Origin of the sequence: Streptomyces rectiviolaceus (assembly GCF_039533825.1) — a bacterium.
Classification (GTDB): domain Bacteria; phylum Actinomycetota; class Actinomycetes; order Streptomycetales; family Streptomycetaceae; genus Streptomyces; species Streptomyces rectiviolaceus.
In genome coordinates this window covers 1-57671 of sequence record NZ_BAAAUG010000024.1, presented here as the reverse complement: position 1 = coordinate 57671, position 57671 = coordinate 1, and the positions used below count along the sequence as shown (strand labels likewise).

The window sequence follows — 57671 nt, the reverse complement described above, 5'->3', positions numbered from 1 at the left end:
TCCGTCCCATGGCCGCGTCGAACTCCTCCTGCTCGCGCAACCGGGTCGGCGTCATCATCAAGGGGACCAGCGCCACCGCGAGGACCATCGGTATCAGCGTGATCAGGGTGAGCCGCCAGTCGACGGTGAACAGATAGACCAGCGACACCAGCGGCACCACGAACGCGGAGACGAGCTCGCCGGGGGTGTGGGCGATGAACGGGTGCACGGCGCCCACGTCCTCCCCCACCACCTTGGCGAGTTCGCCGGTCCGGCGCCGGGAGAACCAGCCGATCGGTACGCGGCCGAGGCGGGCGGCCAGTTGCCTGCGGAACGTCAGTTGCACCTGCCCGTCGACGACGTGCCCGATGCCGGACGACGCGGCCGTGAACAGCAGCCGGACGAACAGACCGGCCGCGCCCGCGATGACGACGGCCCAGACATGACCGCGGTCGATCGGGCCCGGCGACAACAGGGTGCGCCCCAGTTCGACGACCGCCAACAGCGGTGCCAGACCCGCGACGGCGCCGACGACCTGGAGGATCACGACGGCGGCGAAACTCCGGGCGTGAGGGCGCAGCAGGGCGCCGCCTTTTGACTTTCGGAACATGTTCCGAAAGTAGCATCGAGGCAGGCCGCTGTGAACACGAAGGCCGAATCCGCACCCGTATCCAGGCGAAAGAGGGCGGCGCGGCATGATGGGACGATGCCCCCACCGCCCGCATCGCCCGCATCGCACGGCCGCACCGGCCGGCCGCCCCTGACCTCCCGCGCGCAGATCCTGGTGGCGGCCCGCGAGCTGATCGACCGGGACGGCTGGGAGAAGCTGACCATCCGCCGTCTCGCCGCGGAGCTCGGCATCGGGGCGACGACCCTGTACCACCACATCCAGAGCAAGGACGATCTCCTGCTCCTGCTGCTCAATCACCACGTCGCCCAGATCGAGCGCCCCCAACTGCCCGGCGACCCACGGGAGCGCATCGTCGTGGGCACCACCGCGCTGCACAACGCGCTCGCGGCCTGGCCATGGGCCGCGGAAGTCCTGTCGGCCGACGGTTTCGTCGGCCTCCTCGACGAATCGGCGATGTGGATGGTCGAAGCCATCGTGGCCGGAGCCGACGACCACGGATGCACACCCGAGCAGAGCGTCGACGTCTTCCGCAGCCTCTGGTACTACACGGTCGGCGAGGTGCTCGTCCGCGCCCACTCCGCCCGCCGGGAGGCCGCCGGCCAGCCCTTCGCCTACCGCGACGACCTGGACCCGTCCCAGGTGCCCCACCTGGCCGCCATCGGCGTCCGATGGGCCGCGCTCGCCGCACGGGACATCTACCCCCAGGGACTCCTCGCGTTCGTCGACGGGCTGCTCGCACGGGCCGCGTCGGCGACACCCTCCTGACCAAGGGTGTCGGGGATGCCCAGCTGTTCCCGGAGCACCGCGTGCCCCTTGTCCGTCACGGTGATGACGCGGGTCGTGCCCTTGCGGACGAGCCATCCGGCGTCGAGGCCGTGCTGGAAGAACGCGGCACCCACCGCCCCCGCCAGGTGCTGGCGCCGCTCCGTCCAGTCCAGGCAGGTGCGGACGTGGGCGCGGCGGGAGCCACGGGGGCGGTGGTCGTCGATGCCGAGGTCACGCAGCCATGCCTTGCCCGACTCGCTCAGTGAAGGCCCGTAGTCCCAGGTCAGCAGGGACCGTTCGGTCATGGCGTCGGTGATCGCGACGGCGACGTTGCCCGCCAGGTGGTCGTAGCAGGTCCGGGCGTAGGACAGCGCGCGACGGCGGTGTGCGTCGGCCAGCGAGCGGACCGGCACCGGACGCAGCGGGGCATGCGAGGCCAGGCTCTCGATCATCTCCGCGGTGGACGATCCCGCGAGGCGCATATACCGGTGCCGCCCCTGCCGCTCCGTCGACAACAGCCCACCGGCCACCAGTTGATGCAGGTGCCCGGTCGCCGTCGAGGGCGCGACCCCGGCATGCCGGGCCAGCTCGGTCACGGTCCAGGCGCGCCCGTCGAGCAGGGCCAGGCACATCGACGCGCGCGTGCGGTCGGCGAGCAGGCCCGCCAGGGAGGCCAGGTCGGGGCCGATGACGCCGTCAGCCGACGGGCTCGTGGGGTGGGGCTGGCTCATGGAAGTCATTGTGACGGGACGACGCTTCGGCGGTCACCGAAGTCTCGGCGCCCTAGCGTTCTGCGGCATGAACAGCACCACGACCCAGGACGTCGCCACGGCCGCCCCCGCGGCCCCCGCGGCCAACTCCGCCACCACCGGCGACCATCTCTCCATATCCCCGAGCATTCTCTACTTCGGCACCCCCGTCGCCCTGCTGACCACCGAGAACCCGGACGGCACGCCGAATCTCGCGCCCGTCTCCTCGGCCTGGGCGCTCGGCCACACCCTCGTACTCGGCCTGGGCGCGGAGGGGCGCACCGTCGCCAATCTCGCGGAGCGCCCCGAACTGGTCGTCAACCTGCCATCGGCCGACCTCTGGGCGGCGGTCGAGCGCCTCGCCCCGCTCACCGGCGCCGACCCGGTACCGGCGGGCAAGCGCGGGGTCTACCGCCACGAGGCGGACAAGTTCGCCGCCGCCGGACTGCATCCCCTGGCCTCCGAGGCCGTGGGGCCGCCGCGTGTGGCCGAGTGCCCGCTGCAACTGGAGGCCGTGGTGCGCGGCATCACGGCGGCCGGGCCCGCATCCGGCTTCCGGATCGTGGAGTGCGAGGTCGTCCGCGTGCACGCCGCCGCCTCCGTCGTGGTCCCCGGGACCCAGCACATCGACCCCGCCGCCTGGAATCCCCTGATCTACAACTTCCGGCACTACTTCGGCCTGGCGCGGCCGGAGCTCGGCCACGGGTTCCGCTCGCAGACGGCCTGACGCGTGTGCCGGTCGCGGGCCACCCATGACCGACCGGTCACGGGTGGCCCCGGTCCCGCGCCTACTGGTAACTGATGTCCGACGCGCTGTACTTGCAGTACGTCCCGTCGGGGCCACTGCCCGTCTCCTCGGGCTCGTCGCCGGAGTCGTTGCCCGTGAACCGGACACACGGCTCGATCTTCTTGTCGTCGTCGCCGTGGATGCGGATCTTACTCAGGGTCGCCGTGTCGCCGTAGTTGGTGTTGATGCCGACCAGGGACTTGCCGGGCGCCGTCACGTCCACGTCGTTGACGGTGATCGTGCGCTTGTACTGCTTGGAGCAGTTGCCGCAGGAGCGGACCAGCTTGCCGAAGTCCGAGACCTGGAATCCGGTGATGTTCAGCTTGCCCGCGCCGTTGAACTGGAGGACCTTGTCGTCGGCCTTCTTGGCGCCGCCGCCGGTCACGGTGTACGTCGAGCCGGTCGATGTGCCCTTGAAGGTGGCCGCGTCCTCGCCGACGTCCTCCCACCACACGTTCTGGATGGTGCAGCTGCCCGAGCAGTGCACGCCGTCCGCGGCCGGGGAGCCGAGCACGACGTTCTTCAGGACCGCGCCGTCCTTCAGCTTGAAGATCGGGTCCTGGCCCTCGTCCTGGCCGTCGCCGCCGAGGTCTCCGCTGCCGTAGAAGCGCTGGAGTCCGCCGTCGTAGGTGCCGGACACCTCGATGGTCTTGGTGACGGGCTTGTCGCCGGTGGGGGTCGGCCAGTCGGCCGCGGCGGTCGCCGCTCCCGCCGGGGAGAGCAGCATGTTGGCGCCGAGGGTGGCACCGGTCAGCAGGAGCGCACCGCCCGCCGCGCCCACGGCGCGGCGGCGGGTGAGGCGGCGCTTGCGGCTCTTGCGCAGTTCGGCTCGTTGCGTGGTCATGGGGACCGTTCTTTCGCTGGGGGGATGACCTTGCGTCTGCTGGTCTCCGCCCGGATGCGGAAGGTTGCCGCCCTGCGGGGAATTTCTCCCCTGGTCCCCGTGGCCCCCGTGGTCCCCGTGGCCCCAGTCGCCCCCGTGGTCTAGGAAGTGCGGGCGAAGTCGCCGCGTACCGCGGCCTTCTGGCCCGACGCTGTCGCCTCCGCCGCGTACGTGTCCTCGCCCGCGTCCCTGCCACCCTCGGCGTGGTTGTACTGGCCCGCGAAGACGTGCTCCCCCGCCGGGACGGTCCGGCCCGCCTTCAGCGTCCAGCGGTAGACGAGCTCACCGCCCTGTTCGCGCACGGAGACGGTGAAGTCGTCGACGGGCAGGGAGCGCCAGTTGCCCGCGTCGGTGACGCCCCCGGTCTGCGCCACGCGCAGTTCGACGGTGAGCGCGGTGAGCGGCTTCCCGGTCTTGAAGGTGAGGGTGCTCTGCGCCCAGAAGTCGTTGCTCTGCGGGTCGATGGAGCCGTCGCTCCAGAGGTAGCCGTCCTCGACGCTCTTGGCGTCCGGCGCCACACGCTGTGCGGAACGCGGGGGGTCGGACTTCTTCGGCGGCCGGTTCACGTCCTGACCCTTGTCCCTGTCCGGCGTGCCCTTGGTGGCTTTGTCCGACGACGGGTGCGTGGGCTCGGCCGGTGAACTCGGCCCGGCGTTCTCGTCGTCCGGTGCGGACGCGGAGGGGCTCGGCTCGGACGAGGAGTCGGGGGCGGGCGGTGTGCCCACGGTGCTCGGCGGCGGTTCCTCGCCCTGGACGACGGAGGCGACGGCGTAGCCCCCGAGCGCGAAGACGCCGGCCACGGCGGCCGTCGCGCCCACGATCCGAAGCCAGGGGGCGGGCCGTGGCAGCAGCCTGCCGCGGGACGAGGCACCGGGGTCGACGGCGTCGCGCTCCATGCCGCGCTCGACCCGGGCGAGCATCCGTTCCCGGTCGGGCCGGTGCTCGGCCGCGGCATCGCGCAGCTTTTTGCGTACGTCGTCCATCACTGCCTCCCTCCCACGAGTTGCGACGCGGCCCTGTCGCCCAGGAGCCGTTGCAGCTCCGCCATTCCCTTGGACGTCTGGCTCTTCACCGTACCGACCGATATTCCGAGGGTGAGCGCGGTGTCCTTCTCCGACAGGTCGAAGGCGTGCCGCAGGACCACACAGGCTCTCTTACGGAACGGCAGCGTACGCAACGCCTCCTGGACGTCGACGACCGCCGGTACGTCGGGGTCGTCGACGCCCTCCGCTCGCTGCCCCCAGAACAGCGCCACGCGGCGGCGCTCGCGGACGGCACTGCGGATGCGGCTGCGCGCCATGTTGGCGACGACACCACGGGCGTACGCGGCCGGGTGGTCGGCGGCGCGCACCCGGTCCCAGCGGTGCCAGAGCGCGACCAGGGCGTCGGCCGCCAGATCGTCGGCGGCGTCCTTCTCGCCGGTCAACATATGTGCGAGGCGGGCGAGTTCGGCGTAGTGCCGCTCGAAGAAGTCATGGAACTCCGCGGCGGCTGCGTCGTCGACGGCTGTCCCCACGGGTGACCTCTCTCTGTGTCTGCGCGGCGCCGCACGCGCGCCGGTGGCCCCCGTGCCGCCGAAGTGCGGTGCGCGAGCATAACAACGTCTGTGCGAGAGATCGAACAACGTCCGGGATTCCAGTCAAGTCTGAGCCAGGCGGTATGGGGTCATCTGGCACGGTTCACCTCCGCCCGACCCGTGGGCCGCACGATGAGGCGGTGGCCTCCGCCACGTTCGATCTGACGGAAAGTCACTTCCCCGCCCCCACCCCCGAATTGAACGGGACCGTTCCACGTTCATCCTTTCGTCACGGTTCCGTCACTTTGATCGCACAAGTCCCGCCAAATGCCTGGTCTTCCCGATACGGTCAGGCCCCTCGAAACACTTGGGGGGCTCATGTCGAACAACCAGCCACCGCCGAACCAACCGCCTTCCCCTGGAGCGATACCACCCGGGCATTCCGCCCCGCCCGGTCAGCCGAAATGGGCACGGAAGCGGGTCGCGATCCCGGTCGCGGTCGTCGTTCTGCTCGTAGGCGTCGGCATCGGCTCCGCCGGCAGCGACCAGAAGGACCAGAAGGACCAGAAGGAAACGAGCGCCGACGCGAAGCCGCAGCCGACGGTCACCGTGACGAAGACCGCGGCGGCAGCCAAAGACGCCAAGGCGAAGGCGAAGCCCCAGCCGACCAAGACCGTCACCAAAACCCCGAAGCCCAAAGCCCCGGCGAAGCCGGCCGAGGACGAAGCACCCGCCGGAAAGGTCGTGCTCAAGGTCTGGGGGTCGGCCCCCTCGGGCGCCGACATCAACTACGGCAGCGACAGCGACAGCCGCCAGGGCTCGGGCTTGCCGATGACGAAGACGCTGAAGCTGGACACGGAGGCGCTGTACTACCACGTGTCGGCGCAGCTGACAGGCGGCGGCAACATCAACTGCTCGGTGACCGTGAACGGCGAAACGAAGAAGGGCCACGCGGAGGGCGGCTACAACATCTGCTCCGCACAGCTCAACGGAGGAGTCACGGGCGGCTGGGAGTAGGGAAAGCGGGGACATACAAGCGGCAACCTTTCGCGTGCCCCGCGGCGACTGGGTCGAGGCACTGTCTCTCTCCCCGCAGGAGCACCCCATGCCCCAGCACCCGCACACCGAACCGCACCGCCGCAGAGGCCGAAGAGGACGGCGGGCCCGCGGTCGGGTCCTGATCACCGCCGTCGTCGCGGGCGCCCTCGCCGCCGGTGGGCTCATCGCCCTGTCGTCGACGTCGTCCGCGGCCACCACCCGGCAGGCCGAGGCACTTGACCGGGGTGTGGTCAGCGTGCACACCGACGCCGGGAACCTGGTCAGCTGGCGCTGGCTCGGCACCGATGACGACGACGTGGCCTTCAACGTCTACCGAGGGGGTACGAAGGTCAACTCATCGCCCGTCACCGGCTCGACGAACTACTTCCACGCGGGCGCCCCGAACAGCGCCGACTACACCGTGCGCGCGGTGGTCGGCGGCACCGAGCAGGGCGACTCCGTGCACGCGGTGCAGTTCCGCGCCGGGTACAAGGACGTGCCGATCACGCCGCCCGCCGGGGGCACGACCCCGGACGGCGTGGCGTACACGTACGAGGCGAACGACGCGTCCGTGGGCGACCTCGACGGGGACGGCGCCCTGGACTTCGTACTGAAGTGGCAGCCCACCAACGCCAAGGACAACTCCCAGTCCGGCTACACCGGCAACACGATCATCGACGGCGTCAAGCTGGACGGCACCCGCCTGTGGCGGATCGACCTCGGCAGGAACATCCGCTCGGGCGCGCACTACACGCAGTTCCAGGTGTACGACTACGACGGCGACGGCAGGGCCGAGGTCGCCACGAAGACGGCGGACGGCACGAAGGACGGCGCGGGCAAGGTGATCGGCAGCGCGTCCGCCGACCACCGCAACTCCGGCGGCTACGTCCTGGCCGGGCCCGAGTACCTGACCATGTTCGACGGGCGCTCCGGCGCCGCACTCGACTCGGTCGACTACGTCCCGGGGCGCGGCAACGTCGCGTCCTGGGGCGACAGCTACGGCAACCGCGTGGACCGCTTCCTCGCCGGAACCGCCTACCTCGACGGCAGCAGGCCGTCGCTGATCACGGCGCGCGGCTACTACACGCGCTCGGTCATAGCCGCCTGGGACTGGCGGAACGGGGCCTTCACACGGCGCTGGACCTTCGACACCAACTCCTCGTCGAACACCGGCAAGGGCTACGACGGTCAGGGCAACCACAGCCTTTCGGTCGCGGACGTCGACGACGACGGCAAGGACGAGATCGTCTACGGCGCGATGACCGTCGACGACAACGGCAGCGGGCTGTGGACCACCAAGCTCGGGCACGGCGACGCCGGGCACGTCGGCGATCTCGACCCCTCACGCACGGGTCTGGAGTACTTCAAGGTGTCCGAGGACAGCTCAAAGCCGGGCTCCTGGATGGCCGACGCCCGCACGGGACAGCGCCTGTGGACCACGGCTTCGGGGTCCGACAACGGCCGGGGCGTGTCCGCCGACATCTACGCCGGTTCGGCGGGCGCAGAGTCGTGGTCCGCGGCCGACAGCACCCTGCGCTCGCCGTCCGGGGCCTCGGTCGGCCGCGAGCCGTCCAGCGTCAACTTCGTGAACTGGTGGGACGGGGACACCACCCGCGAACTGCTCGACGGCACCCGGATCGACAAGTACGGCACGGGCGGCGAGTCCCGTCTCCTGACCGGGGCGTCCGTCGCGTCCGGCAACGGCACGAAGGCGACCCCCGCGCTCTCCGGCGACATCCTCGGCGACTGGCGCGAGGAGGTCGTGTGGCGCACCTCGGACAACAAGGCGCTGCGGATCTACTCCACCCCGCACGAGACCAAGACGAAGATCACCACGCTGCTCCACGACATCCAGTACCGCACGGCGCTCGCCTGGCAGAACACCGCCTACAACCAGCCCCCGCACCCGAGCTTCTTCATCGGCTCCGGCATGGCGAAGGCGCCGCGCCCGGTGGTGTCCACCCCCTGAGAGCCTTAAGGGCCCTGAGAGGCGCCTACTTCGCGTACAGCAGCGTCCCGAAGCCCAGTTGGTCGAAGCCGCCGCTGTTCGGGCCGTAGTCACCACCACCGCCCTCCGGGCGCACCTTCTCCGCGAGGGCGGTGATGTACGGCACGGACAGCCTGCGGCGGCGGGCGTAGTGGAAGTGGAGGAGATCCCACACGGGGCGGGCCTGGCCACGGCCCGCGTCGGAGATGACGGTCTGCTCGCGGTAGGCGCAGTTGGTGCCGGTCCCCCAGGTGTACTTGGTGAACGGCACCTCCTGGCCCAGGTTGTACTTGGCGACGTACTGGGCGGCCTTCATGAAGCGGTTGCCGTCGTAGCCGTACAGATCGTCACCCTGGTTCCAGGCCATCTCGCAGATGGCGCCCATCAGGCCCATGCCCATCACGGTGTGGCCCTGATCGCGGCCCGACTCCTGCCACTGGGCCAGGCCTTCGCCGTCGTACACGAAGGGGACGGCCTTCTTGATGGCGCCGTTGCCCGTGCCGTTCTTGAAGTAGTCGACCGCCCGGTCGTACTTGGCCTTGTCGTCGCAGAGGATGCCGATCGCCATGACCGACGCCATGGTGCACAGGTCCCAGTTGGCCCAGTAGTTGGTGATGCAGGCGCCGTTGTGGTTCTTCAGGAAGTCGTCGTTGAGGGGGTAGAAGACGTTCAGGAGCATCGTCTTGAACCGGTCGAGGTCGAACCCGGCGTAGCCCCGCATGAGTTCGGCGGCGTTGGCGAACTGGTAGCCGTAGATCCCCGCGGCCAGGAACCGGTCGGCGTTGCCCGTCACCTGGGTGAGCGTGGCTGACCAGGCGTTGAGGATGTCGCGCGCGGTGTCGCCGTGCGCGGCCGAGCCGCTTATCCGCCAGCGCAGAGCGTTCTGGTACGCGGCGTGGATGTCACGGTAGAGGGTGGGGTAGTTCTGGCCCGCGCCGCCGCGGATGATCACATCCCGAGGGCTGGCCTTCCAGGTGGCCGCGGAGAGGCCGTTGGCCGTCAGCTTCTGCCAGCCGGGCGTCCAGGGCGCCGCGCCCGCGGCGACCTTCACCTTGGCCCGGTTGAGGTCGCCCGCGTTGTGCAGCATGCCGGGGTGGGCGAAGGCCGCGGGGGCGGCGTCCGCCTTCTCGTCGGTGAGGGCGATCGTGGCGGCGNCCGCCGGCCGCGCCCGCGACGACGAGGCCACCGGTGATCTTGAGCATGCCGCGACGGCTGAGCCGATGTCTGTTGTCGTGACCCATGGGGGGCTCCTTGATACGTACGGGGGGGGGTGCGGTCACGCAGGAGACGGGGCGGGAGGGCCGCCGATAACAGAAATCGGCTCCCCGTCGGCGTGCGCCCTTCGTCAGCCCTGTGTCAGCTCTTCTTCAGCCCTTCGTCAGCCCTTCGCGGGCCCAGGCCCCGAACTCGCCCGCACCGTCAACTCCGGCACGAGCAGGGCCACTTCATCGACGTCCTGCCCCCGCAGCTTCGCGACGACGCGCTCCACCGCCTGCCGCCCCATCTCCTGTGCGGGGATGGCGACGGAGGTGAGCCGCACCGAGGCCTGGGTGGCGACCTGGTCGGGGCAGATGGCGATGACGGAGACGTCTTCCGGGATGGCGCGGCCCTGCCGACGCAGGAGGCTCAGGAGGGGTTCCACGGCCGACTCGTTCTGCACGACGAACCCCGTGGTGCCGGGGCGTTCGTCGAAGATCCGGGCCAGGGTCGCCGCGAGCGCGTCGTACGTCCCCTCACAGGGCCGGTGCAACACCCGCACGCCGAGCTCCCCGGCCCGCGTGCGCAGGCCGTCCAAGGTGCGCTCGGCGAACCCGGTGTGCCGTTCGTACACGGCGGGCGCCTCGCCGATCACGGCGATCTCGCGGTGGCCGAGCCCGAAGAGGTGCTCGACGCACTGTGCGCCGGTCGCCACGAAGTCGAGGTCGACGCAGGTCAGGCCCGTGGGGTCGGCGGGGAGACCGATGAGGACGGCGGGCCGGTCGGTCTCGCGGATCAGCGGAAGCCGCTCGTCGTGCAGCTCCACGTCCATCAGGATCATGGCGTCGGCGAGCGCGCTGCCCTCGATGCGGCGGACCGCCTCGGGGCCCTCCTCGCCGGTCAGGAGCAGCACGTCGTACCCATGGGTACGTGCGGTGGTGGCGACGGCGATGGCTATCTCCATCATCACCGGCACATACATGTCGGTGCGCAGCGGCACCATCAGCGCGATGATGTTGGACCTGCTGCTGGCCAGGGCGCGGGCGCCCGCGTTCGGGTGGTAGCCGAGCTCCCGGATGGACCGTTCCACGCGGTCCTTGGTGGAGGCGGAGATGGACCGCTTGCCGCTGAGTACGTAGCTCACCGTGCTGGCCGAGACTCCGGCGTGGTGGGCTACCTCGGCGAGGGTGACCATGCGGCTCTCCCAGACAGTTCGACAGGTCGTGAGGCGGTGGCGAAGCGCTTCGACTTGGGGCCACCTTGACCCTAGAGGGACACCCATGCGCTGTCCATAGATGCGTCGAAGCGCTTCGACTGGCCTTGTCAGCCAGCGGAGTTGCCGTCGCCGTAAACGATGCCACGACCGTTCGTGGACACGTACACCCGCCCGTAGATCCGTGGATCACCGGTGATGGCCGCGCCGGTCCAGCCCCACTGGTGGGCGTCGTCGTTGATGCGCACCCAGCTCTCGCCGGCGTCGGTGGAGCGGAAGATGCCGCGCACCCCGTCGATCTTCGCACTGGTGTAGAGCGTCTGATGGTCGGAGCCGGGCGCGGCCTTGCCGAAGCCGATGGTGTCGGCCTCCTCGACGCCCTGGACCCGGGTGAATCTCGCGCCGGAGTCCGTCGAGTGCCACAGGCCGTACGTCCCGCCGGTCTTTCCGCCCGCGAGCCAGATGTCGCCCTTGGAGCCGGGCACGGCCTTGAAGCGCACCGCACCTTCCGCCGGAAGACCGGTGGACGCCTTCGCGGCGAAGCTCGCTCCGCCGTCCGTACTGACGTAGAACGTGCCGGACTTGAAGCCGTAGAACGTCTTCGGGTCGCTCCGGTCGGACTCGACGACCGCGCCCTGCGGGATGCCGGTGGACGCCGTCCAGGACGCGCCCCGGTCACCGCTGGTGTGCACGCCCGCGCCGTCCGGACTCCATACGAAGCCGCTGCCGTCAGCGGACGTGGCGACCGTGCCACCGCCCGAGACCCCTGAAGGCTCTTTGCCCGCCGACCAGTTGGCGCCGTTGTCGCGGGAGAAGGCGATGCGCGGCCCGCTGTCGAGCTGGCCGACCCGCACCACCGTGTCCGGGTCGGACTCGGCGTAATCGATGCTCGTCGTGGTGGTGAAGTTGGGCTCGGTGTACATCAGGGGCGGCACCTTGGTGACATCCGTGTGGCGGAAGCCGCCGATGTCGCCGAGCGCGCTGAGCAGCGGCGCCCCGGAGGGTGGCGCCACGAGGTCGTTGACGGCCGTCTCCTCGAGTCCCTTCACCATCGGGGCGATGGTGAACTTGCCTCCGCTGTCCCACTGTTGGAGGTTTCTGGTGCCGTAGACCGTGGCCCCGGTGCCGTACATCATGCGGTCCGAGTCGAAGGGGTCGATCTCCAGGGCCTCGGTCATCCAGCCCAGTTTCGGGCTCTGTTCGGGCGGGGCGGGGTTCGCGCCCCACGACAGCCACGGCACGGAAGAGACGTCCATGGTGTAGCGGTTGGTGCGCTCGGGATAGGCGGCGTAGTTCCAGGCGCCGGTCCAGCTTCCCTCGCTGTCGGTGGAGCGGAAGATCTGGGTGTCCGGGAACCAGGAGCTGTAGCCGGTGACCATGACGGTGCCCGGATGCTGCCGGTCGACGGTCAACCCGCTGTAGCCGTAGTACGTGTCGGCGTCGGTGGCGGGGCTGATGTTCTTCCACTCTCCGGTGCGGGTCGCGTACCGCCACACCTGCCCCTTGCCGCCGTCGTACGGGCCGCCCTTGTCGCTGTAGGCGAGGTAGAGATAGCCGTTCTCCGCGTCGAGCACGCCCTTGTGGGCGAGGTGTCCGGTGGGCTGGTCCGCGAGCCGGGACCAGGTGGCGCCCGCGTCGGTCGAGCGGTAGACGGCGTTCTCCTTGTCGGCGACGCCCACGTAGACGGTCTTGGTGGGTGAGCCGGACGCGCCCGTCGACTCGTCGAAGGTGACCCAGGCGATGCCCTGGTTGTCGGAGGCGTAGCCGGTCGTGTCCCCCGGATCCTGCTGGTAGTTGCCGGGGTTGGGGAACGCGGTCACCTCCGACCAGGTCGCTCCGGAGTCGGTGGAGCGCCACAGGCCGTGGCCGCTGGGCGCACCGAGGTAGAGCACGCGGTTGTCGTGCGGGTCGACGGCGAGGCGTTCGCCCATGCCGCGGCCCGGCATGTTGCCGCCCAGCTTGAAGGGCAGGTCGGCCTTCTTCCAGGTCTCGCCCCGGTCGGCCGAGCGCATGACGGCGCCCTTTCCGGGGTCCCAGTCGTTGGTGTACGTGCCGACGGCGGCGTACACCTTGTCCGGTTCGACGGTGTCGGAGGCGAGGGAGACGACCCCGGTGTGGCCCCAGTCGTCCCAGCCCACCGAGTCGAGCAGCGGCTTCCAGGTCTGGGACGACTCCTGCCAGCGGTAGGCGCCGCCGATGTCGGTGCGGGCGTACGCGAGGTTCTTCTCGGCCCGGTTGAAGACGATTCCGGGGACGAAGCCGCCGCCGTCGACGCGGACGTTCTTCCAGGTGTACGGGGCCGATGCCTTCTCCTTGGCGTCGTCGGCCCCGGAGGACGGGGCGGCCACGAGCAGCAGCCCCGGGATCAGACAGAGGGCGCCGAGCAGCTTCCCGCCGCGCGTCGTACGCGCGCTCACTGCGACCCCGACCCCGGTTCGAGCAGCTCCGCGTACGCCCCCATGGCGAGCGCGATGTCGGCCTGCGCCCAGAAGCGGTGGTACGTGAACTGCGGCGCCGCTCCCCCGGCGAGATAGGCCTCGACCTTCGGCCAGTCGGGGTCGTCGCGGTAGAAGGAGCGGATGGAGGTAAAGTCGGACGCGGAGTTGACGGTGTCGCCGTTGGGCATGGTGCCGGTCCAGCCGTTCGGGACGTACACCGCGTCGTCGAACCGGTTGTAGTCGGCGCGGGTCTCGGGCACGGCGATGCCGAGGGGGTCCTGGTGGTGCTGCCACATGCCGTCCAGGAGCGCCTTGGCCGTGGTGGCGGCCGCGGTGTGGCCGGTGGCGGCGGCGTAGTACGTGAGGGTCTTGGCGTAGGCGGCGGCCACGCCCACGTCGTTGGTGCGGTCGACGACGGAGACGTGAAGTCCTGTGTTGGCTCTGGGATTTGACGGGGTCCAGGTGTCGGGCTTTCCGGACCACTTCAGGGTCGAGGGGAAGGTGTAGGTGCCGTCTGCGGCGATCTTCGTCTCGGACAGCGCCCACGCCACCCACTTGTCCATGACCGTCCTGGCCGCGGGGTCGTCGGTCTCGTGGAGGTACTCGGCGACCCGCTCCATCGACCAGGCCTGGAAGCCGAACCACTGGTTGGACGGAGGGTCGTGGTAGACGGGCTTCTCGTCGTAGGCCATGCCGTAGAAGGTGGGGGTGCCGGCCGGGGGCTCGGCGTAGCGGCCCTGCCAGCTGTTGGTGGCGCCGCCCGCGATGGCGCCCTCTGCGGACTGCAGCCAGCGGTAGAACTCGATCTGCCGGGTCAGGCTCTTGGTCCAGTCCGCCTTGCCCGAGGCCGACTTGGGGGCGAGCGGGGCGTAGGCACTGAGGGCGAAGGCGGCGAGGGGGTTCTGGTAGCCGCCGTGGCTGTGGCTCGATCCGATGCGCCAGGCCCAGCCCGCGGAGGTGTCGGTGGCGCCGCCCCAGGCGTAGTACCAGGACAGGAGGTAGTGCGAGCTGTTCTTGCCGCTGCCCGGCGCGCAGCCGGACGGGTCGGCGCAGTCGCCGATGGTCTTGAAGTACTTGTCGAACAGGGCGTAGCGCAGGTAATCGCCCATCTTGGCCGCCTTGGCGACCGTCGCCGCGACGTCGGACACCTTGCCCTGGGCCGAGGCCCAGACGTGCGCCCAGTAAGCGGCCTGTACGGCGCGGGCGTCGGCGTCGGGGGCGTTGGTGTACTTCCACTGCTTGGCGTACGAGGCGTCGCCGGTGAACAGGTCGAGGTAGCCGTTCGGGCCGCCGTGGGTGAACTCGTCGCGGGTGGGGTGCGGGACGGTCTCCCAGACCGACTCCTGGGGGCCGCGCTGGAAGGTGTTGATGTAGACGGGCCCCGCGGTGTCGCCGCCGTAGCCATAGACGTTGTCGACGTCCTGGAGCCAGTGCATGCCGTAGACGTCGTCGGTGCCGTAGGCGCTCTTCAGCTCGGCGGCGATCGGGTCGGAACCTGCCTGGATCGCGGGGTCGAGCCGGGCGGGGTACTGCGCGGGCTGATCGTGTTCGGGGGCGTACGTGGCTGGTTTCGCCGCATTGTAGAAACTGTTCGTCGGCTGGTCGGCATGGGTCGGGATCATGAATTTCTCCATGGTTTCCCAGGCCGCGTTGAAACGTGTCCAGTCGCCGCTGACCTTGCCGTACATGGCTTGCAGCCAGAGCAGATAGCTGTATGCCTCGGATGTCGTCTCGTGCCCGTGGTCGGGGGCTTCGACAATGAGGGTTTCGACGGAGTGGTACGGAATACCGTCCGGCGAGAAATAGCCGTTCGCGGAATCGGTGATCTTCGCGTAGAGGTCGAGGAAGCGCTGTTCGTACTCGCTGGCCGCGGCCGCGGCCTGGACGCTGTGACCTGCGGGGTTGAGGGCCACGATGACGGGGGCCAGCGCGGCTCCGGCACCGAGGGCCAGCAGGTTGCGGCGGCTGATTTCCGGTCTGGAGGGGCCGGGGCGGGGAGCAGGGGGGAATGCGGACATGCGGGGATGTCTCCTGACGGCTCGATGGGGGGCGTGCTCAGCTCGGGGATCCGGCTAAACAGTGGGAGTGCCGGTGGAGCACCAGTGGAAGCATCAGTGGGAGCGCTCCCAAAATTCAGCCGGACGGGCCCGATGTCAAGAGCCCGCACACGAAAGGGAGTTGTCGAATGAATTCGACAGCGGCGATCCGGAGAATCTGAGAAACCCGCCAACCTTTCTGTTCTCGGCGCCGACTTCCTGCTAGCTTCCACGGCACCAGTGGGAGCGATTCCGGTTCAATCCGAGGAGTCGCTCATGCCCCGTCCCCCGCGCCGTCGCCCGCGTCTGTTCCGCACCCTTGCCGTGCTTGCGGGCGCCATCCTGATCGCCGCCGGACTCGCGATGCCCTCCGCCCTGTCGACGGCGGGCGCCGCGCCCGCCGCGGCGGCACCACCACCCGTTCTGCACGCCGAGGGCAACCGGCTCGTCGACGCCGAAGGCGCCGCGCACCGGCTGCTCGGAGTCAACCGCTCCGGCGGCGAGTTCGCGTGCGTCCAGGGCTACGGCATCTTCGACGGCCCCGTCGACGACGCCTCCGTCCAGGCCATCGCGGACTGGAAGGCCAACACCGTACGCATCCCGCTCAACGAGGAGTGCTGGCTGGGAACCGACAACATCGACCCGCGCTACGCGGGCACCAACTACACATCCGCCATCGAGGACCTGGTACAGCGCGTCCAGGACCACGGCATGACCCCGATCGTCGAACTGCACTGGTCCCACGGCCGGTACACCGGCAACTCGGCGGGCTGCTCGGACGTGCACGCCAGCTGCCAGAAGCCGATGCCGAACGCGCAATACACGCCCGCGTTCTGGACCTCGGTCGCAAGCACCTTCAAGGACGATCCGGCCGTCGTCCTCGACCTGTTCAACGAGCCCTATCCGGACCGCGCCACCCCCACCACCGAGCAGGCCTGGGACTGCTGGCGGGACGGCGGCACCTGCCCCGGCATCGACTACGAGGTCGCGGGCATGCAGGACCTGCTCGACGCGGTGCGCGACACGGGCGCGAAGAATCTCGTGCTCGCGGCCGGCATCGCGTACTCGAACGATCTCAGCGGCTGGCTGGAGCACGCGCCCACGGACCCGGCGGGCAATCTCGCCGCGGCCTGGCACGTCTACAACTTCAACGCCTGCTCCACCGCGAGCTGCTGGGACGCCCAGCTCGCGCCCGTCGCCGCCGAAGTGCCGCTGGTGGCGGGCGAGATCGGCGAGAACACCTGCTCCCACGGCTTCATCGACTCCGTCATGGAATGGCTCGACTCGCACCAGGCCTCCTATCTCGGCTGGACCTGGAACACCTGGAACTGCTCGTCGGGCCCTGCCCTGATCAGCTCCTACGACGGCACACCCACCGCGTTCGGCGCCGGGCTCCGCGACCACCTGCGCGCGCTCGACACCTGACCCACACGCCCACACGCCCACACCAGAGAGGAACCACCCCCACCATGAGCCGCACCCCCTCCAGGCACCGCAGATCCCGCGTTCTCGTGGCCGCCCTGGCCACCCTCCTCGCCACCACCGGCGGCACCGCGCTCGCCGTGAGCGACAGCGGAGGCAGCGGAGACAGCACCACCCGAGCCGCCGCCCGCGTCGACAATCCGTACGTGGGCGCCAAGCCCTATGTGAACCCCGAGTGGTCGGCGAAGGCCGCCGCCGAGCCGGGCGGCGATGCCATCGCGGACCAGCCCACCGGCGTCTGGCTCGACCGGATCGCCGCGATCGAGGGCGCAGGCGACTCGATGGGCCTGCGCGACCACCTCGACGAGGCAGTCCAACAGGGCGCGGGCGTCATCCAGTTGGTCATCTACAACCTGCCGGGCCGGGACTGCGCCGCGCTCGCCTCCAACGGCGAGCTTGGCCCCACCGAGATCGACAAGTACAAGACCGACTACATCGACCCGATCGCGGAGATCCTCGCCGACACCAAGTACGCGAACCTGCGCATCGTCACGACCGTCGAGATCGACTCGCTGCCCAACCTGGTCACCAACACCGGCAGCCGTCCCACCGCGACGCCCGAGTGCGACGTGATGAAGGCCAACGGCAACTACGTGAAGGGCGTCGGCTACGCGCTGCGCGAGCTCGGCGCCGTGCCGAACGTCTACAACTACGTGGACGCGGGTCACCACGGCTGGATCGGCTGGGACGACAACTTCGCCGCCTCCGCGCAGGTCATGCACCAGGCGGCGACCGCCGACGGCGGCAGCGTCGACAACGTGCACGGCTTCATCACCAACACGGCCAACTACAGCGCCCTGAAGGAGAACAACTTCAAGATCGGCGACAACGTGAACGGCCGGTCGGTCCGCGAGTCCAAGTGGGTCGACTGGAACCGCTCCGTCGACGAGCTCTCCTTCGCCCAGTCGTTCCGGGGCCAGCTCGTCTCCACCGGCTTCCGGTCCGACATCGGCATGCTGATCGACACCTCCCGCAACGGCTGGGGCGGCACGGCACGGCCCGCGGGTCCCGGCGCCACGACGGACGTCAACACCTATGTCGACGGCGGCCGTTACGACCGTCGCATCCACATCGGCAACTGGTGCAACCAGTCGGGCGCGGGCCTCGGCGAACGGCCGAAGACCGCCCCGGAGGCCGGCATCGACGCCTACGTGTGGATCAAGCCGCCGGGCGAGTCCGACGGGGCGAGCAAGGAGATCCCGAACGACGAGGGCAAGGGCTTCGACCGCATGTGTGACCCGACGTACGAGGGCAACCCCCGCAACGGCTTCAACCCCTCGGGCGCACTCCCGGACGCGCCGATCTCCGGGAAATGGTTCTCGGCCCAGTTCCAGGAGCTCCTGAAGAACGCGTATCCGGCGCTGTAACGCGCGCGGGCGGCAACCTCGCGGGGGCGGGCGGCGACTTCCCGTCGTACCGCCCCCGTCCAACTCCCCTTCGGGACAAGGGGAGTCACGTACACCATCCAAGGAGCCCGGAGTGAGCCGCACCCCGAACCGCGCCCCCACCCCCTTCCGGCGCAGAGCCCTCGTCGCTCTGCCCGCCGCCGCCCTGCTCGCCCTCATCCCGAGCAGCGCGACCGCCTACCCCAACCCCGGCCAGGTCACCGGCGACATCGTCGTGCACGACCCGACCCTGGCCCGCACCTCAGCGGGCAAGTACCTGCTCTACTCGACCGGCGACGGCCTGCAACTGCGCACCTCCACCGACCGGGTGGCCTTCGGCCGCAGCGGCTCCGCCTTTCCCACGCGGCCGAGCTGGTGGAACAACTACAACTCCACCGGTGATGTCTGGGCACCCGATATCTCGTACCACGGCGGCAAGTACCTGATGTACTACTCCGTCTCGTCGTTCGGCTCGAACAAGTCGGCCATCGGCCTCGCGGCCTCCACCACGGGTGAGCCCGGCTCCTGGACCGACTACGGCGCCGTATACACCTCGACCACGTCCAGCGACTACAACGCCATCGACCCGAACCTCTTCGTCGACGACGACGGCAAGTGGTGGCTGTCCTTCGGCTCCTGGTGGACCGGGATCAAGATGATCAGGGTCGACCCCTCGACGGGCAAGCAGTACGCGGGCGACACCGCCCGGCGTTCGCTCGCCTCGCGGCCCACCGGCACCAAGGCCGTCGAAGCGCCCTACATCGTCAAGCGGAACGGCTACTACTACCTCTTCGCCTCGTACGACACCTGCTGTGCGGGCACCAGCTCCACGTACAAGATCAAGGTGGGCCGTTCCGCCGCCGTCACCGGGCCGTACGTCGACAAGAACGGCGTCGGCATGATGAACAACGGCGGCACCCCGGTCCAGGAGAGCCACGGCCGCTACATCGGCCCCGGCGGCCAGTCGATCCTGAAGGACTCCGACGGCGACCTGCTCGTCTACCACTACTACGACGGCCAGGACAACGGCACCCCGAAGCTCGGCGTCAACCTCCTGAACTGGAGCTCCGGCTGGCCCGTCGCCCACTGATCCCGGGCGGGACGCAACGAAAGCGGGCGCGGCGGCAACGTCCGCCGCGCCCGCGGAGACAGGGAAGGGGGCGGGATCGACCCGCCCCTCGAATGACCGGAGGACGACTCATGCACAGAGCGCGCAGGACGAGCGCGGGACGCGTCTCGGCGGCGGCGGTGGCCGGGGCCGCGATCATCGGGGTGGTCGCCTGGAGCGGGAACGCCGCCGAGCCCGGTGACACCGCGGCCGACAGACCGGCCGCGGNGCGGCTCCGATCGGCTTCGGTGCGGGCACCACAGGCGGCGGCAACGCCACCGCCACCACGGTGAAGTCGCTCGCGGCGTTCAAGGCGGCGGTCGACGGGGACGGCGCCAAGGTGGTGAAGGTCGACGGTCTGATCTCGCTGTCCGGCCAGGTCGACATCGGCTCCAACACCACGGTGCTCGGCGTCGGTTCGGCCTCCGGGTTCACCGGCGGTGGTCTTCGCATCAAGGAGGCCACCAACGTCGTCGTACAGAACCTCAACATCAGCAAGCCGCTCGCGCCGGCCGACGGCATCACGGTCCAGGAGTCCACGAAGGTGTGGATCGACCACAACTCCTTCTCCGCGGACCGCGAGCACGACAAGGACCACTACGACGGCCTGCTCGACATCACGCACGCCTCCGACGACGTCACCGTCTCCTGGAACACCTTCAAGGACCACTTCAAGGGCTCCCTCGTCGGGCACAGCGACAACAACGGCGACGAGGACACCCGCCACCTGAAGGTCACCTATCACCACAACCACTTCAGCAACGTCTACTCGCGCATCCCGAGCCTGCGCTTCGGCACCGGGCACTTCTACGACAACTACGTCCAGGGCGCGGACACCGCGGCACACTCCCGGATGGGCGCGCGGATGCTGGTCGAGAACAACGTCTTCCGTGACACGAAGGTCGCCGTCACGACCAGCCGCAGCAGTGACGTGGACGGATTCGCGGTCGCGCGCGGCAACGACCTCGGGGGCGCCGCCACCGAGATCTCCCAGGTCGGCGACTTCACCAAGCCGCCGTACGCCTACACGGCCGAGCCCGCCTCGTCCGTCGTCGGCACGGTGACGGAAGGGGCGGGCGCGGGCAAGCTCTGACCCGGGCGGGCCGAGAGGCTCAGCCCAGCCGGATCACGTTCCACGACAGCGGCTCCAGGACGGCGTTCAACGTGCCGTCCTGGAGTGCGGTCCCGGTGACGCCGTGCGGGGTGACGCGCTCGGGCTCCGTGAGGGTGTTGCGGGCGTCCGGGTCCGCGTCGGCGAGGGCGCTGTGCTCCATGACGTCCGTCAACTCAATGCCATGCAGGGCGACTTCGAGCGGCAGCGGTTCGCTCTGGCTGCGGTTGACCGCGAAGACGGTGACGGTGCCGTCGGCGGCGCGGACGGCCGTCGCGTGCAGCAGGGGGACCTCGCCGAACTTCGGCGTCTCGTGCACGGGCGATTCCACGCGTACGTCGAGGACCTGGCCGCGGCCGTGCCGCGAGGCCTGCGCGAAGGGGAAGAAGGTGGTCTGCCGCCAGGCCGGGCCGCCCGGCTCGGTCAGGATCGGCGCGATGACGTTGACCAGCTGGGCCAGGCAGGCGACGGCCACCCGGTCGGCGTGCCGCAGGAGGGCGATCAGGAGCGAGCCGACGACGACCGCGTCCGTGACGGTGTAGTTGTCCTCCAGGAGGCGCGGGGCCTCGGGCCAGTCGCGCAGGCTCTCCTCGACCTCGGGGTGCGGCCTGGACTGGTACCAGACGTTCCATTCGTCGAAGGAGAGGTTGATCTTCTTCTTGGACTTCAGGCGGGCGCCCACGTGGTCGCAGGTGGCGACGACGTTCTCGATGAAGGACTCCATGTCGACGGCGGAGGCGAGGAACGAGTCCCGGTCGCCGTCGGTCTCTTCGTAGTAGGCGTGCAGGGAGATGTGGTCGACGAGGTCGTAGGTCTCGGCGAGGACCGTGGCCTCCCACTCGGCGAAGGTCTCCATGGACTGGCCGGAGCTGCCGCAGGCGACCAGCTCGACGTCCGGGTCGATCTGGCGCATCGCGCGGGCGGTCTCGGCGGCAAGGCGCCCGTACTCCTCGGCGGTCTTGTGGCCCGTCTGCCAGGGACCGTCCATCTCGTTGCCCAGGCACCACATGCGGATACCGAAGGGGTCCTTGTCGCCGTGCGCGGCACGGAGGTCCGAAAGGGCGGTGCCGGAGGGGTGGTTGGCGTACTCCTGGAGTTCCAGGGCCTGTTCGACGCCGCGTGTGCCGAGGTTCACGGCCATCATCGGTTCGGCCTGCGGGCCGATCTTGCGCAGGAAGGCGATGTACTCGGAGAGCCCGAAGCGGTTGGTCTCCGTGGAGTGCCAGGCCAGGTCGAGGCGGCGCGGCCGCTCGTCGGCGGGACCGACGGAGTCCTCCCACTTGTACCCGGAGACGAAGTTCCCGCCGGGGTAGCGCACGGCCGTCACGCCGAGTTCGCGGATCAGGTCGAGCACGTCGGTGCGCAGCCCCGCCTCGTCGGCCGAGGGGTGGCCCGGTTCGTGGATGCCGGTGTAGACGCAGCGGCCGAGGTGCTCGACGAAGGAGCCGAAGAGCCGGGGGTCGACATCGCCGACGGCGAAGGCGGGGTCGAGGGTGAAGTGGGCGGTGCGGGGGGCCATGTAGAGCCTTTCAACAGGGGTGCTGGGCAGGGGAGTTACTGTCCGGCCAGGCCCGTGTGGGCCACGCCGCTGATGATCTGCCGCTGGAAGAAGACGAAGACGACCACTAGGGGCAGGCCCGCCATCAGGCCGCCCGCCATCAGCTGCGCCCACTGGATGCCGTAGGAGTTCATGACGGTCGCGATGCCGTTCGGCATGGTCATCAGGTCGGGGTTGTTGGTCACCATGTAGGGCCACAGGAAGTTGTTCCACGACGCGATGAACGTGAAGATCCCGACGGCCGAGAGCGAGGGCCGGGACAGTGGCAGGACGATGGTGAAGAAGACCCGCCAGCGTCCGGCGCCGTCGATGTACGCGGCCTCCTCCAGCTCGTGCGGGATCGACTGGAAGAACTTGTAGAGGATGTAGACCATCGCGGCGGGCGCGCACTGCGGCAGGATCATGCCCCAGTAGGTGTCGACCATCCCCATGGACTGGACGGTCGTGAAGAGCGGGACGCCGAGCACGGCGGGCGACACCATCAGGCCCGCCATCACCAGGCCGAGCAGCGCGTTCTTGCCCCGGAACTCGGTGCGCGCGAAGCCGTAGCCGGCGAGCGCGCTGACGAACACCACGATGAACGTGACGCAGACCGAGACGATGACGGAGTTCACGAACCAGTTGGTGATGTTGCCGCTCTCGAAGAGCGCCTTCCACGCCTGGCCCGTCCACTCCTCGGGCACCCAGTGCGTGGGCACCTCCACGGCCTCGGTCTCCGATTTCAGGGACGTGAACAGGGCCCACAGCAGGGGCGTCATCCACAGGGCGGAGACGGCGACACCGAGCGCGGTGAGCACGATCTGGCTCGGGGTCCACTTCTTCTTCCGGCTCTTCGGGCTGTTCTTCCGTACGACGACGGCCGTGCTCATCGCACGCCCTCCTCACGCTTGCGCAGGAGCCACATCCGGCCGAGGGCGACGGCCGCGATGAGCACGAAGAAGATGATGGAGATCGCGGAGGCGTAGCCCACGCGGTAGGCGGTGAAGCCCTCTTCGAGGGTGTACTGCACAAAGGTCCGGGTGCTCTCCTCCGGTCCCGGGCCGAAGTCCTGCATCACCACGGCCTGGTCGAAGACCTGGAGCGAGGCGAGTATCTGCAGCGTGATCACGAGGCCGGTGATGTTGCGCAGCATCGGCAGGGTGATGTGCACCATCCGCTGCCAGGCGCCCGCGCCGTCGAGCTCGGCGGCCTCGTACAGATGGCGCGGGATGTTCTGCAGCGCGGCGAGGAACAGCAGGAAGCTGAAGCCGACCGTCCACCACAGGGTGGTGATCACGACGGCGAGCATGGCGGTGGACTTCTGCGTCAGCCAGGGCGTGTCCAGGCCGAAGACGTGGTTGATCATGCCGGTGCCCGGGTTGAACAGCCACTGCCACAGGTTTCCTGCGACCGTCGACGGCAGCAGGAAGGGGGCGAAGAAGCACAGCCGCCACAGCCACTTGGCGTGCTCGATGTGGTGGGCGAGCATCGCGAGGAGGAACGCGAGGACGACGATGCAGGGCACCACGAGCAGGGTGAAGTAGGCGCTGTGGCCGAGGGAGTCCCACAGGAGCGGGCTGTCGAGTGCCTCGCGGTAGTTGTCGAGGCCCACGAAGCGTTCGCCCGTGCCGGAGATGTTGGCGTCGGTGAAGCTCAGCCACAGGCCGCGGCCGATCGGGAACAGCACGAACAGCGCGAACAGGGCCAGGAACGGGGCGACGAACCAGCCGCCGTGCTGAAAGCGACGGGTCAGCCGGGCTCGGAGCGAATCGGCGTCCGCCACCGGGGCGGACCGTACGGCGGCCGGTGCGACCGCGGTGTCGACGGCGCTCACGCGGCGGACCCTCCCTCGGTCGCGGACCGGCCTTCCATGGGGTTCTTCATGGCGACCAGCTTTTCGAGTACGTCCTTCATGCGGCGGGCCGTGGCATCGGGCTTGGCGGAGCCGACGTTGGAGGAGGCGATGACGGGGCCGATGCGCTGGGCGAGGAGTCCGGTGGATCCCGCGAACCAGGCGGGCGGCTCGACCGCCATGTGGTCCATCGCCGAGACGTACTCGGACTGGGGCTTGAGTGCCAGGTACTTCTTGTCGTCAAGGGTCGGCAGGTAGGCGGGGATGTGGCCGCCGCGCGCCCAGGCCGTGGCGTTCTTGACGACGTACGCGGCCAGTTGGTGCGCTCCTTCGTTGGTGGCGCCGCCGCGCTGCGACTGGTGCGGCAGGACGAAGCAGTGCGACTCGGTGTGGGTGGCGGGCTTGCCGAAGACGGGCGGCAGCGGGGTCGCGCCGTACTCGAGCTTGGCGCCGCTGAAGACCGGTACGGACCAGTTGCCCTCCCAGGTGAAGGCGGAGCCGTTGACGAAGGACTCGCCGTCGGCGATGCCGATCGCGGTGGAGTAGCCGTCGGTCAGGTGCCGGCGCAGGAACTCCAGGACCTGGGTGGCCTTGTCCGTGTCGAGGGTGACGTCCCGGCCGTCGGCGCTGAGGCAGGTGCCGCCGAGCTGGGTGTAGAAGGAGAGGAAGAACCACCAGGAGAAGTTCGGCTCGTCGGCCTTGATGCCGATGGTGTGGACGTCGCCCTTGACGGCCTTCTTGGCGGCCTTGAGGGCCTTGAACCAGTCATCGGGCGAGGTGACCTTCGCCAGATCACCGCCCGCGTCGAGCAGTCCCGCCTTCTCGCACACGTCCCGGCGGTAGAAGCAGAGTTGGGCGTGGATGTCGAGGGGCAGGCCGTAGAGCTTGCCGTCGACCACGGCGCGCTTCCACAGCACCGGGTCGAAGTCCGCTTCGCGCACACCGTACTTCGCGAGCAGCCGCACGTCCCAGGGGTCGAGCAGTTGTCCGGGCGCGAAGCCGGGGATCCGGCCCAGGTGCATCACGGCGAGGTCCGGGGCGCGGTTTCCGGACGCCGCCATGGCGAGCTTGGTGTAGTACGGATTGCCCCACTGGAGGGTCGAGTCCTTGACGTCGACGCGGGGGTTCGCGGCGCGGAAGGCGTCGAGCATCGCGATCATGTTGGCGCCGTCGCCGCCGGAGAACAGGTTCCAGTAGCGGACCCGTACGTCCGCGTCCGACGCGATCGCGGAGGCGCTGCGATTCGCGGCGGCGAGTCCGAAGCTGCCCGCGACGGCGAGCGCTCCGATACCGCCGAGCACACCTCGTCGGCTCGGGAGGGGTGGTGACATTGCGGCTCACTTCTGTCCGATATTTCGAATGCTGCTCGCAACTTCGAACGGACCGTAGGTTCGAACGCCGGGCGCGTCAACGGTTCGGACAGGGCCAAGGTCGAAGTCCTGGGAATTTCCCGGAAGTTGTTCGACATCACGAACCCCGGGAAGCACCTCGGACCACTTCCTGCGCAATGCGTTGACGTGCCGCTTCCTGCTGCCTAAGTTGCCGTTCGACCTACTGATCGACGTTCGATATACCGCACGCAGACTGCGCACAGACTGGGGTACGCATGGCACGCAGACGCTGGAGACTCGGGCTCACCCTAGGAGCCCTGCTCGCCGGAACGCTCGCCGCGGGACCCACCGCCGCGGCCGAACCCACCGACTACACGATCGACGTCGACCCGACCCGCACCGGCGCGAAGATCGACGACTCGATGTACGGCGTCTTCTACGAGGACATCAACCGCGCGGCGGACGGCGGCCTCTACGCCGAGCTCGTCCAGAACCGCTCCTTCGAGTACACCACCGCGGACAACGCCGCCTACAAGCCGCTGACTTCATGGGACACCTCAGGTGCCGCCAGGGTGGTGAACGACGACGGCCGCCTCAACGCCCGCAACCGCAACTACCTCTCCCTGGACGGCGGTTCATCCGTCACCAACTCCGGCTACAACACCGGCATCGCGGTCACCAAGGGCAAGCGCTACGACTTCTCCGTCTGGGCCCGCACCGGCAGCACGGGGAGCGCGCCCCTGACCCTCGGCCTGCGCGACGCCTCCGGCGACCTCGCCCCGGCCCGCCGCGTCACCGCGCGCGGCGGCTGGACGAAGTACAAGGCGTCGTTCACCGCGGCCCGCACCTCCGCCACCGGCAGGCTGGCGGTCGCCTCGGGCGCCCCCGTCGCCCTGGACGAGATCTCCCTCTTCCCCCGCGACACCTACAAGGGCCGCGCGAACGGCCTGCGCGACGACCTCGCACAGAAGATCGCCGACCTGAAGCCGGGCTTCCTGCGCTTCCCGGGCGGCTGCCTGGTCAACACCGGCTCCCACGAGGGGTACGACGAGCAGTCCGGCTGGCAGCGCAAGCGCTCCTACCAGTGGAAGGACACCATCGGGCCCGTCGAGCAGCGCGCCACCAACGCCAACTTCTGGGGCTACAACCAGAGTTACGGCCTGGGCTACTACGAGTACTTCCAGTTCGCCGAGGACACCGGCGCCATGCCGCTGCCCGTGGTGCCCGCCCTGGTGACCGGCTGCGGCCAGAACAAGGCCACCGACGACCCGGCCCTCCTGAAGCGGCACATCCAGGACACCCTGGACCTCATCGAGTTCGCCAACGGCCCGGCGACGAGCGAATGGGGCAAGAAGCGGGCGGCCATGGGTCACCCCAAGCCCTTCGGCCTCACCCACCTGGAAGTCGGCAACGAAGAGAACCTCCCGGAGGAGTTCTTCGCCCGCTTCAAGGAGTTCCGCGCGGCCATCGAGGCGAAGTACCCGGACATCACCGTCATCTCCAACTCCGGCCCCGACGACAGCGGTTCGACGTTCGACAAGGCCTGGCAGCTCAACCGCGACGCGGACGTCGCCATGGTCGACGAGCACTACTACAACAGCCCGCAGTGGTTCCTGGAGAACAACGACCGCTACGACTCCTACGACCGCAAGGGCCCCAAGGTCTTCCTCGGCGAGTACGCCTCGCAGGGCAACAAGTTCTCCAACGCCCTGTCAGAAGCCGCCTTCATGACCGGCCTCGAACGCAACGCCGACATCGTCAAACTCGCCTCGTACGCCCCGCTGCTCGCCAACGAGGACTACGTGCAGTGGAAGCCGAACATGATCTGGTACGACAACGACCAGTCATGGGGCTCGGCCAACTACGAGACGCAGAAGCTCTTCATGCGCAACGTCGGCGACGAGGTCGTGCCGTCCAAGGCCTCCGGCACCCCCGCCACGTCCGGCCCCATCACCGGCGCCGTCGGCCTCTCCACCTGGGCGACCAGCGCCGCGTACGACGACGTGAAGGTCACCGGCGAGGACGGCAGAACGCTCCTGTCCGACGACTTCTCCGCCGGTGACAGTCAGTGGAGCAAGGCGGCCGACAAGGGCACGTGGGCCGTCCAGGACGGCGCGTACGTCCAGTCCGACGAGGCCGCCGAGAACACCCTGGTCACGGCGGGCGACAAGGGCTGGCAGAACTACGACCTGAACGTGAAGGCCACCAAGAAGGCAGGCAAGGAGGGCTTCATGGTCGCCTTCGGGGTCAAGGACACCGGCAACCACTACTGGTGGAACCTGGGCGGCTGGAACAACACCCAGTCAGCGGTCGAGAAGACCGTCGACGGCGCGAAGCAGACCATGGTCCAGGACACCACGGCCATCGAGACGGGCCGCAGCTACGACCTGCGCGTGGAGGTGCGCGGCCGCCAGGTGACGCTCTACCTCGACGGCAAGAAGTGGGGCTCCTTCACGGACGACAAGCCCGCCGAGCCGTTCCGCCAGGTCGTCACCCGGGACAAGGCCACCGGTGACCTCATCGTCAAGGTCGTCAACGCACGGGGCTCGGAGGCACGGACCAGGGTCGGCCTCGGCTCGGGCACCAAGGTCCGTCCGACCGCGAAGGTGACCACGCTCGCCGCCGACCCGGCCGCGGAGAACACGAAGGACGCGACGCCGGTCAAGCCGGTGACCTCGACGTTCAAGGGCACGTCCGACTCCTTCTCGTACACCTTCCCGGCGAACTCGATCACCTTCATGAGGATCGGGACGGACTGACCGAGAAAGATCCTTTCGCGCGGCAACCTTTCCCGCGCGCGGCGGGCACATGGGGGTGTGGCGGCGGCCCGGAGGGCACGGGGTTCCCGGGCCGCCGCCACACCACCACCCCCTGGGAAAGGAACGACGGCCGTGAGCAGCAGCACCGGACGCCACCGCAAGACCCGCACGATCACCATCGCCGCCGCCGTGGCGGTCGCGGCGGGCGCGGGAGGCGTCTATCTGGGCCTCGCCCCGGACGACGCGGAAGCCGCGAGCAGCACCGTGGTCGTGTCGACCTCCACGGCGCTTGAGTCAGCGGTGGCGAGCGCATCGGCAGGCACCACGATCCAGGTGCGCGGCGGTACGTACTACCCGGCGAAGACCCTCAAGTCGACGGCGAACGGCAGCGCGTCCGCGCGCATCACGCTCACCGCGTACGGCGCCGAGAAGGTGAAGATCGACGGTTCGAAGCTGGCCGAGGGCTCCTGGCTCGCCGGGATCTACGGCGACCACTGGACCGTGCAGAATCTCACCTTCCAGAACTCCCCCGCGCAGGGCTTCGTCGTCACCTCGTCCGTCGGCGGCGTCTTCAAGAACATGGTCACCGCCGACAACGGCGACTCCGGTTTCACCCTGCGCGGCGACGGCACGACCGGCAACCTCGTGCAGAACCTCGACAGCCACGGCAACTACGACGCCGCCACGCACGGCCAGAACGCCGACGGCCTGGCCGTGAAGTTCGGCTCGGGCACCGGCAACAAGATCACCGGGGCCCGGCTCTTCAACAACGCCGACGACGGCATGGACCTGTGGCAGTACGCGTCCCCCGTCACCGTCGAGCACTCCTGGGCGTTCGGCAACGGCAAGAACCGATGGAACGACTCCGCCTGGGAGGGCAACGGCAACGGGTTCAAGCTGGGCGGCGGCGGTGCGAGCGCCGCGCACCTGGTGAACAACAACGCGGCCTGGGACAACACGCTGCACGGCTTCACGGAGAACTCCAACCCCGGCGCGATCAACCTCAACCGCAACACCGCGTACGCCAACAAGGAGAGCGGCTTCTACTTCGTCACGGGCAAGGCCCGTCTGGGCCGCAACCTCGCCGTCGCCAACGGCACGGGCCTCGCCAAGCTCGGCTCCGGCACGGTCTCATCGGCGAACAACTGGGACAGCGGTGTCGCGACCCCCGCCTTCCGTTCCACCGACGCGACCACGGCCTACGGCGCCCGCCAGGCGGGCGGCGCGCTGCCCGCGACGGCGTTCCTGACGACGGGCAGCACCGCCATCGGCTCGACCATGGACTGAATGCCGACAGCATAATGCCTGGTCAACAGGGCCATAAGGGTCTCACCGGGGGGTTCGGTTGGCGGGTGGGGACAGGGCAATGACAGGATGAGGACCATGACAATCAAGGCTTATTTCGACATCACCATCGACGGCAAGCCCGAAGGCCGCATCACGTTCAACCTCTTCGACGACGTCGTGCCGAAGACGGCGGAGAACTTCCGCGCGCTCGCCACCGGCGAGAAGGGCTTCGGTTACGCCGGTTCGAAGTTCCACCGCGTCATCCCGGACTTCATGCTCCAGGGCGGCGACTTCACCGCCGGCAACGGCACCGGCGGCAAGAGCATCTACGGCACGAAGTTCCCCGACGAGAACTTCCAGCTCAAGCACACCAAGCCGGGCCTGCTCTCGATGGCCAACGCGGGCCCGGACTCGAACGGCTCGCAGTTCTTCATCACCACGGTCGTCACGAGCTGGCTGGACGGCAAGCACGTGGTCTTCGGTGAGGTCGCGGACCAGGAGAGCATGGACCTCGTCAAGAAGATCGAGAGCTTCGGCTCGCAGTCGGGCACCACCAAGGCCGAGGTCGCCATCTCCGCCTCCGGCACCCTCTAGGACCTGGCACGAGCCCCCGCCGCACTGGGCGGGGGCTCACCCATGTCGCCGATGTCCGGGGGAGACGTCGGCGGATTCAGCTCAGCCCGGTGACGTACCGCAGGCCGCCCAGAAGGTGGGCGCGGAAGGCCGGGTCCGTGTAGGCCTCGTCGGCGTGGCCCAGCGCCGTGTAGAACATCGGGCCGCCACCGTGTTCGTGGCACCACACCAGGGGGTGGTCGGCCCCCATCCCGCCGCCTTCGTACGAGGATTCGTCGGCGGAGGCCAGGACCCGCACCGCGCCGCGCGGCGAGGCCCGGAAGTCGTACCACTCGTCCGTGAACTCCCAGGTGTCGGGGAGGTGTTCGGTGGCGGGGTGCGCATGGTCCTCGACGGTCAGACGGCCCGGCTGGTAGGCGGGGTGGCGGGCGAAGCGCGCGCCGAGGAGTCCGCCGTAGTACGGCCAGTCGTACTCGGTGCAGGCAGCGGCATGGACGCCCATGAAGCCACCGCCCGCCGACCGGTGTGCCCGCAGGGCCGCCCGCCCGGCAGGGGTGAGGACGTCGCCGCTGGTGGAGAGGAAGACGATCGCCGCGTAGGCGGACAGGTCCTGCTCGAAGGCGGCCGGGTCCTCGGTCGCATCGGCGGGGCAGCCGCTCCCGGCGGCCAGTGCACGCAGGGCGGCGACTCCCGCGGGGATCGACGCGTGCCGGTAGGCGGTCGTTCGGCTGTAGATCAGCAGGCGAGGGCTCATGGGGTCCGATCGTAGGAGCGGTGAGTCCCGCATGCGGTCGACCTCTCCCCCGCGCCGGGCGGCCCACGGTAGCGTCAGCGGCAGCAGCGTATTTGCGAACGATGTTCCAGATATCGAACGAACACGGCACAGAGGAATGGCACGTATGCCCGATCTCACGCCCTCGCCCTCGCCCTCGCCCTCGCCCTCGCCCTTGCCCTTGCCCTCGCCTTCACCCTTGCCCTTGTCCCTGGGACCGATCCGCCTCCGTGCGACCGCGCACACCACCCTGCGCCCGGCGACCACGGCGACCATCACCGGCGGCTTCTGGGCCGCCCGGCGGCACACCAACGCCACGGTGAGCATCCCGCAGGGGCCCGAGCGCCTCGAGCGAGCGGGCAACCTGGCCAACCTCCGCGCGGCGGCGGAGGGTTCGGGAGCCTTCACCGGGGATTTCCCCTTCCAGGACTCAGACGTCCACAAGTGGCTGGAGGCCGCGGCCTGGCAGCTGGCCGACGGGCAGCCTGCCGACGATCCCGGCCGGGGCGGACTCGCCGCGGACGTGGAACGGCTGGTGTCGCTCGTCGCCGCAGCCCAGGACCCGGACGGCTATCTCCAGACGTACTACCAGGTCGCCCACCCCGACCGGCGCTGGAGCGAGCTCGACTGGGGCCATGAGCTGTACTGCGCGGGGCATCTGATCCAGGCGGCCGTCGCACACCACCGGGGCACGGGCCGCCGTGAACTCCTGGACGCGGCCGTCCGGTTCGCCACGCACATCGACTCCGTCTTCGGGACGGACCAGAAGATCGACGGGGTCTGCGGTCACCCGGAGATCGAGACCGCCCTGGTGGAGCTGTACCGCGAGACCGGCGAGCGGCGCTTCCTCGACCTCGCCCGCTACTTCACCGACCGGCGCGGCCACGGACTGCTCTCGGCGGGCGCCGACCGCGACCGCCCCCGCGACCCGGGCCCGGCGTACTGGCAGGACCATCTCCCCGTACGTGAGGCGCCGACCGTCACGGGGCACGCCGTGCGCCAGCTCTACCTCCTGGCCGGGGCCACCGACCTCGCCATGGAGACCGGCGACGCGACACTGCGCGAGGCACTCGAACGGCTCTGGCACGCCATGGCCGCCGCCAAGACCTACCTCACCGGCGGGGTCGGTTCACGCCACGAGGGCGAGGCGTTCGGCGACCCCTTCGAGCTGCCGCCCGACCGGGCGTACGCGGAGACCTGCGCGGCCATCGCCTCCGTGCAGTGGTCCTGGCGGATGGCCCTGCTCACCGGGGAGACCCGCTACTCCGACCTCGTCGAGCGCACGCTCTACAACGGCTTCCTGTCCGGAGTCGCCCTGGACGGCGACCGCTGGCTGTACGTCAACCCGCTCCAGGTGCGCGACGACCACGAAAGCCGCCACGGCGACCAGGCGGCCCACCGCACGCCCTGGTTCCGCTGCGCGTGCTGCCCGCCGAACGTCATGCGGCTTTTGGCCTCGCTCCCCCACTACGTGGCGAGCGGCGACGCGGAAGGCCTGCAGCTGCATCAGTACGCGACGGGTTCGTACGCGACGGATGCGGGCGGGGACGAGGACGGGAGCGGGGGCGGGGCGGTCACGGTGGAGACGGACTACCCCTGGAAGGGGCGCGTCACGGTCACCGTCGACGCGGCCCCGGCGGACCGCGACTGGACGCTCTCGCTGCGCATCCCCTACTGGTGCGCCGAGTTCACGGTGGCCGCACCCGACCGGCAGGACCGCACCGAGACGGACCGGGGCTGGCTGCGAATACGCCGCCGCTGGCTCCCCGGCGAGCGAGTCGTCCTGGATCTCGCCCTTGACGTGCGCCTCACGGAGCCGGATCCACGGGTGGACGCCGTGCGCGGCTGCCTGGCCATCGAACGCGGGCCCCTCGTGTACTGCCTGGAAAGCGTCGACCAGCGGGCGGGCCTTCGCCTCGACGAGGTGACGCTCGCGCCGTCCGCACGCACCGTGGCCGAGCACCGCCCGGACCTCCTGGGCGGCGTCACGGTCGTCACGGCCACCGGCCACCGCCGCTCGGACGGGGCGCAGACTCCGCTGACGGCGGTGCCGTACCACGCGTGGGCGAACCGGGAGGGCGGGGCCATGCGGGTCTGGATTCCGGGGAGCTGACGGACGCCGACAGAGCCTCGCGCGGGAGACGACGGCCGTCGTCCCACACATCACCCGCCCCTCCTGCCCCGCCGGTTGAGCGCACCCTCACCCGCGTACGTATGTACGGGAGACACCACCTCCCCCACCCGGAGGCCTCCATGGCAGACGCGGGAAACGTCACCGCTCTCTTCCGCGCGTCCACCGCGCACAGCCCCTCGTACTCAGCGCTGAACAGGGCGGCAGCCGACAGCGGGCAGCCGCTCGTCGACTTCTGCATCCCGTGCAATCCGTACTTCCCGACGCCCGAGATGTACGAGGAGCTCGGCGGGCGGCTGCGGGACATCCTCACCTACTACCCGAGCGGCGCGGACACCATCGCGGCCGAGCTCAGCGCAGTGCTCGGGCTCAATCCGCAGACCGTCGTGATGGGCAACGGATCGACCGAACTCATCACCTGGATCGACCACTTGCTGGTGCGCGACGCGCTCGCCGTTCCGGTGCCGACGTTCGGGCGGTGGACCGATCAGTCGATGGAGACCGGCAAGCGGGTGGACATGTACCTGCTCCCGGAGGCGGACGGCTTCGTGCTCGATCCTTCGGCCTATGTCGACTTCGTACGCGCCCGCGGCTCGCGCACGGCAGTCATCTGCAACCCCAACAACCCGGACGGGGGCCTGCTTCCGCGCCGCTCCGTGCTCGCGCTGCTCGACGCGCTGCAGGATCTCGATCTGGTGGTCGTCGACGAGTCGTTCCTCGAATTCGCCGACGCGGGACCGGAGTCGAGCGTCTCCGACGAGGCGGTGCTGCGCCCCAATGTCATCGTGCTGCGCAGCCTCGGCAAGAACTTCGGGCTGCACGGCGTGCGCTTCGGGTATCTGGTCGCCAATCCGGGCCTGGCCGGCAGGGTGCGCGCCGCGCTGCCGAAGTGGAACCTCAACTCCTTCGCGGAGACGGTGGTGTTCATGCTGAAGCAGCACCGCCACGCCTATGACCTGAGCCTGCGTCAGGTACGCCGCGACCGCCAGGAGATGATCTGGCACCTCGGCCGGCTTCCCGGGCTCACCAGCTATCCCTCGCAGGGCAACTTCGTGTACGTGCGGTTGCCCGACGGCGTCGACGGAGCGGTTCTGCGGGACCGGCTGCTCGCGGAGCACGGCATCCTGGTGCGCGAGTGCGGCAACAAGATCGGCAGCTCCAGCCGCTTCCTGCGTCTGGTCGTGCGTCCCCCGGTCGACGTCGAGCACCTGGTGATCGGTCTCGAACAGACGCTGTACGCGACCGGGGACGCCGGACTCCTGCCGGTCCCCTACGGCACGGGGCACCCCGCGGTGGACCGTCTGGTGATGCGAGCCTGAATCATGTGGGCCTGGGTCACCTGTGCGCGAACGCGCTCATCGCCTCCGTCGGCACGCCGTCGTAGTCGAAGAGCACCTGGTTCTCCCAGGCGTTGCCCGTCGAGGGGTCCGTCGGGTCCCAGCCGTTCCCCTCGACGGCGGTCCAGGTGGCGTCCCACCAGAACACGCCCAGGCCGCGACCGGCCGGGACCGCCTCGACGACGCTCTGGATGTCACGGAACCAGGCCGCCTGGCCCGCCTCGGTCGCGGGGTAGCCGCCGACGAGTTCCTCGGCCTTGTCGATGACGTCCTCCCAGTCGTCGTCGCTGTCCAGACGGAAGGGGTAGGCCGTCTCGGCGACGAAGAGCGGCTTGGCGTAGCGCGCCGCGAGGTCGTCCAGGTTGGCCTGGAGGTCGGAGAGGGCGCCGTGCCAGTAGCCGTAGAACGACAGGCCGATGACGTCGAAGGGCACGTTGTGGGAGACCGCGTTGTCGAACCACGTGCGGTACAGGGCGTTGTCGCCGCCATTGGCGAGGTGGAGGGCGACGACCGTGCTCGACGAGACGGCCTTCGCCGCCGTCGCACCGGCCGTCAACAGCCCGGCAAGCTGCGCCCAGTCGGAGGTCGAGCCGGCGGGCCACAGCATGCCTCCGTTCAGCTCGTTGCCGATCTGCACCATGTCGGCGGTGGTGCCCTGCGCCTTGAGTGCACTGAGGACGTCGTACGTGTGGTCGTGGACGTCGGTCTTCAACTGGGCGTACGAGTGTCCCGCCCAGGCCGCAGGGATCGTCTGGGCGCCTGGGTCGGTCCAGGTGTCGGAGTAGTGGAAGTCGACGAGGAGCTTCATGCCCCGCGCCTTGACGCGCTTGGCCACGGCGAGGACACGTGCCTTGTCGCAGTAACCGTCGGCCGGGTCGACCCACACGCGCAGGCGGGCGTAGTTCATCCCGGCGGACTTGAGCACGGCGAGCGCGTCCGCCGTGGCGCCCGAGCCGGTGCGGTAGACGCCGCCGAAGTCCTCGCTCTTCTTGAGTGAGGAGATGTCAGCACCCTTGATGGGGAGGCCGGTTGAGCCCGGCGTGAGGGTGATGTCGTCGAAGTTGGCCCAGTTCCCCGCGTTCGCGTCGGAGTACAGGCGCACGGTGCACGCGTTGCCGGTCACCTTGACGGAGGTGACGAGGCGGAGCCACGCGCCGTTCGGGGTCGGCGGCAGGTCGGTGCGCTGTTCGGCGGAGCCGCTCTTGAGGGCGAGGTAGGCCGCGTTCTGCCCGCCGCTGGAGCGGACCCAGGCGGTGAGCGTGTACGTGCCGTCGGTGAGGCCGGTGAGGTACTGGTACGTCTCGGCCTTGTACGCCGACGCCGACCAGTGCGCCAGGCGCTGCCCGCCGGTGCGCCCGCCCGCTTCCGCGAAGGAGGCGCTGGTGGTGCCGTAGGCGCTCCAGCCGGTGGTGCCGCTCTCGAAGCCCCCGTTGGTGAGGGTGGACGCGGCGCTCGCGGACCGGCCGGGCAGGGCCGCGACGGCGGCGCCGCCGAGTGCGGCCGCCAGGACGGCCCTGCGGGTGGCGCGTGAGCCATTGACCTCGTGTGACCTGGGTCTTCCGTTTCCGTGCATCGTCGATGTCCCTTCGACTTGGCCGTACGTGGGGTGGGCGGTGCGTGGGATTGGTTCTACGTGGGAGAAGGCGGGGTCAGCCGTCGAGGCGTACGACCCGTACGGTGCCCGCGGGCACCGCGAGGCGGCCCGCGGCACGCTCGCCGGTGAGGAGTTCGGTGCCGTGGGCGTCCAGCGGCACCTTGGCCTCGGACTCGGTGTGGTTGACGGCGAAGACGTAGGTGCCGGTGTCGCCCCGCCGGGTCACCACCTCGACGTCACGCGGGAGTTCGGGGCGCTCGGTGACGCCCGCGTCGGCGCAGGCGCCGGCGAGCAGGGCGTCGAGATCGCGGGCGGTCAGACGCGTGGAGACGTACCAGGCGGTGCCCTCGCCGAGTTGGTGACGGGTGACGGCCGGGTGCCCGGCGGCGAGGCCGTCCGCGTACGTCCATACGGTCTCGGCGCCGCGCGGCACGACGAACTCCGTCCACACGTCGCCGGTGAGTTCGGCGCCGTCGGGGCCCGTGATGCGCACCGACCGGCCGTCAAGGAGCGGTGAGAACTCCTCGACGGTCAGGCCGAGTACGTCGCGCAGGGCGCCGGGGCAGGGCCCGGGGTGCACGGCTTCGTGCTCGTCGACGATGCCGGAGAAGTAGGAGACGAGGAGGGTGCCGCCCCGCGCCACGTACTCCTTGAGGTTGAGGGCCGCGGCCTCCGTCGCCAGGTACAGCGCGGGCACGACGACCAGGGGGTACGCCGACAGGTCGGCCTCGGGGTGGGCGAAGTCGACGGTGAGATGGCGGTCGTACAGGGCCTCGTAGAACGCGTCGGCGCGCTCCCGTGCGTCGTGGTCCTCGCTGGGCCGCCACTGCAGGGACTGCGCCCACCAGGAGTGCCAGTCCCACAGCATCGCCACGTCGGCGACGGTCCGCGTGCCCTGCAAGGGCGCCAACTCCCGTACGGATCGGCCTAGTTCGACGACCTCGCGCCAGACCCGGGAGTCCGTTCCGGCGTGCGGCAGCATCGCGGAGTGGAACTTCTCCGCGCCGCGCCGGGACTGCCGCCACTGGAAGAACAGGGCGCCATCGGAGCCGCGCGCGACGTGGGCCAGGGAGTTGCGGGCCATCTGCCCCGGCGCCTTCGCGGGGTTGCGTGGCTGCCAGTTGACGCCGGACGTGGAGTGTTCCAGGAGCAGCCAGGGGGCGCCGCCCGCGACGGAGCGGGTGAGGTCGGCGGCCATGGCGAGGTTGACGTGGGTGCGGCGGCCGTCGGTGATCAGGTAGTGGTCGTTGGTGACGAGGTCGACCTCGCGGCCCCAGGCCCAGTAGTCCAGGGAGTCGCACTGGCTGAGCGCGGTCATGAAGTTGGTGGTGACGGGGGCGCCGGGGGCGAGGCGGTGCAGGATGTCGCGTTCGCGCACGAAGTTCTCGCGCAGGGTCGCGTCGGCGAACCTGCGGTAGTCCAGGGCCTGGGCCGGGTTGCCGACGGTGGGGGTGACGCGCGGCGGCTCGATCTCGTCGAAGGCGCCGTAGCGCTGTCCCCAGAAGGCCGCCCCCCAGGCCTCGTTGACCGCTTCCACGCTCCCGTACGTCGTCCGCAGCCAGACCCGGAAGTGCGTGGCGCAGGAGTCGCAGTAGCAGGCAGAGACCGGCACGCCGTACTCGTTGTGGACGTGCCACATCGCGAGCGCGGGATGCTCGGCGTACCGGCGGGCGAGCTGCTCGGTGATCGCGGACGACGCCTCGCGGTAGGCGGTGTTGCTGTGGCAGATGGCGCCGCGTGAGCCGAACTCGTACCGGACGCCATCGGCGGTGACGGGCAGGGCTTCGGGGTGCGCGCGGTAGAACCAGGCGGGCGGCGCGACGGTCGGGGTGCCGAGGTCGGCGCGGATGCCGTTCTCGTGCAGGAGGTCCAGGACCCGGTCGAGCCAGCCGAACTCGTAGCTGCCGGGCGACGGTTCGAGCAGGGCCCAGGAGAAGATCCCGACGCTCACCATCGTGACGCCGGCCTCGCGCATCAACGCCATGTCCTCGCGCCAGACGGATTCCGGCCACTGCTCGGGGTTGTAGTCCCCACCGAAGGCGAGCCCGCTCAGGCCCGTGGGGGTGGTCTCCGGCATGGATCTCTCCCGAGTTCATCGATCAATTGGGAACGTGCACACACACTTTCACGGCTCTGAGTTCAACATAACCGCACAGCAACAACCATTGACAAGTGTCCTGGATGTTTCTCTACTGTGAACGCTCACAGATGCGTGGCAGGCCGCTCGACGCAGTCGGCACAGCCACCCGGTAAGGGGAGACCATCCATGCCGTTCACGAAGCACCGCCGCTTCTACGCCACTTCGCTCGCCCTCGCCCTCGGCGCCGCCGCCCTCACCGCCTGCGGCTCGTCGGACGACGAGAGCCAGCAGGAGTCGGGCCCCGCCTCCCTGACGTACTGGGCCTGGACACCCGGCATGGACAAGGTCGTCGATCTGTGGAACAAGGGTCCTGGCAAGAAGGAACAGATCAAGGTCACGGTCAAGAAGCAGGCGTCCGGCGACACCCTCGTCACCAAGATCCTCACCGCCCACAAGGCCAAGAAGGCCCCCGACCTGGTCCAGGCCGAGTACCAGGCGCTGCCGACCCTGGTCAGCAATGACGCGCTCGCCGACATATCCGGTGAGGTGGGCAAGGTGAAGGGCGACTTCCCCGAGGGCGTCTGGCAGCAGACGACGCTCGGCTCGGACGCGGTGTACGCGGTGCCGCAGGACTCGGGGCCGATGATGTTCTACTACCGCTCGGATCTCTTCGAGAAGTACGGCCTCAAGGTCCCCGCCACCTGGGACGAGTTCGCCGAGACCGCCCGTGCGCTGAAGAAGAAGGCACCGGACAAGGACCTCACCACGTTCTCCGCCAACGACTCCGGGCTCTTCGCGGGCCTCGCCCAGCAGGCGGGCGCCAAGTGGTGGACCACCGAAGGCGAGAAGTGGAAGGTCGGCATCGACGACGACGCCACGCGCAAGGTCGCCGACTTCTGGGGCGGCCTCGTCAAGGAGGGCGCCATCGACAACCAGCCGATGTACACCCCCGCCTGGAACAAGGCCCTCAACACCGGGAAGCAGATCGCCTGGGTCAGCGCCGTCTGGGCGCCCGGCACCCTCACCACCGCCGCACCCGACACCAAGGGCAAGTGGGCCATGGCCCCGCTGCCGCAGTGGTCCAAGGGCCAGAACACCACCGGCAGTTGGGGCGGCTCATCGACCGCCGTCACCACCGACAGCGGCCACAAGACGGCCGCCGCCAAGTTCGCCGCCTGGCTGAACACCGACCCGAAGGCGCTCGACGCGCTCGCGAAGGAAGGCGGCATCTACCCCGCCGCCACCGCGGCCCAGACCAGCGGCGCGTTCGCCGAACCCCCGGCCTTCTTCGCAGGCCAGAAGGACTTCTACCCGCAGGCCGCCGAGATCGCGAAGACCGCGGCGCCTGGCGCCTGGGGCCCGAACGTGAACGTCGCGTACACCTCGTTCAAGGACGCCTTCGGCTCGGCCGCCAAGAACAGGTCCGACTTCGGCGGCGCCCTCGACACCATGCAGGACACGACTGTCGCCGACCTGAAGAAGCAGGGCTTCGGAGTCGCGCCGTGACCTCCGCACCCCCGCACCCCGTACGCCCCCGCCGCAGGGCGTCGTACGGGGTCAGGAGCGCCCCGTACGCGTTCCTGCTCCCCGCCACCCTGCTCTTCGCGCTCTTCTTCGCGCTGCCCATCGGCTACGCGCTCTGGCTCAGCCTCCACAAGGTCGAGGTGAAGGGCCTCGGCCTCGGCAAGGACGCCCGGCGCGAGGTGTGGGCCGGGATCGGCAACTACACCGACGCGCTCACCGACTCCGAACTCCTGCACGGCGCGCTGCGCGTCCTCGGGTACGGCGCCATCGTCATCCCGGTGATGCTCGGCCTCGCCCTGCTCTTCGCGCTGCTCCTGGACACCGAGCGGGTACGCCTCACGCCCTTCACGCGCCTCGCGATCTTCCTGCCGTACGCCGTGCCCGGGGTCATCGCCGCGCTCCTGTGGGGGTTCCTCTACCTCCAGGACGTCAGCCCGTTCTTCTTCGTCCTCGACAAGCTGGGCCTGCCGCAGCCCGATCTGCTCGACGGCGGCCCGCTCTATCTCGCGCTCTCCAACATCGCGGTGTGGGGCGGCACCGGCTTCAACATGATCGTCATCTACACCTCGCTGCGGGCCATCCCGGCCGAGGTCCACGAGGCGGCGAAGCTGGACGGCTGCTCGCAGCTGCAGATCGCGCTGCGGATCAAGATCCCGATGGTGGCGCCCTCGCTGGTGCTCACCTTCTTCTTCTCGATCATCGCGACGCTCCAGGTGTTCAGCGAGCCCACCACCCTCAAGCCGCTCACCAACTCCGTCTCCACCACCTGGAGTCCGCTGATGAAGGTGTACCAGGACGCCTTCGGCAAGGGCGACATCAACTCGGCGGCGGCGACCGCCGTGATCATCGCCTTCGCCACGCTCGTCCTGTCCTTCGGGTTCCTGCGCGCCGCGAACTCCCGTACGAAGAAGGAGGCGGCCCGATGAGTTCGCCGCGCTCGCTCGCCGTCCGCAAGACCGCGCTCCGCAAGTCCGCGCCCGCCGCGGGCACCACCCCCGGCACCGCACAGGGCCCGCCCGCGGCCCCGCCCCGCCGGATCGCCGTGCTGCCCACCGCCGTACTGCTGCTCGGCGCCCTGTACTGCCTGCTGCCCGTGCTCTGGGTGGTGATCGCCTCCACCAAGTCGGGCCGCGAGCTGTTCTCCACCTTCACGTTCTGGCCCGGCAGCGGCTTCGCCGACAACGTCACGGACCTCTCCGCCTACCGCGACGGCATCTACTGGCGGTGGATGGGCAACTCCGCCCTCTACGCGGGCCTCGGCGCGCTCCTGTCCACGGCCGTCTCCGCGGTCAGCGGCTACGCCCTCGCGATCTACCGCTTCCGCGGCCGCGAGACCGTCTTCAACATCCTCATGGCGGGCGTCCTGATGCCCCCGGTGATCCTGGCCGTGCCGCAGTACCTACTGCTCGCGAAGGCGGACCTCACCGATTCGTACGCCTCGGTCCTGATGCCGCTCGTCCTCTCCCCCTACGGCGTGTACCTCGCCCGGATCTACGCCGCTTCGGCCGTGCCGGGCGATGTCGTGGAGGCGGGGCGGATGGACGGTGCGAGCGAGTGGCGGATCTTCACGCGGATCGCGCTGCCGATGATGGTGCCCGGCCTTGTGACGGTGTTCCTCTTCCAGTTCGTTGCGGTGTGGAACAACTTCCTGCTCCCCTACATCATGCTCAGCGACGACGAGAAGTTCCCCATCACGCTGGGCCTTTTCACGCTCCTCGAGCAGGGCTCCAACACCCCCGCTCTCTACACCCTCGTGATCACCGGCGCCCTGCTCGCCGTCGTACCGCTCATCGCCCTCTTCCTGGTCATCCAGCGCTTCTGGAGCCTCGACCTGCTGTCCGGAGCCGTAAAGTCGTGACCATGAACGCAACGGGGGGCAGGCGCAGGCCGCCGACGATCCACGACGTGGCCCGCGAGGCCGGCGTCTCGCGCGGCACGGTGTCCCGCGTCCTCAACGGCGGCCACTATGTGAGCCCTTCCGCACAGGAGGCCGTGAACGCGGCCATCCGCAAGACCGGTTACGTCGTCAACCGGCACGCCCGCTCGCTGATAACCGGCCGCTCCGACTCGGTGGGCTTCCTCCTCACCGAACCGCAGGAGCGCTTCTTCGAGGACCCGAACTTCAATGTCCTGCTGCGGGGTTGTACGGGGGCCCTCGCCGCGCACGACATCCCGCTGCTCCTGATGCTGGCCGGCACCCCGGACGAGCGGCGCCGCATCATGCGCTACATCACCGCGGGCCACGTGGACGGGGTGCTCCTGGTCTCAAGCCACTCCGGCGACCCCGTCGCGGACGAGCTGCGCGATGCCGGTGTCCCCCTGGTGGCGTGCGGGAAGCCGATCGGCCAGGCCTCCAAGGTGAGCTATGTCGCCGCGGACGACCGGGACGGCGCCCGCGACATGGTGCGCCATCTGCTGTCCATCGGGCGGCGCCGCGTCGGCACGGTGACCGGGCCGCTCGACACCCCCGGCGGTGTGGACCGGCTCGCGGGCTACCGGGAGATCCTCACCGAGGAGGGCATCCCGGTCGACGAGCGGCTCATCGCGTCCGGGGACTACAGCCGGGCGGGCGGTGAGGCCGCCGCGACCCGGCTCCTCGCCCAGGCTCCGGACCTGGACGCCGTGTTCGTCGCATCGGACCTCATGGCGCAGGGCGTCCTCACCGCCTTCCACCGCGCGGGCCGCCGCGTCCCGGAGGACATCGCGGTCGGCGGCTTCGACGACTCGCCCGCCGCCCTGACCGCCCGCCCCGAACTGACGACGGTCCGCCAGCCCTGGGACCGGATCAGCGCCGAGATGGTGCGGGTGCTGCTCGCCCAGATAAGCGGCGAGGACCCGGCCGCGGTGATCCTGCCGACGGAGCTCGTGATCCGCGGCTCGGCCTGACGTACGAACCGGCCTGACGTGCAAGGACGAGGCCGCGGAGGGCATACTCCCCGCGGCCGTGAGGGAGGGACCCGAACATGACTGACGCCTTGGCCACCGGCCGCGACGGCGCCGTGACCAACTGGGCGGGGAACATCACCTTCTCCGCCCGTGAACTGCACCGGCCCGCTTCGCCGTCCGCCCTGCGCGCCCTCGTCGCGGGCAGCCGCCAGGTGCGGGTGCTCGGCAGCGGCCACTCGTTCAACCGGATCGCCGACGTGGACGGCGGCGCGGCGGACACCGCCCTGCTCTCGCTCGCCGCCCTTGAGCCGTCGATCGACGTGGACACCGCTGCGCGCACCGTGCGTGTGTCAGGTGGTGTGCGGTACGCCGAACTCGCCCGGCACGTCGCCTCCCACTGTCTCGCCCTGCCCAACATGGCCTCGCTGCCGCACATTTCGGTGGCCGGCTCGGTCGCCACCGGTACGCATGGCTCGGGCAACGGCAACCAGTCCCTGGCGGAGATCGTTCGCGCGGTGGAGCTGGTGACCGCCGACGGGGAGACACACGTACTGAACCGTGGCGACGACGGGTTCGACGGCGCGGTGGTCTCGCTCGGGGCGCTCGGCGTCGTCCTCGCCCTCACCCTCGATCTGGAGCCGGACTACACGATGAGCCAGCACGTGTTCGGTGAACTCCCCCTGGCAGACCTCGACTTCGACGCGGTGACATCGGCGGCGTACAGCGTGAGTCTGTTCACGGACTGGCGCGGTCCGCGCTTCAACCAGGTGTGGCTCAAACGGCGCGGTGCCGCCGCCGTCGATTTCCCCTGGGCAGCGCCCGTGAGTGAGCCTCGGCATCCGGTACCGGGCATGCCTGCCGTCAACTGCACCGAGCAGCTGGGTGTTCCCGGGCCCTGGCATGAGCGTCTCCCCCATTTCCGGGCGGAGTTCACGCCGAGCAGCGGGGCCGAGCTCCAGTCGGAGTATCTGCTGCCGCGCGAGCACGCCCTCGCCGCACTGCACGCCCTGGACACCCTCAGGGACCAGGTGGCACCCGTCCTCCAGGTGTGCGAGGTGCGCACCGTCGCCGCCGACACCCAGTGGCTCAGCCCCGCTCACGGCCGCGACACCGTGGCCTTCCACTTCACCTGGGTGCCGGACGCGACAGTCGTGCTCCCGGTGGTCGCGCTCGTCGAGGAGCGTCTGGCGCCGTTCGCGCCCCGGCCGCACTGGGGCAAGGTGTTCGGCGCCGACCCCGCCGAGCTCGGCGCCCGCTATCCGCACGCCGCGGACTTCGCCGAACTGGCCCAACGCATGGACCCACAGGGGAAGTTCCGCAACGCCTTCGTGCGCTCTTTCGTACATCCCTTCCTCCCTCCCACCACCCGCCTTCACCGCACTCGATGACTGAGGCACCCGCATCTGCCCAACCGGCCGCCGCGCGGGGCAGGTTGCTCTCCCGCGTCCTGGTCGGCTTCCTCGCCCTCTACATCCTCAACGTCGCCGTAGAGGCGGGCGTCGGCGGCTGGGAGCCCACCCATCTGGAGACCGTCGGCTACAGCGCGGCCCCGGTGGCGTACGCGGGCGTGGGGCTGTTCATCGCGCCCGTCTTCCCGACCGGTCTGCCGTGGCTGACCCGAGCGCTTCCGAAGGCCCGACCAACTAGCTCCTCACCGCAGGAACCCCTCCGGCAACAGGTGCTGCGCCCGCAGCCCGTCCCGGACCAGCCCCGCGTAGACCGTCGCGCCATGGGTGGAAGTGTGGGTGTTGTCGCGCTTCTCGTCGTAGAGGTACAGCGCCTTGGAGTCCTCGACGCCGAGAGACTCCACGAGCTGCTTGGTCCTGGCCGTCAGGTCGATGAGCGGCACGCCGTGGTCGGCGGCGACCGAGCGGACGACCTCCGGATGGTTGACGCCCAGGCCGTTGACCAGGAGCGCGGTGTCGTTGTCGAGCGTGCCGTCGGCGTTGAACCAGCGGCGCACCACGGGTGTCACCAGGACCGGTTTCCCGCCGCGGGCGCGGACGCCGTCCACCAGGGCTTCGAGGTTCGCGCGGTAGGTCGGGCCGTCGGTCTGCTTGTCGTTGTGGGCGAGCTGGATGAGGACCAGGTCGCCCTTGCCGATCCTTGTGCGTACGGCCGGGAAGAGGCCGGGGTTCTCGAGGTAGGTGACCGTGCTCTCGCCGGAATCACCGTAGTTGGCGACGGACACGCCCCTGCCGAGGTACTGCGGCAGCTGCTGGCCCCAGCCGGAGTACGGCTCCCCCGGCTGATCGCAGACGGTGGAGTCACCGGCCAGCAGGATCTGCCGCGTATGCCGGGCGGGCGTGACGCGGATACCGGCGAGAGCGGGCGCCGAGCCGCCGACGTGCACGTCGAGCCCCGGGTTGCCGTCGGGGCCGAGGGGCTCGCCCTCGGGGGTGCGCACGTCGACGGTGAAGGCGCGGCGCAGCCGTTGGCCCGCCTCGGTGGCCGTCTCGGCCAGGACGGTGCGGCGGGTCTCGGCGGTGAGCCGCGTGCTCGCGGCGTCCTCACCGCCGAGTTCGACCGTCACGTCGTACGTTCCCGGGGCGACGTCGAAGTGGCAGGTCACGGGGGCGGTGGTGGAACAGTCGGCGAGCCCGGGGGCCCCGGCCGCGGGGGCGGCCAGGGCGGGGGCCTGGAGGGTGGCGGCGGCGGTGGCCGCGGTCAGCAGGACGGTGACCGCACGTCTTCGTACGGTGGCTGTCACCTTGCTCACACCCCAGTGGCATCTGCGACGGGGATGCCGAAGTCGGGTGTGCCGTCCGCCTTCCAGCCGAGCTTCTGGATGCGGGTGTGGCGGTTGGGGTCGTTGAGGGGGTCGCCGACGATGTCCTTGTACTGGCGGGCGTGGTAGACGAGGACGTCCGTGCGGCCGTCCTCGGCGACGGTGAAGCAGTTGTGCCCCGGGCCGTACTGCTTGGTCGTGCCGTTGCTGGTGAAGACGGGGGTTGGCGACTTGGCCCAGGAGGCGGGGTCCATGAGGTCGCTGCGGGTGTCGGCGGTGAGCAGACCCATGCAGTAGTTGAAGTCGGTCGCGGACGCGGAGTAGGAGAGGAAGACACGGCCGTTGCGCTGGATGACGGAGGGCCCCTCGTTCACCTTGAAGCCGACGCACTCCCAGTCGTACTCGGGCGTGGTCAGGCGTACCTGAGGCCCCGTCAGGGTCCACGGGTTCGCCATCCGCGACAGGAAGACGCCGGTGTTGTTGTCCATGCCGGGCTCGTACTGCGCCCAGGCCAGGTAGCGGCTGCCCCGGTGCGTGAAGGTGGTGGCGTCGAGGGAGAAGGTGTCCCAGGCCGTGGTGAGCTGCCCCTTCTCCGTCCAACTCCCCTTGAAGGGGTTGGCGTTGGCGTTCTCCAGGACCCAGATGCGGATCTTCCACACGTCGTCGGCGGGGGCCGCGGCGAAGTAGATGTACCACTTGCCGTTGATGTGGTGGAGTTCCGGCGCCCAGATGTGCGAGGCCATGTCGCCAGTGGTGTGCCGTCGCCAGATGACGGACTCGTCCGCCCGCGTCAGGCCCCGCAGGGTGCGGGAGCGGCGCAGGATGATGCGGTCGTACTCGGGGGAGGTCGCCGTGAAGTAGTAGTGACCGTCGGTGTGGCGGCGGATGTGCGGGTCGGCGCGCTGCTCGACGAGCGGGTTGCGGTAGGCGGCGGCCGCCCTGGACGCGGCGTGGGCAGGCGCCTGCGCGAGGGCCGGTGCGGCGGCGAGGGCGCCTGCGGCCAGCGTTCCCCTCAACACGGTTCTACGGCTGGGTACTTCGTTGTGGCTCATGCGGCTCCCTGATGGGCGGGGTGGGATTACGGGACGGACTTCTCCGCGGTGGACGGCACCTCGGGAAGCGGTACGGCTGAGGGTGCGGACGGCGTGCTCAGCGCGCGCCGCAGCAGGGGGACGGCGAGCAGGCCGAGCACGGCCACCGCGAGCAGGAACAGCAGGCCGGTCAACGCGCTGCCGGTGGAGTCGACGACCGCCGCGATGCCGAGCGGGCCGAAGCCGCCGCCGAGGTTGCCGACCGCGTTGACCGCCGCGATGCCCGCAGCCGCCGCGGCGCCCGTCAGGAAGCGCGGGATCAGCGCCCAGAAGGCGGGCTGCGCCGCGTATCCGCCCACGGCTGCCGCGCACAGGCCGAGCATCTGGACGACAGGCGATCCGAAGAGCGCGGTGACGGTGAACCCCGCGACGGTCAGGCCGAGCATCGCCGCGGTCCACAGATAGGGCGTGTCGCGGCGGGCCACCAGACGGGGCACGACGACGAGTCCGGCGGCGACACAGACGTACGGAATGGCGGAGACGAATCCGACCTCGGTGCTCGTCAGGTCCCCGAAGCCGTCGATGATCGTGGGCAGCCAGAAGGACAGGCCATAGGTGGAGAGGGGGAAGGCGAGGAAGAACACGGCGGCCGTCAGGACACGGCGGTCGCGCAGGACCGCGAGGGCGTGCTGCGGCTGTTCGCCCGCCTCCGCCCGGTCGGCGGCCAGGGCTTCGGTGAGCCACCGGCGTTCATCGGCGGCGAGCCAGCGCGCCTGCTCCGGTCCCGCGGGCAGCCTGGCGAGGACGACAGGGGCGATGAGCACGGCCGGGATGCCGGTGGCCAGGAACACCCACTGCCAGCCGGTCAGTCCCCAGGTTCCGTCGAGGTCCATCAGGACGCCCATCAGCGGGTTGCCGACGATGAACGAGACGGGCGCGGCGAGCATGAACGCACCGATGGCGCGGCCCCGGTGGCTGCCGGGGAACCAGCGGGAGAGGTAGTAGAGCACCCCGGGGAAGAACCCGGCCTCGGCGGCTCCGAGCGCGAAGCGGGCCAGGTAGAACTGCCAGGTGCTCTGCACGAGGACCGTGGCGATGGTGACCAGGCCCCAGGTCAGCAGGATCCGCGCGATCCAGCGGTGCGCGCCGACGCGGTGCAGCATCAGGTTGCTGGGCACCTCGAAGATCGCGTACGCGGTGAAGAAGAAGACCTGGCCGAGGGTGAACGCCGTGGCGCTGACGCCCAGTTCGGCCTGGAGCTCCAGTTTCGCGAAGCCGACGTTCGAGCGGTCGATGTAGGCGATCACATACAACAGGCCGAGAAACGGCAGCAGTCGCCACGCGGTCTTCTTGAGCACTGTGCGCTCCATGGTGCGAGCGTCCCCTCACGCCGGCGTTCGTGATTTCGAACGCCATCTGATACTCCGAACGCCGAAACGGTAAGGGGGTGTTGGAGCAAGGTCAACGGTTGCGACGAGATACGCCCGCGGGCTGCTGCTTCACCCGTCCACGGGCTCCTGCTGCGCCCCTCCGAGCGCCTCCCCGCACGCCTTGATGTACGCGCTCACCAGCGGGCGGCGGTCCTCACCCGCGCGCCAGGCCAGGGCGAACCGGCTGGGCGTGATGCCGCGGACCGGGCGCGTGACGACGCCGCCCAGCGTGATCAGGGGTGCGTTGCCCGCGGCCACCAGGCAGACGCCACGGCCGTCCACCAGCGCCTCGTACGTCTCGTCGGTGCTGGCGATCTCCGCGCCGATGCGGGGTGGGCGGCCCGCACGGGCGTCCAGGGCGAGCCAGTAGTCCCGCAGCGCGCCCGCGCCATCGGGCAGCGCGAGGAAGGGTTCGTCGACGATGTCGGCGAAGGCGATCTCGTCCAGGGAGGCGAGGCGGTGGGTCGTGGGCAGGGCGACATGACGCGGCTCCTCTGCGACCACCATCCACTCGTAGCGCTCCAGGTCGGGCAGCGGCAGCCAGATGAAGGCCACGTCCGCCGTGCCGTCCGCGAGGCCCGCGCTCGCGTCCTCCCAACTCACCTGCCGCAGCCGGATCGTGGCCGCCGGATGGGCCTCGCCGAAGCGGGACCGTACCGCCGGGAGGAGTCCGCCACGAGCAGGACGTGTGCTCATGCCCACGCGGAGCGTGGCCCGCTCCTCGGTCTTCGCGCGCTCCACCGCATCGACCGCCGACTGCAGGCGCTCAAGGGTCTGCCGAGCGTGCGGCAGGAGGGCCGCGCCCACCGGAGTGAGCCGCACGCCGCCCCGGTCACGGACGAACAGCTCGGCGCCCAACTGCCGTTCCAGCGCCCGTATCTGCTTGCTCAGGGCGGGCTGCGAGACGAAGAGCAGCTCGGCGGCCCGCGTGAAGTGCAGCTCCTGCGCCACCGCGACGAAGTAGCGCAGATCCCTGCTGTGTACGTCCCTGCCGTGTAGATCCCTGCCGTGTAGGTCCATAACCATCAGCTATCACGTCAGGTCTTGGACGGGCCACCCGCATCTGCCGCAGGGTGATCCACGTGGCCGGGGAACGGATGAACCGGCCGATATCTCAAGGGAGTTCGTGATGACGAAGGTGTGGCTCGTGACAGGCGCGAACAGCGGTTTCGGCCGGGCGATCACCGAGGCGGCCGTCGCGGCGGGCGGCGTGGTCGTGGCCACCGCCCGCAGCGCCTCTACCCTGGACGACCTGGTCGCCGCCCACCCCGATCAGGTCGAGGCGCTCACCCTGGACGTGACCGACACGGCAGGCATCGAGGCCGCCGTGCGCGACGTCACCGACCGGCACGGCCGCATCGACGTGCTGGTGAACAACGCGGGCCGCAGCCATGTCGGCGCACTGGAGGAGGACTCGGACGCCGAGCTGCGCGCCCTGTTCGACGTGCACGTCTTCGGCCCCGCCGCGCTGACCCGCGCCGTCCTTCCGCACATGCGGGCGCGGCGCTCGGGAGCGATCGTGCAGATGAGCAGCATGGGCGGGCAGATGTCGTTCGCGGGGTTCTCGGCGTACAGCGGCACGAAGTTCGCCCTCGAGGGGATGTCGGAGGCGCTGGCCGCGGAGGTGGGCCCGCTCGGCATCAAGGTCCTGGTCGTGGAGCCCGGCGCGTTCCGGACGAGGCTGTTCGGCAACACCAGCGCCAGCCCCGTCGAGATCCCGGACTACGCGCGGACGGCGGGCGCCACCCGCACGATGGTCGCCGGCGGCGACGGCGAGCAGCCCGGCGACCCGGCGAAGGCCGCCGCAGCGATCATCACCGCGCTCGACGCCGACGAGACCCCGCTGCGCCTCCCGCTGGGCGAGGACGCCGTGGACGCGGTCGTCGGTCACCTCGACTCGGTCCGCGCGGAGATCGCCACGTGGGAGAAGGTGACGCGCGCGACCGCCTTCGACGCCTGAGCCCCCCGCAGAGACTCCCGAGGCGGTGTCAGCGGTCGCGCTTGACCGCCCGCAGAATCACGAACTTCGGGTTGCCTGCGACGACTTGGGAGTTGCCGAAGAGCTTCCGCAGCTTCACGTGATAGTCGAGATGGCGGTTTCCGACGACCCACAGCTCGCCGCCGGGGCGCAGCGCGGCACGCGCACCGCTGAACATCCGCCAGGCGGTCGCGCCGGAGGTCGCCTGGTGGGTGTGGAAGGGCGGGTTGTTCAGGACGAGGTCCACCGACCCCGCCGGGACGGTGGCCAGCGCGTCGCCCGCGATGAACTCCGCCCGGGTGGAGTCGGCGGCGTTCGCGCGGAAGGTGGCCTCCGCCGAGGCCATGGCGGGGTACGACTCGTCGATGAAGGTGACCGTGGCCTCGGGGTCGGCGACGGCGGCGGCCGTGCCGAGCACGCCGTTGCCGCAGCCCAGGTCCACGATGTGCGCGGCGCCCTTGCCGGTCGGCAGGTGCTGCAGAAGGAAGCGGGTGCCGATGTCGAGGCGCTCGGCGCAGAACACGCCCGCGTGGTTGACGGCGGTGAGGCCCGCGCCCGCGCCGGAGTCGTCGTCGAGGACGTAGCTGCGCGGCCAGGGGCTGGGGCTGGGGCCGTGCTCCGGGTCCGGGTCCGGGGTGCTGAAGATGAGCCGCGCCTTCTGCCGGGCCAGCGACGTCCGCGTAGGGCCGATGATCCGCTCGAACAGGTCGAGCGTCGAGGTATGGATCTCGGTGACCATGCCGGTGCCGACGACGACCGTGCCAGCGTGCAGGGCGGGCGCGAGCCGGTGCAGCTGGTCCTCCAGGAGCGCGAGGCTCTTCGGTACGCGGACCAGGAGTACGTCGATCCGGCTCGGCGGGGCGTCGCAAGTCGTCGAGAGCCGCACCGCGTCCGGCGCGAATCCGGCGCGTGCCACGTTGGCCCGCGCCGCCTCCCGCGCGAGGAACGAGTCGGTGATCAGCGTCGGCCCGTGCTCCGCCAGCGCGGTGGTCAGCGCGCCCCAGCGGTCACCGACGACGGCCACGGTGCCGGAGAGGTCGACGGGCTTCCCCTCCGCTTCCGTTCCTTCCGTCTCGCCCGCGAGATGCCGCAGCAGGTAGGCGTCGGCGGCGGACCAGGCGCGCAGCGGGTCGCGAGGGTCCTCGGGAAATCGTGTGAGGTCGTACGCGCCCCATGACGTGCTCAGCCGGTTCATCGTGCCCTCAGGCTAACGGAGTGGCGCCGCTGCCCCGATCAGCGGCTCCCGTAGTGCGAGCGCGGCCCGTTCTCCTTACCGTCCTTTCGTGGAGCACCCGCGCATCCCATCCCCGAGGAGCCGTCATGCCGGAGCTGTTCATCGGCGGAACATGGACCACTGCCGTGGACGGGCAGGTACGGGAAATCCGCTGCCCCGCGGACAACACCCTGGTCGCGACCGTCGACGAGGCCGGACCGAAGGACGCGGCGGCGGCGATCGCCGCCGCGCGTGAGGCCTTCGACCGCGGACCGTGGCCCGCCACCCCCGCGGCCGAACGAGGCAGGCTGCTGCTGCGTGTGGCCGATCTCCTCGAACGCGACAAGGACGCACTCGCCCGCGCCGAATCCCTGGACACCGGGAAGCGGCTCGTGGAGAGCGAGTACGACATGGACGACATCGCGAACTGCTTCCGCTACTTCGGGAACCTGACGGCGTCGGGCGGCACCGACCGGATCGTCGACGCCGGAAGCCCGGATGTGGACAGCCGGGTGGTGCACGAGCCGGTCGGGGTGTGCGCGCTGATCACCCCATGGAACTATCCGCTGCTGCAGACGGCCTGGAAGGTCGCCCCGGCGCTCGGCGCGGGCAACACCTTCGTCCTCAAGCCCAGCGAGCTGACCCCGCACACCTCCATCATCCTGATGCGGCTGCTCACCGAGGCCGGTCTTCCGGGCGGGGCCGCCAACCTGATCCTCGGCGCGGGCCCCACCGCGGGCGCGCCGCTCAGCGAGGACCCGCGGGTCGACATGGTGTCGTTCACCGGCGGTCTTGTCACCGGGCGGCGCATCATGGCCGCCGCGGCGCCCACGGTGAAGAAGGTCGCCCTGGAACTGGGCGGCAAGAACCCGAACATCGTCTTCGCCGACGCCGACTTCGACGCCGCGCTCGACTACGCCCTGATGGCGATCTTCCTGCACTCGGGCCAGGTCTGTTCGGCCGGGGCCCGGCTCCTCGTCGAGGACTCACTGCACGACAGGTTCGTCGACGCGGTGGTCGAGCGCGCGCAGCAGATCCGGCTCGGCGGCCCCTTCGACGTCAACGCCCGCACGGGGCCGCTGATCTCCGCCGCGCACCGCGACAAGGTCGAGGCGTACGTGGCGGCGGGCATCGCCGAGGGCGCGGTCCTTCGCTGCGGGGGCGCGCGCCCCGACGACCCGGCGCTGCGGGACGGCTACTACTACCCGCCGACCGTGCTCGACGAGTGCACCCCCGGCATGTCCGTGGTCACCGACGAGTCGTTCGGCCCGGTGCTCACCGTCGAGCGGTTCCGGGACGAGGAGGAAGCGGTCGCGCTCGCCAACGACACCGTCTACGGACTCGCGGGCGCCGTCTGGACCGAGGACACCGGCAAGGGCCAGCGCGTGGCGTCCCGGATGCGCGCCGGGACCGTGTGGATCAACGACTTCCACCCCTACGTGCCGCAGGCGGAGTGGGGCGGCATGAAGCAGTCCGGCTTCGGCCGCGAACTGGGGCCCGCCGGCCTCGCCGAGTACCAAGAGGCCAAGCACATCTGGCGCAATCTCGCAGCGACACCGCAGAGGTGGTTCGAATGAGCACGGATTCCGGCCCAGGCCCGGACCCCGCCGTCCCGGCGAGGTCCCAGAGCCAGGATGACGACGATGCCCTGGGCGAGCTCGGTTACCGCCCCGAGCTCAAGCGCACCCTCGGCAACTTCCACACCTTCGCCGCGGGGATCAGCTACATCTCGATCCTGACCGGCACCTTCCAGCTCTTCTACTTCGGCGTCAGCTTCGGCGGTCCCGCCTACTGGTGGTCGTGGCCGATGGTCTTCGTCGGTCAGCTGATGGTGGCCCTCTGCTTCTGCGAGCTGGCCGCCCGGTATCCCGTCGCCGGGTCCATCTACAACTGGGCCAAGAAGATGGGCGGTCCGCACGTCGGCTGGCTCGGCGGCTGGATGATGATGACGGCCACCATGGTCACGCTCTCCGCCGTGGCGCTCGCCTACCAGATCACGCTGCCGCAGATCTCCGACTGGTTCCAGTTCGTGGGCGACGGCAGCGGCAAGAACGACGCGGCGGCCAACGCCGTGCTCCTGGGCACGGTCCTCATCGTGTTCTCCACCGCGGTGAACGCCTTCGGGGTCAAGCTCATGGCCCGGATCAACTCGGCGGGTGTGTTCATCGAGCTGATCGCCGCGGTCGCGCTGATCATCTTCCTGGCGGCGCACATCACCCGTGGCCCCAGCAGCGCCCTCACCGAGACGAACGGCCTCGGCAGCGGCCAGACGCTCGGGTACTTCGGCGCCTTCCTGACCGCGTCGCTGGCCTCCGCGTACGTGATGTACGGCTTCGACACGGCCTCTTCGCTCGGCGAGGAGTCGCACAATCCGGGCCGCAACGCACCCCGCGCCATTCTGCGTGCCCTCATCGCCTCCTTCACCATCGGCGCGTTCATCCTGCTGTTCGCCCTGCTCGCGGTGCCGGATCTGCAGGCCGAGGAACTCTCCACCGGCGGACTGCAGTACGTGGTCCTCGAGACGCTCGGCTCCACCATCGGCGAGATCTTCCTCTGGGCGGTGGTCGTCGCCATCACCGTCTGTGTGCTTGCCGTGCAGGCCGCCGGCATCCGGCTGATGTTCGCCATGGCGCGGGACAACAACCTTCCGGCGGGCACGCACCTCGCCAAGGTCAGCCCCCGCTTCCAGACCCCCGTGGTGCCCGCCGTCCTGATCGGCATCGTGGGTGTCGTCATCCTGGTGATCAACATCAACCAGCCGCAGATCTTCTCGGTGATCACGAGCATCGCGATCATCATGATCTACGTGGCCTACCTGCTGGTCACCGTGCCCATGCTGCTCACGCGGCTGCGCGGCGAGTGGCAGCCCGCCGAGGGGAAGTTCTCGCTCGGCCGGTGGGGGCTGCCGATCAACATCATCGCGGTGCTCTGGGGCGCGGCGATGTCCCTGAACCTGGCCTGGCCCCGCGCCGAGGTCTACAACGCCACCGGACCTCAGCACTGGTACCTGCGCTGGGGCGCGTTCCTCTTCATCGGCATCGTGGCGCTCGGCGGCTTCGCCTACTACTGGTTCGTGCAGCGGCACAAGACGGGCGTGCTCGAGGAGCACCGCTTCCAGGCCGCCGACCCCACGTCTCCCCCGTCGCCGCCGTCACCCCCGGCCGCTCCCTGAACCCCGCTGATCTGGAGTCGTCATGCCCGCAGAGAGTCCCAAGGCCGAGTTCGACTACGTGGTGGTCGGCGGCGGTACGGCAGGCGCCGTCGTCGCCGCGCGGCTGACCGAGAACCCGGACGTCAGCGTCTGCGTCCTTGAGGCAGGGCCTTCGGACGTCGGCGACGACAACATCCTCCAACTGACCCGGTGGATGGCCCTGTTGGAGTCCGGTTACGACTGGGACTACCCGGTGGAACCGCAGGAGAACGGCAACAGCTTCATGCGGCACGCCCGCGCCAAGGTGCTCGGCGGCTGCTCGTCGCACAACTCCTGCATCGCCTTCTGGGCCCCCGCCGAGGACCTCGACGAGTGGGGCTCCCTGGGCTGCACGGGCTGGAGCGCCGCGGACTGCTTCCCCCTCTACCAGCGCCTGGAGACCAACGACGCGCCCGGCGACCACCACGGCCGCTCGGGCCCGGTGAACATCATGAGCGTCCCGCCCAACGACCCCTGCGGGTCGGCCCTGTTGGAGGCGTGCGCGGCGGCGGGCATCCCCACCACGCCGTTCAACACCGGCAAGACGGTGGTGCGCGGCGCCCACTGGTTCCAGATCAACTCCCTTACGGACGGCACCCGTTCATCCGCCTCGGTGTCGTACCTGCACCCGATCCTCGGCAAGCGGCCCAACCTGGAGGTACGCACAGGGCTGCAGGCCAAGCAGTTGCTGTTCGACGAGAACCGGCGGTGCACCGGCGTCGAGTACCTGGAGCCCGACACCATCCACAGCGGCAGCGTCACGGCGCGCCGCGAGGTGATCGTGTCCTGCGGGGCCGTCGACTCGCCGAAGCTCCTGATGCTGTCGGGGATCGGTCCCGCCGGGCATCTGCGGGAGTGCGGCGTGGACGTGCGGGTGGACTCCCCCGGAGTCGGCGCCCACCTCCAGGACCACCCCGAGGGCGTGATCATGTGGGAGGCGAAGCAGCCGATGGTCACCTCCTCCACCCAGTGGTGGGAGATCGGCATCTTCGCGAACACCGAACCGGGCCTCGACCGCCCGGACCTGATGTTCCACTACGGCTCGGTGCCCTTCGACATGAACACCTACCGGCGCGGCTATCCGACCACCGACAACGCCTTCTGCCTCACCCCGAACGTCACCCGGGCCCGCTCCATGGGCACGGTGCGGCTGCGCACCCGCGACTTCCGGGACAAGCCGAAGGTCGACCCGCGCTACTTCACGCACGAGCACGACATCCGCGTGATGACGTACGGACTCCGTCTTGCCCGCGAGATCGCGGCGCAGTCCCCGATGGCGGACTGGGCGGGCACCGAACTGGCTCCAGGTCCTGACGCCACGACCGACGACGAGCTGTTCGCCTACATCCGACAGACCCACAACACCGTCTACCACCCGGCGGGCACCGTGCGGATGGGCGCGACGGACGACGCGGACTCGCCGCTCGACCCCGAACTGCGGGTCAAGGGCGTCACCGGGCTCCGTGTCGCCGACGCGTCGGTCATGCCGTTCCTGCCCGCGGTCAACCCGTGCATCACGACGATGATGATCGGCGAGAAGTGCGCGGACATGATCAAGTCGGGCTGAGCGGCGAAGTCACTGGCGGTCGAACCACGTCGGCTGTTCATCGGCCATGGCCTGCTTGATCCGGAAGAGTCCGAACTCGTGCAGGTCGGGCAGCTGGTCCAACGCGAACCAGCCCACTTCGAGCGACTCGTCGTCGTTGACCCTGGCCTCGCCGCCGACGGCGCGGCAGCGCAGGGTGATGTCCATGAACTGGCAGGTGTCGCCGTTGGGGTACGTCACCGGCTCCAGGGCCTCGACGAGCACCACGCGCTCGGCCACGCAGTGCACCGCGGTCTCCTCGAACACCTCGCGCACGGCACACGCGGCGGGCTGTTCCCCCGGATCCGGGATGCCGCCGATGACCGACCACTTGCCGTTGTCGGAGCGCCGCCCGAGGAGCACTCTGCCCTCGTCGTCGAAGACGATGGCGGTGACCCCGGGGAGCCACAACAGCTGGTGGCCCGCGTCGGCCCGGATCGTGCGGATGAAGTCAGGAGTAGCCATGGCCTCGACCCTAACGGGAGCGCCTGGCCCGCACGGCGCCCGTCACCGCCCAGCCGAGACCGCCGGCGGCGATCAGCACCAGGATGCCCTCGGGCAGGACGCCGAGCCGGGTGGCCGGGGTCTGCGATGAGCGCAGCGGCACCTCCTCGACGAGCGAATCGGCGGTGAACCACTTCGTCTTCTGGGAGACCCGGCCGTCCGGCATGATGATCGCGCTGACGCCGCTGGTCACCGGCACGGTGACGGTGCGGCTGTGCTCGACGGCGCGGATCCGCGACATGGCAAGCTGCTGGTACGTCATCTCGCTGCGGTCGAACGTCGCGTTGTTGCTGGGTACGGAGATCAGCTGCGCGCCATGGGTGACGGTGTCGCGCACGGCCCAGTCGAAGGCCGCTTCGTAGCAGGTGGCGAGGCCCACCTCGGTGCCCGCCATGGTGAAGACGCCGGGCTTCGTGCCGCGGCTGAAGTCCTGGCGCACCATGCCGACGTCGCTGCTGAAGAAGCCGACGACGTCGCGCAGCGGGATGTACTCGCCGAAGGGCTGGATCTGCCGCTTGTCGTAGGTGTCCGTGGGGCCCTTCTTCGGGTCCCACAGGATCTGCTCGTTGAAGAGCTTGCCGTCCTTGGACTGGACGACCCCGCCGACCGAGATGGGGGCGCCGATCGCCTTGACCGCACGCTCGATCGCCTCGCGCGCGTCGGGGTTGGTGAACGGGTCGATGTCGGAGGAGTTCTCCGGCCACAGGACGAAGTCCGGCTGCTTCGCCTTGCCCGCCTTCACCCGGTCCGCGAGCCGCTCGGTCTCACGCACATGGTGGTCGAGCACGGCCCGGCGCTGGGCGTTGAACTCCAGGCCCGCCTGCGGGACGTTGCCCTGGATGGCCGCGACGGTCGCCGTGCCGTCCTCGGCGTCGTCGCTGATGAGCGGAAGCGCGGCGAAGGCACCGCCGACCGGGACGAGCACGCTGAGCAGGGCCGCTGCCGCCGCGCCACGGCGTACGACGCGGGTGCCGCGCATCTCGAGCGCCTGACGGACGATCTCGTACAGGCCGAAGCCGCACAGGACCACCGCGAACCCGAGCACCGGGGTACCGCCAAGGGCGGCAAGCGGCAGGAAGACACCATCCGCCTGCCCGAAGCCGATCTTCCCCCAGGGGAATCCGCTGAACGGCACGCGCGCGCGTGCCGCCTCACCGGCGACCCAGAGAGCCGCCGCCCAGAGCGGATAGCCGGGCAGCCGCGAGACGGCGGCGATGCCCGCTCCGACGAGGGCGACGAACATCGCCTCGATGGCGGCGAGCGCCAGCCAGGGCCCCGGACCGACCTCCACTCCGGTCCACACCAGGAGCGGCAGCAGGAAGCCGAGGCCGAAGAGATAGCCGAGCCCGAGGCCCGCCTTCCAGCTGCGGCCGTGCAGGCACCAGGCGAACACCGCGAAGGCCGGCAGGGCCAGCCACCACAGGGTGCGTGGCGGAAAGCTGACGTACAGCAGCACTCCGGAGAGTGCCGCCGCGGCGGCCGGGACGAGCCCTCTCAGGACGCGGGCCTTGCGCGAGGCGGGCGCGGGACGCGGTCCGAGCTGCTCCGACTCGTCTACGGAGGTCGTGGTGGCGGTCACTCGGGGAGTGTACGGCGCGTCACTCGGACACGGACAGCAAGGTCGTGCCCGGCCGTCGAAGGCTGCGTCCACGCGATCGACGGATCGTTCCTGCGCAAGACGTCCACATCTCACGGTCCCAGCGACTACGGTGTGCCCGAGTCCCTGACCTGCGGCCGGATGGAGCCACAGCGTTCGGGGCCCGTCATACGGCGGGGGGCGACGGGGTGGGGACAACGGGGATGGCCGCGACGGCCGGGCCACCAGGGGCGTACGAACGGCGCAGCGCGTCCGACGCGACGGGCTGCGCCCTGCTCGGTGTGTGCGCGGCCTGGACCTTGATCAGCGCCGGGGTGCACGGCGGCCAGCCCGAGGGCGTGCTCCTCGCGGTGCTCGCCGTGGCCGCCGGGTACGCGGGCGGGCGGATCTGCGGCGCGCTCCTGCCGGTCGCCGCGCCCTGCGCCGGTGCGCTGGCGGGGGTCGGCC

At 70.0% G+C, this 57671-nt stretch carries 42 protein-coding genes and 5 pseudogenes (1 of these 47 running past the window's edge); 24 read left to right on the top strand and 23 right to left on the bottom strand.

Annotated features, from left to right (window positions below; translation table 11 throughout):
* Nucleotides 1-589 carry the 5' end (the start) of an ABC transporter ATP-binding protein gene (locus ABD378_RS08195; protein WP_386546059.1) on the bottom strand. The gene continues 1190 nt to the left of window position 1, outside the view, so the window shows 589 of its 1779 coding nt (coding positions 1-589); it begins with the start codon at nucleotides 587-589; its stop codon lies off the left edge, out of view.
* Nucleotides 590-685: 96 nt separating this feature from the next.
* On the opposite strand from ABD378_RS08195, the gene ABD378_RS08190 reads away from it, so the two are divergent.
* On the top strand, nucleotides 686-1375 hold the full coding sequence (locus ABD378_RS08190; RefSeq protein WP_344519830.1) for a TetR/AcrR family transcriptional regulator: 690 nt from the start codon (nucleotides 686-688) through the stop codon (nucleotides 1373-1375).
* Here ABD378_RS08190 and ABD378_RS08185 read toward each other — a convergent pair.
* The gene (locus ABD378_RS08185) at nucleotides 1306-2106 is read right to left on the bottom strand and encodes an ArsR/SmtB family transcription factor (RefSeq protein WP_344519829.1); all 801 of its coding nucleotides are present in this window, start codon (nucleotides 2104-2106) and stop codon (nucleotides 1306-1308) included. The two genes, ABD378_RS08190 and ABD378_RS08185, sit on opposite strands and share 70 nt — an antisense overlap.
* 67 nt (nucleotides 2107-2173) lie before the next feature.
* Here ABD378_RS08185 and ABD378_RS08180 point away from each other — a divergent pair, with 67 nt between their 5' ends.
* A complete protein-coding gene (locus tag ABD378_RS08180) occupies nucleotides 2174-2851 on the top strand; it encodes a flavin reductase family protein (RefSeq protein ID WP_344519828.1) in 678 nt (225 codons plus the stop codon).
* Between the two features lie 61 nt (nucleotides 2852-2912).
* On the opposite strand, the gene ABD378_RS08175 is transcribed toward ABD378_RS08180, so the two are convergent.
* The 3 genes from ABD378_RS08175 to ABD378_RS08165 all read right to left on the bottom strand — a co-directional run bounded on the left by ABD378_RS08175 (nucleotide 2913) and on the right by ABD378_RS08165 (nucleotide 5310).
* Nucleotides 2913-3755 (bottom strand): pectate lyase, encoded by an 843-nt coding sequence (locus ABD378_RS08175; RefSeq protein ID WP_344519827.1) that lies wholly within the window; start codon nucleotides 3753-3755, stop codon nucleotides 2913-2915.
* A gap of 140 nt (nucleotides 3756-3895) precedes the next feature.
* Nucleotides 3896-4777, bottom strand: a complete 882-nt coding sequence (locus ABD378_RS08170; protein WP_344519826.1) for a hypothetical protein — start codon at nucleotides 4775-4777, stop codon at nucleotides 3896-3898.
* Complete coding sequence (locus tag ABD378_RS08165) at nucleotides 4777-5310, bottom strand: SigE family RNA polymerase sigma factor (protein ID WP_344519825.1); 534 nt, start codon at nucleotides 5308-5310, stop codon at nucleotides 4777-4779. The genes ABD378_RS08170 and ABD378_RS08165 overlap by 1 nt, the downstream gene beginning before the upstream one ends.
* A 378-nt stretch (nucleotides 5311-5688) precedes the next feature.
* Here ABD378_RS08165 and ABD378_RS08160 point away from each other — a divergent pair, with 378 nt between their 5' ends.
* Nucleotides 5689-6327 (top strand): MmpS family transport accessory protein, encoded by a 639-nt coding sequence (locus tag ABD378_RS08160; protein ID WP_344519824.1) that lies wholly within the window; start codon nucleotides 5689-5691, stop codon nucleotides 6325-6327.
* 88 nt (nucleotides 6328-6415) lie between these two features.
* Nucleotides 6416-8317 (top strand): rhamnogalacturonan lyase, encoded by a 1902-nt coding sequence (locus ABD378_RS08155; RefSeq protein ID WP_344519822.1) that lies wholly within the window; start codon nucleotides 6416-6418, stop codon nucleotides 8315-8317.
* A 25-nt stretch (nucleotides 8318-8342) separates the two neighbouring features.
* On the opposite strand, the pseudogene ABD378_RS08150 reads toward ABD378_RS08155, so the two are convergent.
* The 4 genes and pseudogenes from ABD378_RS08150 to ABD378_RS08135 all read right to left on the bottom strand — a co-directional run.
* Nucleotides 8343-9576, bottom strand: a pseudogene (locus ABD378_RS08150) (alginate lyase family protein).
* A 137-nt stretch (nucleotides 9577-9713) separates the two neighbouring features.
* Entirely contained in the window at nucleotides 9714-10727 is a 1014-nt protein-coding gene (locus ABD378_RS08145; RefSeq protein WP_344519821.1) for a LacI family DNA-binding transcriptional regulator, read from the bottom strand.
* A 128-nt stretch (nucleotides 10728-10855) separates the two neighbouring features.
* The gene (locus tag ABD378_RS08140; RefSeq protein ID WP_386546052.1) at nucleotides 10856-13162 is read right to left on the bottom strand and encodes a sialidase family protein; all 2307 of its coding nucleotides are present in this window, start codon (nucleotides 13160-13162) and stop codon (nucleotides 10856-10858) included.
* Nucleotides 13159-15063 (bottom strand): annotated as a pseudogene (locus tag ABD378_RS08135) (glycoside hydrolase family 48 protein); the annotation flags it as partial. The gene ABD378_RS08140 and the pseudogene ABD378_RS08135, both read right to left, overlap by 4 nt.
* 432 nt (nucleotides 15064-15495) lie before the next feature.
* Between ABD378_RS08135 and ABD378_RS08130 the strand changes: the two are divergent.
* From ABD378_RS08130 to ABD378_RS08115, 4 genes and pseudogenes are all read left to right on the top strand, one after another.
* Nucleotides 15496-16644 carry a glycoside hydrolase family 5 protein gene (locus ABD378_RS08130; protein WP_344519820.1) on the top strand — a complete coding sequence of 383 codons (1149 nt, stop codon included), beginning with the start codon at nucleotides 15496-15498 and terminating at the stop codon, nucleotides 16642-16644.
* A 44-nt stretch (nucleotides 16645-16688) separates the two neighbouring features.
* Nucleotides 16689-18068, top strand: a complete 1380-nt coding sequence (locus ABD378_RS08125; RefSeq protein WP_344519819.1) for a glycoside hydrolase family 6 protein — start codon at nucleotides 16689-16691, stop codon at nucleotides 18066-18068.
* A gap of 112 nt (nucleotides 18069-18180) precedes the next feature.
* Nucleotides 18181-19176, top strand: a complete 996-nt coding sequence (locus ABD378_RS08120) for an arabinan endo-1,5-alpha-L-arabinosidase (protein ID WP_344519818.1) — start codon at nucleotides 18181-18183, stop codon at nucleotides 19174-19176.
* A 250-nt stretch (nucleotides 19177-19426) separates the two neighbouring features.
* Nucleotides 19427-20287: pseudogene (locus tag ABD378_RS08115) on the top strand (pectate lyase family protein); the annotation flags it as partial.
* Between the two features lie 19 nt (nucleotides 20288-20306).
* On the opposite strand, the gene arfA reads toward ABD378_RS08115, so the two are convergent.
* Genes arfA through ABD378_RS08095 form a run of 4 tightly spaced genes read right to left on the bottom strand, consistent with a single transcriptional unit; the run spans nucleotide 20307 to nucleotide 25025 of the window.
* On the bottom strand, nucleotides 20307-21824 hold the full coding sequence (gene arfA, locus ABD378_RS08110; protein WP_344519816.1) for an arabinosylfuranosidase ArfA: 1518 nt from the start codon (nucleotides 21822-21824) through the stop codon (nucleotides 20307-20309).
* Nucleotides 21825-21859: 35 nt separating this feature from the next.
* On the bottom strand, nucleotides 21860-22732 hold the full coding sequence (locus ABD378_RS08105; protein ID WP_344519815.1) for a carbohydrate ABC transporter permease: 873 nt from the start codon (nucleotides 22730-22732) through the stop codon (nucleotides 21860-21862).
* The gene (locus tag ABD378_RS08100; RefSeq protein WP_344519912.1) at nucleotides 22729-23625 is read right to left on the bottom strand and encodes a carbohydrate ABC transporter permease; all 897 of its coding nucleotides are present in this window, start codon (nucleotides 23623-23625) and stop codon (nucleotides 22729-22731) included. Before ABD378_RS08100 ends, ABD378_RS08105 begins: the two co-directional genes overlap by 4 nt.
* Before the next feature lie 47 nt (nucleotides 23626-23672).
* Nucleotides 23673-25025: an extracellular solute-binding protein gene (locus tag ABD378_RS08095; RefSeq protein WP_344519814.1), complete on the bottom strand. Its 1353-nt coding sequence runs from the start codon at nucleotides 25023-25025 to the stop codon at nucleotides 23673-23675.
* A gap of 275 nt (nucleotides 25026-25300) precedes the next feature.
* On the opposite strand from ABD378_RS08095, the gene ABD378_RS08090 reads away from it, so the two are divergent.
* The 3 genes from ABD378_RS08090 (at nucleotide 25301) to ABD378_RS08080 (ending at nucleotide 29665) form a co-directional block, all read left to right on the top strand.
* Nucleotides 25301-27784, top strand: a complete 2484-nt coding sequence (locus tag ABD378_RS08090; RefSeq protein ID WP_344519813.1) for an alpha-L-arabinofuranosidase C-terminal domain-containing protein — start codon at nucleotides 25301-25303, stop codon at nucleotides 27782-27784.
* A gap of 132 nt (nucleotides 27785-27916) precedes the next feature.
* A complete protein-coding gene (locus ABD378_RS08085; protein ID WP_344519812.1) occupies nucleotides 27917-29071 on the top strand; it encodes a right-handed parallel beta-helix repeat-containing protein in 1155 nt (384 codons plus the stop codon).
* A 96-nt stretch (nucleotides 29072-29167) separates the two neighbouring features.
* The gene (locus ABD378_RS08080; protein ID WP_344519811.1) at nucleotides 29168-29665 is read left to right on the top strand and encodes a peptidylprolyl isomerase; all 498 of its coding nucleotides are present in this window, start codon (nucleotides 29168-29170) and stop codon (nucleotides 29663-29665) included.
* 76 nt (nucleotides 29666-29741) lie between these two features.
* On the opposite strand, the gene ABD378_RS08075 is transcribed toward ABD378_RS08080, so the two are convergent.
* On the bottom strand, nucleotides 29742-30398 hold the full coding sequence (locus ABD378_RS08075) for a ThuA domain-containing protein (RefSeq protein ID WP_344519810.1): 657 nt from the start codon (nucleotides 30396-30398) through the stop codon (nucleotides 29742-29744).
* A 223-nt stretch (nucleotides 30399-30621) separates the two neighbouring features.
* Here ABD378_RS08075 and ABD378_RS08070 point away from each other — a divergent pair, with 223 nt between their 5' ends.
* Together ABD378_RS08070 and ABD378_RS08065 are read left to right on the top strand one after the other, a co-directional pair.
* Nucleotides 30622-32529, top strand: coding sequence for a glycoside hydrolase family 127 protein (locus tag ABD378_RS08070; RefSeq protein ID WP_344519911.1), 1908 nt, complete (start codon nucleotides 30622-30624; stop codon nucleotides 32527-32529).
* Between the two features lie 140 nt (nucleotides 32530-32669).
* On the top strand, nucleotides 32670-33866 hold the full coding sequence (locus ABD378_RS08065; protein ID WP_344519809.1) for a pyridoxal phosphate-dependent aminotransferase: 1197 nt from the start codon (nucleotides 32670-32672) through the stop codon (nucleotides 33864-33866).
* Between the two features lie 16 nt (nucleotides 33867-33882).
* Here ABD378_RS08065 and ABD378_RS08060 read toward each other — a convergent pair whose 3' ends face one another.
* Entirely contained in the window at nucleotides 33883-35457 is a 1575-nt protein-coding gene (locus ABD378_RS08060) for a glycosyl hydrolase 53 family protein (RefSeq protein WP_344519808.1), read from the bottom strand.
* 76 nt (nucleotides 35458-35533) lie between these two features.
* Nucleotides 35534-37555 (bottom strand): beta-galactosidase, encoded by a 2022-nt coding sequence (locus ABD378_RS08055; RefSeq protein ID WP_344519807.1) that lies wholly within the window; start codon nucleotides 37553-37555, stop codon nucleotides 35534-35536.
* Between the two features lie 189 nt (nucleotides 37556-37744).
* Between ABD378_RS08055 and ABD378_RS08050 the strand changes: the two genes are divergently transcribed.
* The 6 genes and pseudogenes from ABD378_RS08050 to ABD378_RS08025 all read left to right on the top strand — a co-directional run.
* Nucleotides 37745-39064 carry an ABC transporter substrate-binding protein gene (locus ABD378_RS08050; protein WP_344519806.1) on the top strand — a complete coding sequence of 440 codons (1320 nt, stop codon included), beginning with the start codon at nucleotides 37745-37747 and terminating at the stop codon, nucleotides 39062-39064.
* A complete protein-coding gene (locus tag ABD378_RS08045; RefSeq protein ID WP_344519805.1) occupies nucleotides 39061-40008 on the top strand; it encodes a carbohydrate ABC transporter permease in 948 nt (315 codons plus the stop codon). Before ABD378_RS08050 ends, ABD378_RS08045 begins: the two co-directional genes overlap by 4 nt.
* A complete protein-coding gene (locus ABD378_RS08040) occupies nucleotides 40005-40940 on the top strand; it encodes a carbohydrate ABC transporter permease (protein ID WP_344519804.1) in 936 nt (311 codons plus the stop codon). The genes ABD378_RS08045 and ABD378_RS08040 overlap by 4 nt, the downstream gene beginning before the upstream one ends.
* Nucleotides 40937-41968, top strand: a complete 1032-nt coding sequence (locus ABD378_RS08035) for a LacI family DNA-binding transcriptional regulator (RefSeq protein WP_344519802.1) — start codon at nucleotides 40937-40939, stop codon at nucleotides 41966-41968. The genes ABD378_RS08040 and ABD378_RS08035 overlap by 4 nt, the downstream gene beginning before the upstream one ends.
* 77 nt (nucleotides 41969-42045) lie before the next feature.
* Entirely contained in the window at nucleotides 42046-43356 is a 1311-nt protein-coding gene (locus tag ABD378_RS08030) for an FAD-binding protein (protein WP_344519801.1), read from the top strand.
* A pseudogene (locus ABD378_RS08025) lies at nucleotides 43353-43607 on the top strand (MFS transporter); the annotation flags it as partial. The gene ABD378_RS08030 and the pseudogene ABD378_RS08025, both read left to right, overlap by 4 nt.
* Before the next feature lie 12 nt (nucleotides 43608-43619).
* Here the strand turns inward: ABD378_RS08025 and ABD378_RS08020 are convergent.
* The 4 genes from ABD378_RS08020 to ABD378_RS08005 form a co-directional block, all read right to left on the bottom strand.
* Nucleotides 43620-44678, bottom strand: coding sequence for a rhamnogalacturonan acetylesterase (locus ABD378_RS08020; RefSeq protein ID WP_386546044.1), 1059 nt, complete (start codon nucleotides 44676-44678; stop codon nucleotides 43620-43622).
* Between the two features lie 5 nt (nucleotides 44679-44683).
* Nucleotides 44684-45748, bottom strand: a complete 1065-nt coding sequence (locus tag ABD378_RS08015; RefSeq protein ID WP_344519800.1) for a glycoside hydrolase family 43 protein — start codon at nucleotides 45746-45748, stop codon at nucleotides 44684-44686.
* A 26-nt stretch (nucleotides 45749-45774) separates the two neighbouring features.
* The gene (locus ABD378_RS08010; RefSeq protein WP_344519799.1) at nucleotides 45775-47097 is read right to left on the bottom strand and encodes an MFS transporter; all 1323 of its coding nucleotides are present in this window, start codon (nucleotides 47095-47097) and stop codon (nucleotides 45775-45777) included.
* 129 nt (nucleotides 47098-47226) lie between these two features.
* Nucleotides 47227-48177 carry a LysR family transcriptional regulator gene (locus tag ABD378_RS08005; RefSeq protein WP_425583821.1) on the bottom strand — a complete coding sequence of 317 codons (951 nt, stop codon included), beginning with the start codon at nucleotides 48175-48177 and terminating at the stop codon, nucleotides 47227-47229.
* 109 nt (nucleotides 48178-48286) lie between these two features.
* On the opposite strand from ABD378_RS08005, the gene ABD378_RS08000 reads away from it, so the two are divergent.
* Nucleotides 48287-49117, top strand: coding sequence for an oxidoreductase (locus ABD378_RS08000; protein WP_344519797.1), 831 nt, complete (start codon nucleotides 48287-48289; stop codon nucleotides 49115-49117).
* A gap of 28 nt (nucleotides 49118-49145) precedes the next feature.
* On the opposite strand, the gene ABD378_RS07995 is transcribed toward ABD378_RS08000, so the two are convergent.
* On the bottom strand, nucleotides 49146-50330 hold the full coding sequence (locus ABD378_RS07995) for a methyltransferase (RefSeq protein WP_344519796.1): 1185 nt from the start codon (nucleotides 50328-50330) through the stop codon (nucleotides 49146-49148).
* 125 nt (nucleotides 50331-50455) lie between these two features.
* Between ABD378_RS07995 and ABD378_RS07990 the strand changes: the two genes are divergently transcribed.
* Genes ABD378_RS07990 through ABD378_RS07980 form a run of 3 tightly spaced genes read left to right on the top strand, consistent with a single transcriptional unit; the run spans nucleotide 50456 to nucleotide 55105 of the window.
* Nucleotides 50456-51925, top strand: a complete 1470-nt coding sequence (locus tag ABD378_RS07990; protein WP_344519795.1) for an aldehyde dehydrogenase family protein — start codon at nucleotides 50456-50458, stop codon at nucleotides 51923-51925.
* On the top strand, nucleotides 51922-53520 hold the full coding sequence (locus tag ABD378_RS07985; protein WP_344519794.1) for an APC family permease: 1599 nt from the start codon (nucleotides 51922-51924) through the stop codon (nucleotides 53518-53520). The genes ABD378_RS07990 and ABD378_RS07985 overlap by 4 nt, the downstream gene beginning before the upstream one ends.
* Before the next feature lie 22 nt (nucleotides 53521-53542).
* Nucleotides 53543-55105: a GMC family oxidoreductase gene (locus ABD378_RS07980; protein ID WP_344519793.1), complete on the top strand. Its 1563-nt coding sequence runs from the start codon at nucleotides 53543-53545 to the stop codon at nucleotides 55103-55105.
* A gap of 9 nt (nucleotides 55106-55114) precedes the next feature.
* On the opposite strand, the gene ABD378_RS07975 is transcribed toward ABD378_RS07980, so the two are convergent.
* Nucleotides 55115-55588, bottom strand: a complete 474-nt coding sequence (locus tag ABD378_RS07975) for an NUDIX hydrolase (RefSeq protein WP_344519791.1) — start codon at nucleotides 55586-55588, stop codon at nucleotides 55115-55117.
* Nucleotides 55589-55598: 10 nt separating this feature from the next.
* Nucleotides 55599-57206: an apolipoprotein N-acyltransferase gene (lnt, locus tag ABD378_RS07970; RefSeq protein WP_344519790.1), complete on the bottom strand. Its 1608-nt coding sequence runs from the start codon at nucleotides 57204-57206 to the stop codon at nucleotides 55599-55601.
* 221 nt (nucleotides 57207-57427) lie between these two features.
* Here lnt and ABD378_RS07965 point away from each other — a divergent pair.
* Nucleotides 57428-57671 (top strand): annotated as a pseudogene (locus ABD378_RS07965) (O-antigen ligase family protein); the annotation flags it as partial.

What these genes read in the sequence shown, in the direction of transcription:
- ABD378_RS07985 (WP_344519794.1), top strand. Translation starts at nt 51,922, where the DNA reads ATGAGCACGGATTCCGGCCCAGGCCCGGACCCCGCCGTCCCGGCGAGG.
- ABD378_RS08060 (WP_344519808.1), bottom strand. Translation starts at nt 35,457, where the DNA reads ATGCACGGAAACGGAAGACCCAGGTCACACGAGGTCAATGGCTCACGC.
- ABD378_RS07995 (WP_344519796.1), bottom strand. Translation starts at nt 50,330, where the DNA reads ATGAACCGGCTGAGCACGTCATGGGGCGCGTACGACCTCACACGATTT.
- ABD378_RS08170 (WP_344519826.1), bottom strand. Translation starts at nt 4,777, where the DNA reads ATGGACGACGTACGCAAAAAGCTGCGCGATGCCGCGGCCGAGCACCGG.
- ABD378_RS08080 (WP_344519811.1), top strand. Translation starts at nt 29,168, where the DNA reads ATGACAATCAAGGCTTATTTCGACATCACCATCGACGGCAAGCCCGAA.
- ABD378_RS08105 (WP_344519815.1), bottom strand. Translation starts at nt 22,732, where the DNA reads ATGAGCACGGCCGTCGTCGTACGGAAGAACAGCCCGAAGAGCCGGAAG.
- ABD378_RS08040 (WP_344519804.1), top strand. Translation starts at nt 40,005, where the DNA reads ATGAGTTCGCCGCGCTCGCTCGCCGTCCGCAAGACCGCGCTCCGCAAG.
- ABD378_RS08180 (WP_344519828.1), top strand. Translation starts at nt 2,174, where the DNA reads ATGAACAGCACCACGACCCAGGACGTCGCCACGGCCGCCCCCGCGGCC.
- ABD378_RS07980 (WP_344519793.1), top strand. Translation starts at nt 53,543, where the DNA reads ATGCCCGCAGAGAGTCCCAAGGCCGAGTTCGACTACGTGGTGGTCGGC.
- ABD378_RS08010 (WP_344519799.1), bottom strand. Translation starts at nt 47,097, where the DNA reads ATGGAGCGCACAGTGCTCAAGAAGACCGCGTGGCGACTGCTGCCGTTT.
- ABD378_RS08190 (WP_344519830.1), top strand. Translation starts at nt 686, where the DNA reads ATGCCCCCACCGCCCGCATCGCCCGCATCGCACGGCCGCACCGGCCGG.
- ABD378_RS07975 (WP_344519791.1), bottom strand. Translation starts at nt 55,588, where the DNA reads ATGGCTACTCCTGACTTCATCCGCACGATCCGGGCCGACGCGGGCCAC.
- ABD378_RS08065 (WP_344519809.1), top strand. Translation starts at nt 32,670, where the DNA reads ATGGCAGACGCGGGAAACGTCACCGCTCTCTTCCGCGCGTCCACCGCG.
- ABD378_RS08155 (WP_344519822.1), top strand. Translation starts at nt 6,416, where the DNA reads ATGCCCCAGCACCCGCACACCGAACCGCACCGCCGCAGAGGCCGAAGA.
- ABD378_RS08030 (WP_344519801.1), top strand. Translation starts at nt 42,046, where the DNA reads ATGACTGACGCCTTGGCCACCGGCCGCGACGGCGCCGTGACCAACTGG.
- ABD378_RS08055 (WP_344519807.1), bottom strand. Translation starts at nt 37,555, where the DNA reads ATGCCGGAGACCACCCCCACGGGCCTGAGCGGGCTCGCCTTCGGTGGG.
- arfA (WP_344519816.1), bottom strand. Translation starts at nt 21,824, where the DNA reads ATGGCCCCCCGCACCGCCCACTTCACCCTCGACCCCGCCTTCGCCGTC.
- ABD378_RS08050 (WP_344519806.1), top strand. Translation starts at nt 37,745, where the DNA reads ATGCCGTTCACGAAGCACCGCCGCTTCTACGCCACTTCGCTCGCCCTC.
- ABD378_RS08185 (WP_344519829.1), bottom strand. Translation starts at nt 2,106, where the DNA reads ATGAGCCAGCCCCACCCCACGAGCCCGTCGGCTGACGGCGTCATCGGC.
- ABD378_RS08000 (WP_344519797.1), top strand. Translation starts at nt 48,287, where the DNA reads ATGACGAAGGTGTGGCTCGTGACAGGCGCGAACAGCGGTTTCGGCCGG.
- ABD378_RS08005 (WP_425583821.1), bottom strand. Translation starts at nt 48,177, where the DNA reads ATGGACCTACACGGCAGGGATCTACACGGCAGGGACGTACACAGCAGG.
- ABD378_RS08095 (WP_344519814.1), bottom strand. Translation starts at nt 25,025, where the DNA reads ATGTCACCACCCCTCCCGAGCCGACGAGGTGTGCTCGGCGGTATCGGA.
- ABD378_RS08015 (WP_344519800.1), bottom strand. Translation starts at nt 45,748, where the DNA reads ATGAGCCACAACGAAGTACCCAGCCGTAGAACCGTGTTGAGGGGAACG.
- ABD378_RS08090 (WP_344519813.1), top strand. Translation starts at nt 25,301, where the DNA reads ATGGCACGCAGACGCTGGAGACTCGGGCTCACCCTAGGAGCCCTGCTC.
- ABD378_RS08075 (WP_344519810.1), bottom strand. Translation starts at nt 30,398, where the DNA reads ATGAGCCCTCGCCTGCTGATCTACAGCCGAACGACCGCCTACCGGCAC.
- ABD378_RS07990 (WP_344519795.1), top strand. Translation starts at nt 50,456, where the DNA reads ATGCCGGAGCTGTTCATCGGCGGAACATGGACCACTGCCGTGGACGGG.
- ABD378_RS08175 (WP_344519827.1), bottom strand. Translation starts at nt 3,755, where the DNA reads ATGACCACGCAACGAGCCGAACTGCGCAAGAGCCGCAAGCGCCGCCTC.
- ABD378_RS08160 (WP_344519824.1), top strand. Translation starts at nt 5,689, where the DNA reads ATGTCGAACAACCAGCCACCGCCGAACCAACCGCCTTCCCCTGGAGCG.
- ABD378_RS08130 (WP_344519820.1), top strand. Translation starts at nt 15,496, where the DNA reads ATGCCCCGTCCCCCGCGCCGTCGCCCGCGTCTGTTCCGCACCCTTGCC.
- ABD378_RS08125 (WP_344519819.1), top strand. Translation starts at nt 16,689, where the DNA reads ATGAGCCGCACCCCCTCCAGGCACCGCAGATCCCGCGTTCTCGTGGCC.
- ABD378_RS08145 (WP_344519821.1), bottom strand. Translation starts at nt 10,727, where the DNA reads ATGGTCACCCTCGCCGAGGTAGCCCACCACGCCGGAGTCTCGGCCAGC.